Annotated in this window: 54 protein-coding genes (1 of these 54 running past the window's edge); 32 read left to right on the forward strand and 22 right to left on the reverse strand. The window is 66.9% G+C overall.

Annotated elements, in window-relative coordinates:
- The first annotated feature begins 171 nt into the window (after positions 1-171).
- On the forward strand, positions 172-783 hold the full coding sequence (locus IP91_RS14765) for a glutathione S-transferase family protein (protein ID WP_145649859.1): 612 nt from the start codon (positions 172-174) through the stop codon (positions 781-783).
- A gap of 131 nt (positions 784-914) precedes the next feature.
- Here the strand turns inward: IP91_RS14765 and IP91_RS14770 are convergent, their stop codons facing one another.
- Positions 915-1469, reverse strand: coding sequence for a hypothetical protein (locus tag IP91_RS14770; RefSeq protein WP_145649860.1), 555 nt, complete (start codon positions 1467-1469; stop codon positions 915-917).
- A gap of 78 nt (positions 1470-1547) precedes the next feature.
- The gene (locus IP91_RS26070) at positions 1548-1709 is read right to left on the reverse strand and encodes a nucleotidyltransferase family protein (RefSeq protein WP_158643152.1); all 162 of its coding nucleotides are present in this window, start codon (positions 1707-1709) and stop codon (positions 1548-1550) included.
- Positions 1710-2835: 1126 nt separating this feature from the next.
- On the opposite strand from IP91_RS26070, the gene IP91_RS14775 reads away from it, so the two are divergent.
- Both IP91_RS14775 and IP91_RS14780 read left to right on the forward strand, forming a co-directional pair.
- Positions 2836-4011, forward strand: coding sequence for a transcriptional regulator (locus IP91_RS14775; RefSeq protein ID WP_145649861.1), 1176 nt, complete (start codon positions 2836-2838; stop codon positions 4009-4011).
- A gap of 107 nt (positions 4012-4118) precedes the next feature.
- Positions 4119-4649 carry a YggT family protein gene (locus tag IP91_RS14780; protein WP_145649862.1) on the forward strand — a complete coding sequence of 177 codons (531 nt, stop codon included), beginning with the start codon at positions 4119-4121 and terminating at the stop codon, positions 4647-4649.
- A gap of 79 nt (positions 4650-4728) precedes the next feature.
- Here the strand turns inward: IP91_RS14780 and IP91_RS14785 are convergent, their stop codons facing one another.
- The 8 genes from IP91_RS14785 to IP91_RS14820 all read right to left on the reverse strand — a co-directional run bounded on the left by IP91_RS14785 (position 4729) and on the right by IP91_RS14820 (position 11843).
- Positions 4729-5664, reverse strand: coding sequence for a carbohydrate kinase family protein (locus IP91_RS14785; protein ID WP_145649863.1), 936 nt, complete (start codon positions 5662-5664; stop codon positions 4729-4731).
- 10 nt (positions 5665-5674) lie between these two features.
- Positions 5675-7042: a DUF3426 domain-containing protein gene (locus IP91_RS14790; RefSeq protein ID WP_145649864.1), complete on the reverse strand. Its 1368-nt coding sequence runs from the start codon at positions 7040-7042 to the stop codon at positions 5675-5677.
- An 11-nt stretch (positions 7043-7053) separates the two neighbouring features.
- Positions 7054-7995 (reverse strand): 50S ribosomal protein L11 methyltransferase, encoded by a 942-nt coding sequence (gene prmA, locus IP91_RS14795; protein WP_145649865.1) that lies wholly within the window; start codon positions 7993-7995, stop codon positions 7054-7056.
- On the reverse strand, positions 7992-9350 hold the full coding sequence (gene accC, locus IP91_RS14800; protein WP_145649866.1) for an acetyl-CoA carboxylase biotin carboxylase subunit: 1359 nt from the start codon (positions 9348-9350) through the stop codon (positions 7992-7994). The genes prmA and accC overlap by 4 nt, the downstream gene beginning before the upstream one ends.
- Before the next feature lie 93 nt (positions 9351-9443).
- Positions 9444-9911 carry an acetyl-CoA carboxylase biotin carboxyl carrier protein gene (accB, locus tag IP91_RS14805; protein ID WP_145649867.1) on the reverse strand — a complete coding sequence of 156 codons (468 nt, stop codon included), beginning with the start codon at positions 9909-9911 and terminating at the stop codon, positions 9444-9446.
- Positions 9912-10011: 100 nt separating this feature from the next.
- Positions 10012-10449 carry a type II 3-dehydroquinate dehydratase gene (gene aroQ / locus IP91_RS14810; RefSeq protein WP_145649868.1) on the reverse strand — a complete coding sequence of 146 codons (438 nt, stop codon included), beginning with the start codon at positions 10447-10449 and terminating at the stop codon, positions 10012-10014.
- Positions 10450-10609: 160 nt separating this feature from the next.
- Positions 10610-11158: a TlpA family protein disulfide reductase gene (locus IP91_RS14815; protein WP_145649869.1), complete on the reverse strand. Its 549-nt coding sequence runs from the start codon at positions 11156-11158 to the stop codon at positions 10610-10612.
- Between the two features lie 49 nt (positions 11159-11207).
- Entirely contained in the window at positions 11208-11843 is a 636-nt protein-coding gene (locus IP91_RS14820) for a hypothetical protein (protein WP_229474468.1), read from the reverse strand.
- Between the two features lie 96 nt (positions 11844-11939).
- Between IP91_RS14820 and mpl the strand changes: the two genes are divergently transcribed.
- The 8 genes from mpl to corA all read left to right on the forward strand — a co-directional run bounded on the left by mpl (position 11940) and on the right by corA (position 20386).
- Positions 11940-13316 (forward strand): UDP-N-acetylmuramate:L-alanyl-gamma-D-glutamyl-meso-diaminopimelate ligase, encoded by a 1377-nt coding sequence (gene mpl / locus IP91_RS14825; protein ID WP_145649870.1) that lies wholly within the window; start codon positions 11940-11942, stop codon positions 13314-13316.
- A gap of 53 nt (positions 13317-13369) precedes the next feature.
- The gene (locus IP91_RS14830; RefSeq protein WP_145650239.1) at positions 13370-13957 is read left to right on the forward strand and encodes a YqiA/YcfP family alpha/beta fold hydrolase; all 588 of its coding nucleotides are present in this window, start codon (positions 13370-13372) and stop codon (positions 13955-13957) included.
- Positions 13954-14553 (forward strand): chorismate--pyruvate lyase family protein, encoded by a 600-nt coding sequence (locus tag IP91_RS14835; protein ID WP_145649871.1) that lies wholly within the window; start codon positions 13954-13956, stop codon positions 14551-14553. The genes IP91_RS14830 and IP91_RS14835 overlap by 4 nt, the downstream gene beginning before the upstream one ends.
- Positions 14554-14555: 2 nt before the next feature.
- A complete protein-coding gene (locus tag IP91_RS14840; protein WP_145649872.1) occupies positions 14556-16595 on the forward strand; it encodes an RNB domain-containing ribonuclease in 2040 nt (679 codons plus the stop codon).
- A 120-nt stretch (positions 16596-16715) separates the two neighbouring features.
- On the forward strand, positions 16716-17567 hold the full coding sequence (locus IP91_RS14845) for a TonB family protein (protein WP_145650240.1): 852 nt from the start codon (positions 16716-16718) through the stop codon (positions 17565-17567).
- A gap of 25 nt (positions 17568-17592) precedes the next feature.
- Positions 17593-18420 carry a shikimate dehydrogenase gene (gene aroE, locus IP91_RS14850; RefSeq protein WP_145649873.1) on the forward strand — a complete coding sequence of 276 codons (828 nt, stop codon included), beginning with the start codon at positions 17593-17595 and terminating at the stop codon, positions 18418-18420.
- A gap of 21 nt (positions 18421-18441) precedes the next feature.
- Entirely contained in the window at positions 18442-19149 is a 708-nt protein-coding gene (gene mtgA, locus IP91_RS14855) for a monofunctional biosynthetic peptidoglycan transglycosylase (protein WP_145649874.1), read from the forward strand.
- Positions 19150-19420: 271 nt separating this feature from the next.
- On the forward strand, positions 19421-20386 hold the full coding sequence (corA, locus tag IP91_RS14860; protein ID WP_145649875.1) for a magnesium/cobalt transporter CorA: 966 nt from the start codon (positions 19421-19423) through the stop codon (positions 20384-20386).
- A 13-nt stretch (positions 20387-20399) separates the two neighbouring features.
- Here corA and IP91_RS14865 read toward each other — a convergent pair whose 3' ends face one another.
- The 4 genes from IP91_RS14865 to thiD all read right to left on the reverse strand — a co-directional run bounded on the left by IP91_RS14865 (position 20400) and on the right by thiD (position 24661).
- Positions 20400-20864: a heme-copper oxidase family protein gene (locus IP91_RS14865; protein ID WP_145649876.1), complete on the reverse strand. Its 465-nt coding sequence runs from the start codon at positions 20862-20864 to the stop codon at positions 20400-20402.
- Positions 20865-21026: 162 nt separating this feature from the next.
- Positions 21027-22307 carry an Nramp family divalent metal transporter gene (locus IP91_RS14870; protein ID WP_145649877.1) on the reverse strand — a complete coding sequence of 427 codons (1281 nt, stop codon included), beginning with the start codon at positions 22305-22307 and terminating at the stop codon, positions 21027-21029.
- Between the two features lie 228 nt (positions 22308-22535).
- Positions 22536-23822 carry a glutamate-1-semialdehyde 2,1-aminomutase gene (gene hemL / locus IP91_RS14875; RefSeq protein WP_145649878.1) on the reverse strand — a complete coding sequence of 429 codons (1287 nt, stop codon included), beginning with the start codon at positions 23820-23822 and terminating at the stop codon, positions 22536-22538.
- On the reverse strand, positions 23822-24661 hold the full coding sequence (gene thiD / locus IP91_RS14880; RefSeq protein WP_145649879.1) for a bifunctional hydroxymethylpyrimidine kinase/phosphomethylpyrimidine kinase: 840 nt from the start codon (positions 24659-24661) through the stop codon (positions 23822-23824). The genes hemL and thiD overlap by 1 nt, the downstream gene beginning before the upstream one ends.
- A gap of 104 nt (positions 24662-24765) precedes the next feature.
- Here thiD and IP91_RS14885 point away from each other — a divergent pair, with 104 nt between their 5' ends.
- The 6 genes from IP91_RS14885 (at position 24766) to IP91_RS14910 (ending at position 34419) form a co-directional block, all read left to right on the forward strand.
- A complete protein-coding gene (locus tag IP91_RS14885) occupies positions 24766-24918 on the forward strand; it encodes a rubredoxin (protein ID WP_199754621.1) in 153 nt (50 codons plus the stop codon).
- Between the two features lie 91 nt (positions 24919-25009).
- Positions 25010-25429 (forward strand): response regulator, encoded by a 420-nt coding sequence (locus IP91_RS14890; protein WP_145649880.1) that lies wholly within the window; start codon positions 25010-25012, stop codon positions 25427-25429.
- Positions 25430-25448: 19 nt separating this feature from the next.
- A complete protein-coding gene (locus tag IP91_RS14895; RefSeq protein ID WP_145649881.1) occupies positions 25449-25814 on the forward strand; it encodes a response regulator transcription factor in 366 nt (121 codons plus the stop codon).
- Positions 25814-26365, forward strand: a complete 552-nt coding sequence (locus IP91_RS14900) for a chemotaxis protein CheW (protein ID WP_145649882.1) — start codon at positions 25814-25816, stop codon at positions 26363-26365. Before IP91_RS14895 ends, IP91_RS14900 begins: the two co-directional genes overlap by 1 nt.
- A gap of 31 nt (positions 26366-26396) precedes the next feature.
- A complete protein-coding gene (locus IP91_RS14905) occupies positions 26397-28748 on the forward strand; it encodes a methyl-accepting chemotaxis protein (protein ID WP_145649883.1) in 2352 nt (783 codons plus the stop codon).
- A 7-nt stretch (positions 28749-28755) separates the two neighbouring features.
- Positions 28756-34419, forward strand: coding sequence for a hybrid sensor histidine kinase/response regulator (locus IP91_RS14910; protein WP_229474470.1), 5664 nt, complete (start codon positions 28756-28758; stop codon positions 34417-34419).
- Positions 34420-34608: 189 nt separating this feature from the next.
- Here the strand turns inward: IP91_RS14910 and IP91_RS14915 are convergent, their stop codons facing one another.
- Positions 34609-36105, reverse strand: a complete 1497-nt coding sequence (locus IP91_RS14915) for a cryptochrome/photolyase family protein (protein ID WP_145649884.1) — start codon at positions 36103-36105, stop codon at positions 34609-34611.
- A 184-nt stretch (positions 36106-36289) separates the two neighbouring features.
- Here IP91_RS14915 and IP91_RS14920 point away from each other — a divergent pair, with 184 nt between their 5' ends.
- From IP91_RS14920 to IP91_RS14945, 6 genes are all read left to right on the forward strand, one after another.
- Positions 36290-36949: a YqgE/AlgH family protein gene (locus tag IP91_RS14920; protein ID WP_145649885.1), complete on the forward strand. Its 660-nt coding sequence runs from the start codon at positions 36290-36292 to the stop codon at positions 36947-36949.
- The gene (ruvX, locus tag IP91_RS14925) at positions 36942-37343 is read left to right on the forward strand and encodes a Holliday junction resolvase RuvX (protein WP_145649886.1); all 402 of its coding nucleotides are present in this window, start codon (positions 36942-36944) and stop codon (positions 37341-37343) included. The genes IP91_RS14920 and ruvX overlap by 8 nt, the downstream gene beginning before the upstream one ends.
- Positions 37344-37357: 14 nt before the next feature.
- Positions 37358-37888: a bifunctional pyr operon transcriptional regulator/uracil phosphoribosyltransferase PyrR gene (gene pyrR / locus IP91_RS14930; RefSeq protein ID WP_145649887.1), complete on the forward strand. Its 531-nt coding sequence runs from the start codon at positions 37358-37360 to the stop codon at positions 37886-37888.
- A 4-nt stretch (positions 37889-37892) separates the two neighbouring features.
- On the forward strand, positions 37893-38858 hold the full coding sequence (locus IP91_RS14935) for an aspartate carbamoyltransferase catalytic subunit (protein WP_145649888.1): 966 nt from the start codon (positions 37893-37895) through the stop codon (positions 38856-38858).
- 31 nt (positions 38859-38889) lie between these two features.
- On the forward strand, positions 38890-40185 hold the full coding sequence (locus IP91_RS14940) for a dihydroorotase (protein WP_145649889.1): 1296 nt from the start codon (positions 38890-38892) through the stop codon (positions 40183-40185).
- Between the two features lie 176 nt (positions 40186-40361).
- A complete protein-coding gene (locus IP91_RS14945) occupies positions 40362-41168 on the forward strand; it encodes a lysophospholipid acyltransferase family protein (protein ID WP_145649890.1) in 807 nt (268 codons plus the stop codon).
- 180 nt (positions 41169-41348) lie between these two features.
- On the opposite strand, the gene IP91_RS14950 is transcribed toward IP91_RS14945, so the two are convergent.
- Complete coding sequence (locus IP91_RS14950; protein ID WP_145649891.1) at positions 41349-42194, reverse strand: symmetrical bis(5'-nucleosyl)-tetraphosphatase; 846 nt, start codon at positions 42192-42194, stop codon at positions 41349-41351.
- A gap of 101 nt (positions 42195-42295) precedes the next feature.
- On the opposite strand from IP91_RS14950, the gene rfbB reads away from it, so the two are divergent.
- The 9 genes from rfbB (at position 42296) to waaA (ending at position 51289) form a co-directional block, all read left to right on the forward strand.
- Entirely contained in the window at positions 42296-43378 is a 1083-nt protein-coding gene (gene rfbB / locus IP91_RS14955; RefSeq protein ID WP_145649892.1) for a dTDP-glucose 4,6-dehydratase, read from the forward strand.
- Positions 43375-44292 carry a glucose-1-phosphate thymidylyltransferase RfbA gene (rfbA, locus tag IP91_RS14960; protein ID WP_145649893.1) on the forward strand — a complete coding sequence of 306 codons (918 nt, stop codon included), beginning with the start codon at positions 43375-43377 and terminating at the stop codon, positions 44290-44292. The genes rfbB and rfbA overlap by 4 nt, the downstream gene beginning before the upstream one ends.
- Entirely contained in the window at positions 44289-44834 is a 546-nt protein-coding gene (gene rfbC / locus IP91_RS14965) for a dTDP-4-dehydrorhamnose 3,5-epimerase (RefSeq protein ID WP_145649894.1), read from the forward strand. Before rfbA ends, rfbC begins: the two co-directional genes overlap by 4 nt.
- Positions 44831-45709: a dTDP-4-dehydrorhamnose reductase gene (gene rfbD, locus IP91_RS14970; protein ID WP_145649895.1), complete on the forward strand. Its 879-nt coding sequence runs from the start codon at positions 44831-44833 to the stop codon at positions 45707-45709. The genes rfbC and rfbD overlap by 4 nt, the downstream gene beginning before the upstream one ends.
- 219 nt (positions 45710-45928) lie before the next feature.
- A complete protein-coding gene (locus IP91_RS14975) occupies positions 45929-47026 on the forward strand; it encodes an MraY family glycosyltransferase (protein WP_145649896.1) in 1098 nt (365 codons plus the stop codon).
- A 66-nt stretch (positions 47027-47092) separates the two neighbouring features.
- Positions 47093-47401 (forward strand): H-NS histone family protein, encoded by a 309-nt coding sequence (locus tag IP91_RS14980; protein ID WP_145650243.1) that lies wholly within the window; start codon positions 47093-47095, stop codon positions 47399-47401.
- A gap of 151 nt (positions 47402-47552) precedes the next feature.
- Positions 47553-48935: a phosphomannomutase/phosphoglucomutase gene (locus IP91_RS14985; RefSeq protein ID WP_145649897.1), complete on the forward strand. Its 1383-nt coding sequence runs from the start codon at positions 47553-47555 to the stop codon at positions 48933-48935.
- 12 nt (positions 48936-48947) lie between these two features.
- The gene (waaC, locus tag IP91_RS14990) at positions 48948-49934 is read left to right on the forward strand and encodes a lipopolysaccharide heptosyltransferase I (RefSeq protein WP_145649898.1); all 987 of its coding nucleotides are present in this window, start codon (positions 48948-48950) and stop codon (positions 49932-49934) included.
- A complete protein-coding gene (gene waaA, locus IP91_RS14995) occupies positions 49934-51289 on the forward strand; it encodes a lipid IV(A) 3-deoxy-D-manno-octulosonic acid transferase (protein ID WP_145649899.1) in 1356 nt (451 codons plus the stop codon). Before waaC ends, waaA begins: the two co-directional genes overlap by 1 nt.
- 128 nt (positions 51290-51417) lie before the next feature.
- On the opposite strand, the gene IP91_RS15000 is transcribed toward waaA, so the two are convergent.
- From IP91_RS15000 to glyQ, 6 genes are all read right to left on the reverse strand, one after another.
- Positions 51418-51849 (reverse strand): RcnB family protein, encoded by a 432-nt coding sequence (locus tag IP91_RS15000; RefSeq protein ID WP_145649900.1) that lies wholly within the window; start codon positions 51847-51849, stop codon positions 51418-51420.
- 97 nt (positions 51850-51946) lie between these two features.
- Positions 51947-52999, reverse strand: a complete 1053-nt coding sequence (locus IP91_RS15005) for a M48 family metallopeptidase (RefSeq protein WP_307724423.1) — start codon at positions 52997-52999, stop codon at positions 51947-51949.
- The gene (locus tag IP91_RS15010; protein WP_145650245.1) at positions 52945-53637 is read right to left on the reverse strand and encodes a lysophospholipid acyltransferase family protein; all 693 of its coding nucleotides are present in this window, start codon (positions 53635-53637) and stop codon (positions 52945-52947) included. Before IP91_RS15010 ends, IP91_RS15005 begins: the two co-directional genes overlap by 55 nt.
- Before the next feature lie 64 nt (positions 53638-53701).
- Positions 53702-54262 (reverse strand): D-glycero-beta-D-manno-heptose 1,7-bisphosphate 7-phosphatase, encoded by a 561-nt coding sequence (gene gmhB, locus IP91_RS15015; protein WP_145649901.1) that lies wholly within the window; start codon positions 54260-54262, stop codon positions 53702-53704.
- Between the two features lie 9 nt (positions 54263-54271).
- The gene (glyS, locus tag IP91_RS15020; RefSeq protein ID WP_145649902.1) at positions 54272-56374 is read right to left on the reverse strand and encodes a glycine--tRNA ligase subunit beta; all 2103 of its coding nucleotides are present in this window, start codon (positions 56372-56374) and stop codon (positions 54272-54274) included.
- A gap of 1 nt (position 56375) precedes the next feature.
- Positions 56376-56483, reverse strand: the 3' end of a protein-coding gene (glyQ, locus tag IP91_RS15025) for a glycine--tRNA ligase subunit alpha (protein ID WP_145649903.1). 828 nt of this gene lie beyond the right edge of the window; only the last 108 of its 936 coding nucleotides appear in the window; the start codon falls outside the window, past its right edge — the gene reads right to left on this strand; it ends in the stop codon at positions 56376-56378.

Raw genomic sequence — 56483 nt, forward strand, 5'->3', positions numbered from 1 at the left:
CCGCCACCGCCACCGCCACCGCCACCGCCACCGCCACCGCCACCGCTACCGCCACCACCGCTGCCATCACCGCTGCCACCGTCACGGTCACACCGTCACACCGTCACCACCGTCACCGCATCGTCGCCAGCAGCGCTACACTGCAAGCTCCACTCACACGACAGGACGATCATGGAACTGATTGGATTACTCGACTCGCCGTACGTGCGCCGCACCGCCATCTGCCTCGACCTGCTCGGCGTCGCCTACGAGCACGTGCCGCTGTCCGTCTTCCGCAACTACGCCGACTTCGCGCAGTACAACCCGGTCGTGAAGGCGCCGACGCTCGTGCTGGAGGACGGCACGGCGCTGATGGATTCGAACCTGATCCTCGACTTCGTGCAGGGCCTGCCGGCGGCAACGCGTCGCCTGTGGCCGGACGATCCGGCTGCGCGCGCCCGCGCCTTCGCTCTCACCGGCATCGCGCTGGCCGCCTGCGAGAAGGCCGTGCAGATCATCTACGAACACGCGCTGCGGCCGGAAGAGAAATGGCATGCGCCCTGGCTCGAACGGGTGACGGGGCAGCTGGACGAAGCCTGCGTCCGGCTCGAGGACGAGGTGGCGAAGAGAGCGCTGCCGACCGCGGTCGAGAGCTGGGGCGTGGCGGAGGTGACGGTGGCCGTCGCGTGGCAGTTCATCGTGGCGATGGTCAAGCATATCGACGCCAAGCGCTATCCGGTGCTGACCGCGTTCTCGGCAGAGGCGGAACGCCACCCGCTATTCGTCGCACGGCCCGGCGCATAGAACCTCCGGCGGCTCGCGCCCGATCCCATCTCCAGGCTGCATCTCCGCATCGTCATGCCTGCGGGTCATCCTGCCGCCCGCATCGACATGCCTGGGGGGCATCCTGAGGGCCGCATCGACATGCCTGCCGGTCATTCCGCCGTCCGCCTTGTCCTGCCTGCCGCCTCGTCCTCGGCAAACGCCACCCCGGCGCTGCGCCATTCGGCCGGCGCCGCCAGCCGGTATCCTTCCAGCAGCGGTCCGCCATGCGGCGCCAGCATCCGGTCGACGGCAGTGGTGAAGCGCCGCTTGCCGTCTTCGGGCTGCGGGATGATTGCTGCCATCGCTGCCACCAGATCGTCCGCCAGCACGGGGGCGACGGCGCGCAGGCGGCGGGCCAGGTGCTTGCCGGTACCGGTCCAGGCGCTGGCCGCGCGCAATGCCAGGTGCGCCAGCGCGTCGTACAGCTTCATGGCCGTGGCCAGCAATTCATCCGGCGCCCGGCCATCCACCAGGTCCTCGAGCAGCGTGGTGATCTCGTAGCGGCGCGCCGCCAACATGGCAGGCGTCGGAGGCTCCGGGCCGAGCTCGAGCAGCTTGCCGGCATGGCGGCGCAGCCAGGCTTCGGCGGCGCCGGCCGGCAGCACGTTCACGCCGTCGGCCACCATGTTCGCCAATGGCAGCCGGCCGGTGGGGCGGTCGATCACGCGGCAGAAGCGATCGAACGTGGCGGGGTCGTGGACGAACAGCTCGACGGTCCTTGTGCCGACCTTCAGCGTCTCGCGTCACGCACGGTCGACGTGGCCGAACACGAGCAGCAGGTCGATGCCGGAACTCGGCGTTGCCTCGCCGCGGGCGATCAAGCCGCCGATGATGGCGACCCTGGCATCCGGCCAGCGGGGCAGCAGTTCACGCTGGACCAGGGACGTCGCGGCGTCGATGTGCATGGCGGCCTCGGTAAGGATGAGCATGCAGTGTAATGGCATTGCGGGCCATGAGCATCGCGCTCGGTGCATCCTGCCTGCCTTGTCACGCTCGCGCAGTCATCCTGGCAGACCACGCACCGCCGGCATCACGGCAGCGCATGCATCGACCGCGCCACGTGCGTTCGTCTTCTCGCAGCGACCTGCATCGCCGGCGCACCGATCACCACGAGTCCGGTTTTCCATGCCGCGCGCTGCCGGTGCCGAGCACGTTCGGTACGCGCCGAACGCCATCGCCGTTCGCAACGCGGCCCGGTGCAAAGGGCTCGCCGCGCATCGCACGCACGCGGGAACGTGCCGTTTACATCGCTGGCGCGCGAATTATTTTATGTGCGGTGTCAGCCGTGTCGCGTAATGACGACGACGCGTAGCAGCCTTGTGTCGATGCCGCCTCATGCGCGCAGCCGCGTTGCGTCGCTTCGCATACGGCCTTTACCTAAAGGCGCTATGCGATGCGTGGCCGATGCATGCGGATGCGATCGCGACAGCAGAAGGCACCACGCGCAGCGCGCGACGGCACGGCCAATGTGCGCTACCTCGCTGATCGCGTCAAAAAAACAGCGCGAAATGCATGCGTGCCGGTTGCGCATCAACAAGGTTTTCGTGTACTTTACGAACTTGAAAATGCGAGGACTTGCAAGCACTCTTTGAACGATGCGCAGTCACCGCAAAAACCGAACAACAACAGGACATCAAGTTCGCACAATATGCATAACCATCGCACGGTTAACGGATAAGCCGCCTCGCCTGAAAGACTCGGGCCGGGCGGTTTTTTCTTTGCCATCCGTGAGGTGCGATGGGCAGAACGGATGTCGATGATGGTGCTAGACGTTGGTGCTGAGCGAGCGCCCAACGCGGGAGATGTAGAACAAGAATGAGTATCCGCCGCCGCGGCCACGGCCGGGCGACGGATCGAATGGCTGAAGTGCTGCAGTCGTGAGGAGCTGCAGCAGTTCAGCCGGGTGCCGAATTCATTAGCGCAAACACCAAGCTGCTTGTGCCGATGAATAATTCGCCCGGCCTGTCGACGGGCAGGCCGGACGGGTTTCAACCATGTGTGTATTTTCATCCCGGATGAAGGAGAATTTAAATGGCTACCGCCGCAAAGAAAACCGAAGTGAAGAAGCCAGCCGCCACCAAGGCCGCTGCCCCAGCAAAGAAAGCTGCAACCAAGTCCGCGACCGCTGCCAAGTCCACCGCTGCCAAGTCGACCGCTACCAAGTCGACCGCTACCAAGTCGACCGCTAAGCCGGCAGCGAAGAAAGCCACCACGGCCGCCAAGCCTGCTGCGAAGAAGACGACTGCAGCCAAGCCGGCAGCCGCCAAGAAGACCACGGCCGCCAAGCCGGCAGCCAAGAAAACCACTGCAACGAAGTCCGCAGTGACGGCGAAGAAGTCGACGACGGCCGCGAAGAAAACCACCGCGACCAAGTCCACCGCCAAGCCGGCAGCGAAGAAGACCGCCGCCAAGTCGGCCACGAAGTCGACGGCATCGAAGTCGACCGCATCGAAGTCCACCGCTTCGAAGTCCACGGCGTCGAAGTCCACTGCGTCCAAGTCGACGGCATCGAAGTCCACCGCGCGCTCGGCCGCCAAGCCGGCAGCGAAGAAGACTGCAGCCAAGACCGCCACCAAGTCGACCGCGAAGTCGGCCGCCAAGCCGGTAGCGAAGAAGGCCGCGACGAAGACCGCCACCAAGTCGGCAGCCAAGTCCACCGCCAAGCTGGCCGCCAAGAAAACCGCGACCAAGGCCGCTGCCAAGCCAGCAGCCAAGAAGGTAGCCACCAAGGCCGCCGCCAAGCCGGCAGCAAAGAAAGCCGCCGCCAAGCCAGCCGCCAAGAAGGCCGCCGCGAAGCCAGCTGCGAAGCCGGCCGCCAAGAAAGCCGCTGCCAAGCCAGCTGCCAAACCAGCTGCCAAACCAGCTGCAAAACCAGCCGCCAAGCCAGTCGCCAAGAAAGCTGCCGCCAAGCCGGCAGCCCAGCAGGCGCCTGTCAAAAGCACCGCTGCCAAGCCGGCAGCGAAAAAAGTAGCCGTCAAGTCGACCGACAAGGCCGATACGACCGCTGCTGCTGCACCAGCAACCGCCGCCGCCGCGCCAGCCGAGAAGAAGGCTGCCGCGCCGAAGAAGGCTGCTACCGCGAAGAAGGATTCCGCTCCGGCCACGTCGGCACCTGCGGCACCTGCCGCCGCTGCAACACCGGCAGCGAAGACCACGCTGGCACCGGCCGCCGCATGGCCGTTCCCGACCAGCACCCGTCCTTCCTGATCCGAAGACGATGCGCGGACCGGTACCGTGCCGGACCGCGCATCGTTGTCGGGCTGATGGGCAATACCGCTGTGTGAGACAATCGCACAGCGGTTTTTTTATGGAGAATGCCCGTGCTTAGTATTGTGATGCTGATCGTCGATACCGTTGCCGTCCTGCTGGGCGGCGTGCTGCTGCTGCGGTTCTGGATGCAGGCGATACGGGTGCGCCCGCCCTCGTCGGTGGCGCAGTTTACGTTTCAGCTGTCGGACTGGCTGGTGCGCCCGATGCGCCGCCTCGTGCCGGGCGTGGGCGGCTACGACTGGGCCAGCCTGCTGGGCGCCTTCCTGATCGTGCTGCTGGCTACCTCGGTGCGCTGGTTTGCCGGCTATCCGTTCGAGGCGATCCTGCTGGTGGCGCTGCACCGCTTCCTGTCCTGGATCCTGTACGGCTTCATGGCGCTGCTGGTGGTCGAGGCGGTGTTCAGCTGGGTCAATCCGAATGCGCCGCTGGCGCCGTTCGTGCGGGCCATGAACGAGCCGCTGCTGCGTCCCGTGCGCCGCGTGGTGCCGCTGGTGGGCAATCTCGACCTGTCGCTGCTGGTGGCCCTGGTGCTGCTGCAGATCGCCCAGATCCTGCTGGACATGTTGTTCCGCTGAAGCTCGCCATCTCTGCCATGCAAAAAGGCGCCATCGGCGCCTTTGTTTTTTGAATAGGTGCCTGTCCCCGATGCGGGTATCAGTAGCGGTAGCCGAACGCCTGCTCGAAGCGGTCGGCGATCTGTTCCTTCGTGTAGACATGGTTCTGGGCACCCTTGTGGGCGATCTTCAGCGCGCCCAGCAGGCTGGCCAGGCGGCCCGTCGTTTCCCAGCCCAGGTCGTGCGTCAGGCCGTACAACAGGCCGGCGCGGTAGGCATCGCCGCAGCCGGTCGGGTCCAGCACGGCCGCTTCCACGGCCGGGATGTCGATGCGCTGGCCTTCCGTGTAGATCTCGGAACCCTTCTCGCCGCGCGTGATGATCAGCGCTTCCACGCGCGCTGCGATCTCGTCCAGCGACAGGCCGGTGCGCGCCGTCAGCAGCTCGATCTCGTAGTCGTTGGTGGTTACATAGGTTGCCAGCTCGATGAAGCGCACCAGCTGTTCCGGCGTGAACATGGGCAGCTGCTGGCCCGGGTCGAACACGAACGGGATGCCCAGGCGGGCCAGGTCCTCGGCGTGCTTCAGCATCCCCAGGTGGCCGTCCGGCGAGATGATCGCCAGCCGCGCCGGACCGGCCGCCTCGACCTCGTTCTCGTGCGCGAACGACATGGCGCCCGGGTGGAAGGCGTTGATCTGGTTGTTGTCCGAATCGGCCGTGACGAAGCACTGCGCGTTGTAGGCATCCTTCTTGATCAGGATGTTCTGCGTGGCGATGCCCAGGTGCTGCAGGCGCTCCAGGTACGGTGCGCAGTCCTGGCCCATCACGCCGACGATGCGCGGGTCGCCGCCCAGCATCTTGAGGTTGTAGGCGATATTGCCGGAGCAGCCGCCGAACTCGGTGCGCATGGTCGGCACCAGGAAGGACACGTTGACCTTGTGCAGCTGGTCGGCCAGCAGCGTGTCGCCGAAGCGGCCTTCGTACTGCATGATGATGTCGATGGCGAGCGAGCCACAGATCAGGGAAGTCTGGTTCATTGGGATGTCTTTAAGGGTAGAAGATGGCGATGCGGTAGCCGGATGCTTTCACTCGATCCAGCACGAAATACAGTTTGACGGGCTGCTCGCTGCGCGGGCCGAAGCCACGCGCCAGCGTTGCCGCCGCGGCAGAAGTGGTGGTCGCCGCAGTGGCCCGGGCGGTGGCCGATGCAGGGGCTGCGGCCGAACCTGCCGGCCGCGCCGGGTCGGCCAGGTAGTCGCGTGGCGCGAACACGCGGCGCAGCACGGGCTTCTCGGCCGCGTCCTTCAGCACCAGTTCGATGTGCGGCCAGGCCTGCACGGAGCGGGACTGGTTGCGCAGCACCGTCACATAGCTGAACGTGGCCGGGCCCAGCGTCTGCAGCTCGCCTTGTTCGACGGCCAGCGCATCGATCTGGCGCGGCAGGCCGATGGTGCAGCCGAGCGTGCCGCACAGCGCCTGCAGTGCCGGTTTCAGGTCGGGATGGTCGGCGGCCAGGCGGCTGCCCAGCGAAAAGACGCCCTGGACCAGCAGCGCCAGCACCAGCAGCGGCACGCCGGCCAGCATGGCGATGCGCGCGATCCGGGCGCCACGCTGGCGGCGGTTGGCGCGGCGCACGAAGTCGGGTTCGTCATCGTCACTGCCGTTGTCGTTGTTGCTGCCGCTGTCGTTGTTGCTGTCGTTGTCATTGTCGTTGTTGCTGCCGCTGACGTTGTAGTTGTTGCCGCCGCTGCCGCCGTTTTCGGTTTCGCTGGCATTGCCGGTAACGTCCGCCCCCGCAGTGTCGGCAGCACGCTGCGCCGCGGTGTCGGCCTCGGCGCGGTCGGCGATGCGGGCGGCTTCCCGGTCCAGCGTGCCGGCACCGGCGGCCAGCAGCGCGCTTTCCGGTGCGGCCGCCAGCAGGTCGGCCGCGGCGGCGTCGTCGGCGGCGCGGTCGGTGCTGTCGTGGGATTCGGGTTCGGTTGCCGCGGTGTCCAGGATCCCGACGTACGGCTCGGCACGGTCACGCGCTGCGTCGCGCGGCGTCTCGCCATGCGGTGCTTCATCATGCGGCGCTGCGTCGAGCGGTGTTTCGCCGGACGCTATGTCGTCGGGCGGTATTTCGTCGAAATGATGCAGGTCGTCGAGCGCCACCGCCACGATGTGCTCGGAGGGCATGTCGAAGCCGGGTTCGGCGCTGTCGGTCCGGATGGCAGCAGGGGCAGGATCAGGAGCAGAGGCAGGGGCAGGGATGGGAGCCGGGATGGCAGGTGCGGGCGGCGCCTCCACGAGCGCAGCATTGCCGTCAAAGACTTCGCTGCAGGCCCCGCAACGGACAATGCCCCCACGCAGCTTCAACTGGTCCAGGGCGACCCGGAACACGGTATGGCAGTGGGGGCATTTGGTGGCGAGCGCCATGCGTCCGGGGTTCAGCCTTGGCGCGGGGCGGGTGAGTCTGCGCTGCCGGCGCGGCCATACAGCGCCACCCAGCCTTCGTGCTCGGCCCAGACGGACATCTGGATGAACGGCGCATAGGCGGCCGCCACTTCCTCGGCCTGGCGGGCCAGCACGCCGGACAGCACCAGAGCGCCGCCCTCGGCCACGCGGCCGGACAGCATCGGCGCCATCAGCTTCAGCGGCGACGACAGGATATTGGCCACGACGATATCGAACTTCGCATTGGCATGCTTCGACTGCGCGAAGTCGTCCGGCACGAAGTAGTCGATGTCGGCTACCTGGTTGCGCTCGGCATTGGCGCGCGCCGATTCGATCGCCTGCGGATCGATGTCGACACCCGTCACCGGCGTGGCGCCCAGCTTGCGGGCCACCATCGCCAGGATGCCGGAACCGCAGCCGTAGTCCAGCACCGTCTTGCCGGGTGCCGGATGGGCTTCCAGCCATTCCATGCACAGGCGGGTCGTCGGGTGGCTGCCGGTGCCGAAGGCCAGGCCCGGGTCCAGCTCCAGGATCAGCGCGGATGGATCGGGCGCCTCGTGCCAGCTCGGCACGACCCAGATGTTCCTGCCGATGTGGATCGGCTCGAACTGGGATTGCGTCAGGCGCACCCAGTCTTCGTCCTCGACCTTGCGTTCCGTGTAGGCGGGCAGCGTCTTCAGGCCGATGGCCTGCGCGGCGGCAGCCACGATGAACGACTGGTCGGCATCGACGTCGGTCAGGGCCACCACGCGGCTGTGTTCCCACGCCGCCTGCTTCGGCTCCATGCCCGGCTCGCCGAACAGCGGTTGCTCGGCGTCGGTGCCTTCGTCCGCATCCTCGACGGAGACGGACAGGGCGCCGTGCTCGATCAGCGCGTCCGACAGGGCTTCGGCGTGGTCGCGGGCGACTTCGATGACGATTTCAGTCCAGCTCATGAACCTGCCTTCGGCATTTCGGCCAGTCGTTGTTCCAGGTAGTGGATGTTGGTGCCGCCTTCGATGAAGCGGGCATCGACCATCAGCTCGCGGTGCAGCGGGATGTTGGTGGAGATGCCTTCGACGACCATTTCGGACAGCGCGATCTGCATGCGGCGGATGGCCTGCTCGCGGGTCGCGCCGTAGGTGATCAGCTTGCCGATCATCGAATCGTAGTGCGGTGGCACATAGTATCCCGCATAGGAGTGCGAGTCCACGCGCACGCCAGGGCCGCCCGGCGTGTGCCACGACGTGATGCGGCCGGGGGACGGCGTGAACTTGAACGGATCCTCGGCATTGATGCGGCACTCGATGGCGTGACCGGACAGCATCACGTCGCGCTGGCGGAAGCGCAGCTTCTCGCCGCAGGCGATGCGGATCTGTTCCTGGACGATGTCGATCCCCGTGATCATCTCGGTGACCGGGTGCTCGACCTGCACGCGGGTGTTCATCTCGATGAAGTAGAATTCGCCGTTCTCGTACAGGAACTCGAACGTGCCGGCGCCGCGGTAGCCGATCTTGCGGCAGGCTTCCGCGCAGCGGTCGCCGATCTTCTCGATCAGCTTGCGGGCGATGCCCGGTGCCGGCGCTTCCTCGATCACCTTCTGGTGGCGGCGCTGCATCGAGCAGTCGCGCTCGCCCAGCCAGACGGCGTTGCGGTGCTCGTCGGCCAGGATCTGGATCTCCACGTGGCGGGGATTCTCCAGGAACTTCTCCATATAGACTTCCGGATTGCCGAACGCGGCGCCGGCTTCCGTCTTGGTCATCGTCACGGCATTGAGCAGCGCCGCTTCGGTGTGCACCACGCGCATGCCACGGCCACCACCGCCACCGGCCGCCTTGATGATCACCGGGTAGCCGATCTTGCGGGCGATCTGCACGATGGCCTTCGGATCGTCCGGCAGGGCGCCGTCGGAGCCCGGCACGCACGGCACGCCGGCCTTGATCATGGCCTGCTTGGCGGAGACCTTGTCGCCCATCAGGCGGATCGAGTCGGAACGGGGGCCGATGAACACGAAGCCGGATTTCTCCACGCGTTCGGCGAAATCGGCGTTCTCGGACAGGAAACCATAGCCGGGGTGGATCGCCTCGGCATCGGTCACTTCGGCCGCGCTGATAATGGCGGGCATGTTCAGGTACGACAGGGCCGACTGCGCCGGGCCGATGCAGACGGATTCGTCGGCCAGCTTCACGTACTTCGCGTCCTTGTCGGCCTCGGAGTGCACGACGACCGTCTTGATGCCCATCTCGCGGCAGGCGCGCTGGATACGCAGCGCGATTTCACCACGGTTGGCAATGAGGATTTTTTCAAACATGGCTAGTTCTATCTTTGCGAACACCCGGGCATGCCGGGTGTTCTTTGTAGAAGAGGGGTACTGCGCGCGGCCGGCAGCGGCCGCGCAACGGCTTTAGCCGATGACGAACAGCGGCTGGCCGAATTCGACCGGCTGGCCGTTCTCGACGAGAACCTGGGTCACGACGCCGGACTTGTCGGCATCGATTTCGTTCAGCAGCTTCATCGCTTCGATGATGCACAGCGTGTCGCCTTCCTTCACGGACTGGCCGACTTCGATGAACGGCGCGCTGCCTGGCGACGAGGAACGGTAGAACGTGCCGACCATCGGCGACTTGACGATATGGCCGGTCGGCTCCGGCGCGGGTGCGGCAACGGCCGGCGCCGCGGCAGGCGCGGGGGCCGGTGCGCTTGGTGCGAACTGGCCCTGGGCGCCGTGCGACGGCATCATCACGACCTGGTTCTGCGGCATGGCGGAGGATTTGACGATGCGTACCTTGCTCTCGCCCTCGGTGACTTCGAGTTCTGCAATATCCGATTCGGCAACCAAGTCAATCAACGTCTTGAGCTTGCGTAGATCCATCTGAAACTCCGTTTTATCTTGTTTTCTGAAATTGTTTTAGTGCTGCCCGGCGCTGACGCCAAAGCGGGTAACTATGTAAATTGGGCGCAGATCGCGTAGATTAACTGCTTTTTAGCGCAAAGTCGATGGCAAAGCGGTATCCCTCGACCCCCAGGCCGCAAATCGTGCCCTTCGCGATCGCGCTCAGATAAGAGTGATGACGGAAAACTTCTCGCTGGTAAATATTCGAGATGTGGACTTCCACGAACGGGATCGCCACGCCGGCCAGCGCATCGCGCAGCGCCACGCTGGTATGGGTCAGGCCGCCCGGATTGATGACGATGAAGTCCACTTCTTCGTCGCGGGCAGCGTGGATGCGGTCGATCAGCGCACCCTCGTGGTTGCTCTGGAATGCAGCGAACCGCGCACCGGCTGCTTCCACCTGCTCCCGGGCCGCCTGTTCCACCTGCGGCAATGTCGTGGCCCCGTAGATGCCGGGCTCGCGCGTGCCCAGCAGGTTCAGATTGGGGCCGTTCAACAGCAGCAGGTGTTTTGCCATGTTCTGGTTTCAGTGCGCGAAAGTTCCGCATTTTGCCGCCTGACGCGACTATTTGGCAAGAGAAAAGAACTTGCGAAAATGACTACGAAAAGCCTTGTCGAGCCCGTGTCCTGGTGCCTGGCACCAGGACAAGGGCTCGGCAGTTAAAGCGGGGCGAGCGTCACAGCCCGGCGAGGTCCTGGCGCAGCTGGTCGAACTTCAGCCGCCCCAGGTAGGTCTTCTTTACCTGGCCATCGGCGCCGATCAATACGGTAAACGGCAGACCGCCCTGGGCGTTGCCGAACTGGCGCGACAGGTCGGTGCCGGCCACGCCATCCACATACAGCGGATAGGCGATCTTGAACTTCTGGGCGAAGGTGGCGACATTCGATGGCGTATCGATGGCGATGCCGATCACCTGCAGGTTCCTGTACGCGCCGCCGGTCTGCAGCGCGGAGAGTTCCGGCATCTCCTGCACGCAGGGCGCGCACCAGGTGGCCCAGAAGTTCACCAGCAGTGGCTTGCCCTTGTGCTGCGACAGCGACTGGAGCGTGCCCTTGTCGTCGGCCATCGATTTCGACAGCAGGCCGTCGACCAGCGCATTCGTGCCCGGCGCCACGGTGGACGTGATCGGCGGCGCAGGCGCCTTCTTGTTCAGGCCCACCCAGGCGCCCACGGCGCCAAACAGCACGGCGATCGCGCCGCAGGCCAGCAGATGTGATGTCTTCATTGGATCCCGTGTGGGTTGAGTGTTTTACCAGCCGCGCTGCCGTGCAAGCTCATTCGTCCAGCAGGGCGCGCAGTTCGCCGATGTCGATGCGCGCCGGCCGGTCGCCGGACTTCTGCTTGCGGGCGCCGCGCAGGTCGTTCAGTTCATACAGTTCCACGTGCACGCCTTCGCCATGCCACAGGAAGCTCACCGTCTCCACCGGATCGAAACGGGGTCCGCGGTAATGGTCGCTTTCGGAGATGTCGATGTCCACGTTGTGGTTCAGCAGGTAGATCTGCACTTCCTTGGCGCTGTCGGCAAACACCTGCAGGCGGATGTCGTCATGCGCGCCGGCCGAGCCGTTCAGCACGGCGCCGGTCAGGTAGGGCGAATACTCCGCCAGCTTTTCCATCACGTCCAGTGCCGTGGCCCGCAGGTGCCGCAGGCGGGCCGGCTGGGTATCGGCATTGAACAGCGCGTGGTACTGGCGCACCGCTTCCTCGACCTGCAGGTCGTCCGGCAGCGCATCGCGCTGGCCGTTGGCGCGCGCCTCGCCGAGCACCTGCCGCGCGGCCTTGCGCTTGGCGCCGGCATAGTCCGCGCCATCCTGGGCAATCATGCGTGCGGCCAGCGCCGCGATCTCGGCGCGCAGGGGCGCCAGGTCGCCGCCTTCGTCGTGTGGGTTCAGCAGTGGGTTCGCCATCATGGGCGTGATGATACCCTGAACGGCGCGCACGGTTGGCCGCGCGCGCGTCGGGTAAAATCGCGTCCTCGACCATCAGGATCACCAGGACTGTTTACCATGCACATCCACATTCTCGGCATCTGCGGCACCTTCATGGGCGGCCTCGCGGTGCTGGCCAAGGAGGCCGGCCACAAGGTGACGGGCTGCGACGCCAACGTCTACCCGCCGATGAGCACCCAGCTGGAAGCGCAGGGCATCGAGTTGATCCAGGGCTTCGACGCGGGGCAGGTGAGCCTGGCACCGGACCTGTACGTGATCGGCAACGTGGTCTCGCGCGGCAACCCGCTGGTGGAAGAGATCCTGAACCGCAGCCTGCCGTATGTCTCCGGCCCGCAGTGGATCGGCGAGCATATCCTGCGCAACAAGTGGGTGCTGGCAGTGGCCGGCACGCACGGCAAGACGACGACCTCGTCGATGCTGGCCTGGATCCTGGAAGACGCGGGCTACGCACCGGGCTTCCTGATCGGCGGCGTGCCGCTCAACTTCGGCATCTCGGCGCGCCTGACCGGAAAAGGAACCGACTCCGAATTCTTCGTCATCGAAGCCGATGAATACGACACGGCGTTCTTCGACAAGCGCAGCAAGTTCGTGCACTACCACGCCAAGACGGCCATCCTGAACAACCTGGAATACGACCACGCCGACATCTTCCCGGACATCGGCGCGATCGAAACCCAGTTCCACCACCTGGTGCGCACCGTGCCCGGCATCGGCCGCGTGATCGTCAATGGCGACGAGGAGTCGCTGCAGCGCGTGATCCGCCGCGGCTGCTGGTCCGAAAAGGAAAGCTTCGGCGCCGGCGACACGGCCAACTGGACGATGAAGGAACACCCGGACGGCAGCTTCGACGTGCTCTTCAACGGCAAGTTCGAGGCGCTGATCAACTGGAAGCTGACGGGCCGCCACAACCGCTACAACGCGCTGGCCGCCATCGCCGCCGCGCGCAATGTGGGCGTGCCGATCGCCCAGGCCGCCAAGGCGCTGGAGTCGTTCGAGAACGTCAAGCGCCGCATGGAAGTGCGCGGCGTGGTCAATGGCGTGACCGTGTACGACGATTTCGCCCACCACCCGACGGCGATCGCCACCACGGTGGGCGGCCTGCGCCAGAAGCTGGGCGACGGCACGCGCATCCTGGCCGTGCTGGAGCCCCGCTCGAACACGATGAAGCTGGGCGCCATGAAGGATGCGCTGCCCGCCAGTCTGCAGGATGCGGACCTGGTGTTCGGCTTCGGCAGCGAGAAGTCGCTGGGCTGGAGCCTGGCCGGCACGCTGGCGCCGATGGGCGCCGTCGCCTCGGCGTACGAGGACCTGGACCTGATGGTCAAGGCCATCATCGGCGCGGCGCGCCCCGGCGACCATGTCGTTGTCATGAGCAACGGCGGCTTCGGCGGCGTGCATGCGAAGCTGCTCGAGGCGCTGAAGGGCACTGCGTGACCTCTGCCGCAACGATCCTTTACCTGCACGGCTTCCGCTCGTCGCCGCTGTCGATGAAGGGGCGCCTGCTGTCGCAACGGATGACGGCACTGGGCCGTGCCCAGGATTTCATTGCACCGCAGCTGCCGGCATCGCCGCGCCAGGCGATGGCTGAAGTGCTGGCACTTCTCGAACGGCCGAGTTCGTGTCACGGTGCCTGGCACCATGTGACACGGGCTCAGCCGGATGCCGTGCTGGCGTCGGAACTGACCATCATCGGCTCCTCGCTGGGCGGCTACTACGCCACCTGGCTGGCCGAGAAGCTGGGCTGCCGCGCCGTGCTGCTCAATCCCGCCGTCACGCCGCTCGTCGACCTGGAAAAGTACGTGGGCGTGACCACGATGTTCCACTCCGACGAACCGTTCGACTTCCGGCGCGAATACATCGGCGAGCTGCGGGACCTGGCGGTACCGGCCATCACGCGCCCGGACCGCTACTTCCTGGTGGCCGCCACCGGTGACGAAGTACTGGACTGGCGCGCCATGGTGGCCCACTATCCGGGCGCGCGTCAGCACGTGATCGACGGCTCGGATCACGGCATCAGCGAGTTCGCGCAGTATGTCGACGATGTGCTTGATTTTGCCGGAGTGCGCGCCGGATGAGGGAACGCTCGCTGCGCCGGGCCAACTGGTACCGCCACGTGCTGGCCGTGAATGCGCCGCCCGCGCTGGCCGCCTGGCTGGTCTCGCCCGGCTCGCTGACGGCGAAACTGAAGGGGCACTCGCAGGCCTTCCGCGTGCAGGTGCTGCACCAGCATCCGGCCATCTGCCTGGCGGACGAAGCGGCGGCGCTGGGCCTGCACCGCCCCGGCCGCGCGCTGGAACGGGAGGTGCTGCTGCGGTGTGATAATACGCCCGTGGTGTTTGCCCACACGGTGGTGCCGATGAGCGCCGACGCTTCCGACTGGCCGCTGTTTTCCGCGCTCGGCGAGCGCTCGCTGGGCACCACGCTGTTCGGTGACCCGCTGGTGGCGCGCGGCCCGCTGGAATATGCGCGGCTGGGCGCGAGCCATCCGCTGGCCCGCCGCGCCCGTGCCGCCATGCTGGCGCAGGGACTGCGCGTGCCGGAAGAACGATTACTGTATGCACGGCGCTGCCTGTACCGGCGGCGCCAGGGCACATTGCTGGTGACCGAGGTGTTCCTGCCCCAGGTGCAGGCCCTGGTCCCCGCGGCTGCCACAACCCCCAACACGAGATGAACATGAATGTCTTTTTTGAAGAATCCGGCGATTTCAAGGTGGGCACCGTGCTGTCCACCGCCGGCGAGGCCTACCAGGTGGAACTGGCCAGCGGCAAGCGCAGCAAGGTAAAGATCAAGGACGTGCTGCTGCAGTACGAGAAGCCCGCGCCGGAAGAATTGCTGGCGCAGGCGAAGGCCGTGGTGGCCGACGTGGACCTGGACTTCCTGTGGGAAGTGGCGGGCGGGGAGGAGTTCGGCTTCGCGGAACTGGGCGCCGAGTACTTCGGCCATGCGCCGCTGCCGCACGAGGCGGCCGGCCTGATCCTGGCGCTGCATTCGGCGCCCGTGTACTTCTACAAGAAGGGCCGCGGGCGCTACAAGGCCGCGCCGGAGCAGTCGCTCAAGGCCGCGCTGGCCGGCATCGAAAAGAAGAAGCAGCAGGCGATCGTGCAGCAGGGCTACGTGGAAGAGCTCAAGGCCAACCGGCTGCCCGAGTCCATGGCGGGCATCGTCCAGCAGCTGCTGTTCAAGCCGGACAAGAACACCATCGAATACAAGGCGCTGGAAACGGCCTGCAACGAACTGCACACGACCGCGCCGCGCCTGATGCTGGCCGTCGGCGGCATCGGTTCGGCGAAGGACCTGCACATGGCGAAGTTCCTGTTCGAGTCGTTCCCCCGTGGCGCCGGCTTCCCCGACGTGGCCGTACCGGCCGCGCCGGCCGGCCTGCCGGTGGCCGACGTGGCAGCCTTCTCGATCGACGACGTGACGACGACCGAGATCGACGACGCGTTCTCCATCACGCACCTGGACGACGGCACGGTGCGCGTGGGCATCCACATCGCCGCGCCGGGCCTGGGCATCCGGCCGGACGACGCCGTCGACAAGATCGCGCGGGGCCGCCTGTCCACCGTCTACATGCCGGGCGACAAGATCACCATGCTGCCGGACGAGATCGTGAATGCGTTCACGCTGGCCGAGGGTAAAACCTGCCCGGCGCTGTCGCTGTATGCCACGTTGAACCCGTCCGACTGGACCGTGCTGTCCACCGAGACGCGCGCCGAGCTGGTGCCGATCGCGAACAACCTGCGCCACAACGACCTCGATGACGTCGTCAACGAGGCCACGCTGGCCAGCGGCGAGGGCGACTACCCCCGCAAGGCCGAACTGACCCTGCTGTGGGGCTGGGCCCAGCACCTGGAAGCGGGCCGCATGGTCAAGCGCGAGGCGTTCGGCCTGAAGCCGGAACAGAACAACCGCGTGGACTTCAACTTCTATGTCGAAGACGACGTGGTCACCATCAGCCGCCGCAAGCGCGGCGCGCCGCTGGACAAGATCGTGGCCGAGCTGATGATCTTCGCGAACAGCACCTGGGGCAAGCTGATGCACGACCATGGCGTGCCAGGCATCTACCGCAGCCAGGGCCGCGGCGTGGGCGGCTGGAACGCGAAAATGCAGGTGCGCATGCTGACGCACGCGGCGCCGCACGAAGGCCTGGGCGTCGACCAGTATGCGTGGAGCACCTCGCCGCTGCGCCGCTACACGGACCTCGTCAACCAGTGGCAGATCCTGGCCGTGGCCGAGAAGGGCGTGATGGCGCCGCTCGTCGCCCCGTTCAAGCACAAGGACGCCAACCTGTTCGCGATCGTTTCCGCCTTCGACGCGGCCTACGCGGCCTATGCCGACTTCCAGTCGAACATGGAGCGCTACTGGTGCCTGCGCTGGCTGGGCCAGGAAGACAAGAAACAGGTGGAAGCCGTGGTGCTGAAGGACGAAGTGCTGCGCCTGACGGACATCCCGCTGGTGATCCGCCTGCCCGGCATGCCGTCCGCCCCGCGCGGTGCCGCCGTCAAGCTGGACGTGCTGCGCTGGGACGAAGTGGACCTCTCCATCGAAACGCGCCTGCTGGAAATCGAAGCGCCGGCCGGCGAAGTGGAGATCGAGGAGGAAGAGGAAGTGGTGGCCGAGACCGTGCCTGCGCTCGATCCCGCGGTGATCCCCGACGCCGACCAGCCGGCCGACGAGAAGGCCGAAGTCGCAGCGCAGCCCGATGCGAGCTGACTTCTAGGGCACATCCCCGAATTGAAGTGCCTGTCCCCGATTTTCTGCAGGTAGAATGATGCATTCTGCCCGGCACCATCGACCACCCGCGTGACGTATTTTAAAGACAACCGCTTCCTGATGATCGCCGTCGCCGCGTCGGTGGTCGTCCACGCGGCGCTGCTGGCGGTGCGGTTCGTGGCGCCGGCCGAAGTGAAGCTGCAGCCCACCGACCCCACGCTGGAAGTCATCCTCGTCAACGCCAAGCACGCGAACCGGCCGCTGAAGGCCGATGCGCTGGCGCAGGCCAACCTGGAAGGTGGCGGCAGCGCCGACAAGGGCCGCTCGAAGTCCCCCCTGCCCGACATGCGCAAGATGCAGTCCGGCGACAGCATCGAGGCCGCCAAGCGCCGCATCGCCGAACTGGAACAGGTGCAGAAAAACCTGCTGACGCAGGTGAAGACGACGCCTTACCGCGCCGCGCCCGTCACGGAGCGCAACACGCCCGATCCGCTGCCGACCGGCGCCGACCTGAACGACAGCACGCGCGCCATCGCCCGCATGGCCGCCGAGATCGCGCAGACGATCGAGGACCAGAACAAGCGCCCGCGCCGCACCTACATCACGCCCAGCACGCAGCAGGTGGGCTACGCGCTGTACTACAAGACCTTCCAGCGCAAGGTGGAGGAGGTGGGCACGCTGAACTTCCCGCAGCAGAACGGCCGCAAGCTGTATGGCGAGCTGGTGCTCTCGATCCCGATCTTCCAGGACGGCACGGTGTACGGCAAGGAAGGCGGCATCAAGGTGCAGCGCAGCTCCGGCAACCGCGCGCTGGACGAGGCGGCGATCGCGATCGTGCGCCGCGCCGCGCCGTTCGGCAAGTTCCCGCCGAACATGCTGTCGAACGACCGCGACGACCTGTGGGTCATCATCACGCGCTTCAAGTTCACGCGCGAACAGAAACTCGAAACGAAACTGGACCGCCTCAACTAGCATGAGCCTTATCGACCAAGATGGCATGACCGACCGATACTGCGTGTTCGGCAACCCGATCGCCCACAGCAAGTCCCCCGACATCCACGCCGCCTTTGCCGCCCAGACGGGCCAGGCGCTGACCTATGAAAGACGCCTGGCGCCGATCGACGGCTTTGCCGCGGCGGTGCATGCCTTCATCGCCGAAGGCGGCAAGGGCGCCAACGTGACGGTGCCGTTCAAGCTGGAAGCCTTCCGCCTGGCGAATGCGCTGACGGTGCGTGCGCAGGCCGCCGGCGCCGTCAACACGCTGCTGTTCGACGGGCACGGCATCACGGGCGACAACACGGATGGCGCGGGCCTCGTCAACGACATCACCGTGAACGCCGGCGTGCCGATCGCCGGCCGCCGGGTGCTGCTGCTCGGTGCGGGCGGTGCGGCGCGTGGCGCGGTACTGCCGATCCTGGAACACCGTCCGGCCACGCTGGTGATCGCCAACCGCACGTTGGCCACGGCCGAAGCGCTGGCGCAGCAGTTCGCGCAGCTGGGTGGCGCGGGCGCAGGCAGTTGCCGCATCGCGGCGTGCGGTTTCGCGGCCATCGAGGGCGAGTTCGACATCGTCATCAACGCCACGTCGGCCAGCTTGCAGGCGGAACTGCCGCCCATTCCGACCTCGGTATTTCACCCAGGCACGCTGGCATTGGATATGATGTACGGCAAGGAGCCGACCGTCTTCCTGCAGTTCGCCGCCAGCCATGGGGCGGCCACGCGCGATGGCCTGGGCATGCTCGTCGAACAGGCCGCGGAGGCGTTCCACGGCTGGCGCGGTGTGCGGCCCGAGACGGCGGCGGTGCTGCAGCAGTTCCGAACCTGATACCAATACAACAATCGAGCTATGGCAAACAAGGCGCCGGGCCGCTGGGCCTGGGTGAAGTGGGTCTTCATCGTCCCGATCGTGCTGTTCCTGCTGGTGCAGGCGTATTTCTTCGCGCAGATCTGGTGGTGGCGCGACCATGAACCGGGCATGACGGCCTTCATGCGCCAGCAGCTGTCCGTCCTGCAGGAAAAGAATCCGGACGCGAAGATCGTCCAGCAATGGGTGCCGTACAGCCGCATCTCGCCGAACCTGAAGCGCGCCATCATTGCCTCGGAAGACGCGAATTTCTCCGAACACGACGGCGTCGACTGGGACGCGCTGGAAAAAGCCTACGACCGCAACGAGAAGCGCAGGAAGGTCACGCACGGCGGTTCCACCATCACGCAGCAGCTGGCGAAGAACCTGTTCCTGTCCGGCTCGCGCAGCTACCTGCGCAAGGGCCAGGAGCTGATCATCGCCTACATGCTGGAAACGCTGATGGACAAGCAGCGCATCTTCGAGATCTACCTGAACGTGGTGGAATTCGGCCGCGGCATTTATGGCGCCGAAGCGGCCGCGCGCCACTATTACCGCATCCCGGCGGCGAAACTCGGTGCGGCGCAGGCGGCCCGCCTGGCCGTGATGCTGCCGAACCCGCGCTACTACGATGCGCACCGCGATACCGGCTACCTGAACCGCCGCACCGCCACCATCCTGCGCCGCATGGGTTCCGCCGACCTGCCGTGAACCGATGAGGCCGTGTCCTGGTGCCAGGCACCGGGACATTGATGACTTCGTGTCCCGGTGCCAGGCACCAGGACCTGGGCTGAATCCGGCACGCGACAGTTGCGCCACAAAAAGCTTCCTTATCTGAAGAGGGGATTAAAAAGGGCCGGCCCGGGCTGGCCGGGGCGCGGAGTTTGCCTGTACACTTGCGCTGGTTTATTTTTGCCCTCCGATTTGCAACCCCTGCAATTGTTCTGATAACTGTCCCGTCTCCAGCCGGCTGAGAGTGCCCATGATTAATGTCTTCGTCTTACAAAATGGCCGGCTGAACCAGGTTCCCATCGATTCGCGGGAGGACCTGGAACAGGTCGCGCCCGTCTGGGTCGACCTGACGGACCCCACGGACGACGAACGCGCCTGGGTGAAGACGATCTACGGCGTGATCCTGCCGGGCGAAGACGAAGTCAAGGATATCGAAGCATCGGCCCGTTACTACGAGGCGGAAAACGGCGACCTGCACCTGCGCACCGACTTCCTGCTGGAAGAAGACGATGGCCCGTCGCGCGTCGTCACCGTCGCCTTCATCCTGGCCCGCAAGATGCTGTTCTCCGTCCACACGGACGACCTGCCGGTGTTCCGCCTGGTGCGCATGCGCGCCCGCTCGCGGCCCGGCTCGATCGCCGACTACATGGACGTGCTGCTGGACCTGTACGCCACCGATGCCGAATACTCGGCCGATGCGCTCGAGGGCATCTACCAGAAGCTGGAAGAAGTGTCGGGCCGCGTGCTGCAGGAAGAGTTCACCGACAAGGACGCGGCCGATGCGCTGTCGGCCATCGCCCACGAGGAGGATCTGAACGGCCGCATCCGCCGCAACATGATGGACACGCGACGCGCCGTCAGCTTCCTGATGCGGGGCCGGCTGCTCAATTCCGAGCAGTTCGAGGAGGCCCGCCAGATCCTGCGCGACATCGAATCGCTGGACGGCCACACCTCGTTCCTGTTCGACAAGATCAACTTCCTGATGGATGCCACGGTCGGCTTCATCAACATCAACCAGAACAAGATCATCAAGATTTTCTCGGTCGCCAGCGTGGCCTTCCTGCCGCCAACGCTGATCGCCAGCGTGTACGGCATGAATTTCGACTTCATGCCGGAACTGAAATGGACGCTCGGTTATCCCTGGGCCTGGGGCCTGATGATTACCAGCGCCATTGCACCGTTCCTGTATTTCCGGCACCGGGGCTGGCTGAAATAACCGCGCTTCATCACTAAACCATGCGCGCTGCCGCCGCCAGATCATACTGGCGCGGATATTGCCGCCCCTCCCCGTGCAGATTAAGGAAGATATTGGCGGCAAAAGCCAATATAGATGCCGCTGCCACGATTTCGGAGGCAACCAAGGCGGGCAAGACCCTTGTATCGCCCTTCAGCAATAAGCACGCGAGCGATCCCATCATCACGGGAATCGCCAGGTTCAGCAGCCAGAAGTGGATGCGCGCCAGCCGCGTTGTCCCGGCGGCGGGAAATACCGTGTAGATCAGGCCGGACAGGGCCAGCGTCGTCCACCCCAGCAGATTGACGTGGGCATGCACTGGCCGCAGCGTGAAATTTTCGGTGGCCCCCATCGCGATCCCCATGCCGACGCCGATGATCAGATACAGCACGGCCAGCTTGATCCACAGGATGCCGGCGCTGCGGGCCTTGTCCCGCGCGCCAGGGTAGAGCGTTCGCATGATGCACTCCGTTGACGGTTCGATGGAGCAGCGGATTCTAAAGATCGGACATCATCGGATTGTCGGAACATTGTCCTGAAAGCCTCGTCCGGGGCTGACGAATGTCACAACGCGCCAATTGGCAGCGCTTTCATGCCAGCAACTGGCTCGAAATGGTATCGATCAAGCGCTGGCGAACATCGCCACGACGGCCACGGCCATCACCGTGGTGCCGAGCCAGCCGAAGAAGGTATGCCGGCGGCTCAGCGTGAAGTCGCCCATCACCTTGCGGTCGTGCGCCAGCAGCATCATCACGACCATGATGGGCACGGCGATCACGCCATTGATCTGGGCCGACCAGATCAGTGCCTGCACCGGATCGATGGGCGTGAAATTGAGCGCCATGCCGCCCACGGTGGCCAGCGAAATGATGGCGTAGAATTCGCGCGCCTCCAGCACCTTCATGTCCATGCCATTGGGCCATTTGAAGCTTTCCGTGACCGCATAGGCGGCCGAGCCGGCCAGTACGGGAATGGCCAGCATGCCGGTACCGATAATCCCCAGCGCAAAAATAAAGAAGGCGAATTCGCCGGCAATCGGCCGCAGGGCATTCGCGGCCTGGGCCGAACTTTGAATATCGGTGATGCCGTGCGCACCTAAAGTCGCCGCCGCCGTCAGCATGATGAAGACGGCGACGATATTCGAAAACGCCATGCCGATGAAGGTATCGAGTTTAATGCGGCGTAAATGCTTGCCCGCATATTCCGGCGCACGGCGCAGCGACTGGTTTTCGCCATCGCGTAATTCTTCCACTTCCTGCGAGGCCTGCCAGAAAAACAGGTAAGGGGAAATGGTGGTGCCGAAAATCGCCACGATCAGCGCTACGGAACTGCGGTTCCATTCGAACCGGGGCATGACCATGGCCTTGAATACTGCCAGCCAGTCCAGGTGAATGGCAAACACGGTGGCCACATAGGCCAGCAGGCCCAGGGTCAGCCATTTCAGGAAGCGCACATAGGTGCGGTAGGGCAGGAAGATCTGCAAGGTCAGGCACAGGAAGGCGCAGGCCAGCGAGTACAGGTGGGCGGAACCGGCGCCGGTCACCAGCCGCACGGCCTCGCCCATCGCGGCGATATCGGCCGCGATGTTGATCACGTTCGCCACCAGCAGCAGCGCCACGATGGCGTACAGCAGTGCCGGCGGATACGAGCGGCGGATATTGGCCGCCAGGCCGCGGCCCGTGACCAGGCCGATGCGGGCCGACACGAGCTGGATGCCCACCATCAGCGGGTAGGTCAGCACCATCGTCCACAGCATGTTGAAGCCGAACTGGGCGCCTGCCTGGGAATAGGTGGCGATGCCGGAGGGATCGTCGTCCGCCGCGCCCGTGATGAGGCCGGGGCCCAGCGCCTTCACGGCATCGTTCTTGGCATAGCGGTGAAACAGGCGCTGCAGGAAAGTCATGGTCGGCTCGTACGTCAACGCACGCTGCCGGCATGAGGGCGGCAGCGTTACGGCAGGGTTATCGGACTGGGGGAAGGCATGGGGATGGCAGTGTCGCCGGCTTGCTGTTAAGAAAAAGTTTAATTGCAGGGCCGTTAAGCCCATCCTAAGCCGATCCCAAGCCGATAGCGGGGCCGGGCGTAAAAAAAGGACGGTCACCCGTCCTTTTTGCACGTTCCGCAGAAACCGTTACTTCAGCCGCGCAAACACCCGCCGCGCCGCTTCGATCGTTTCATCGATCACGGCATCGTCATGCGCGGCCGAGACGAAGCCCGCCTCGAACGCGGCCGGCGCGAAGTACACGCCTTCGTCCAGCATCGCGTGGAAGAACTCGTTGAACTTGGCGCGGTCGCCGGCCATCATCTCCGCGTAGTTGCGCGGCGGCTCGGCGGAGAAATACAGGCCGAACATGCCGCCCTCGTAGTCGGCGCAGAAGGTCACGCCTTCCTGGAATGCCGCATCGGTGAGGCCTTCGGCCAGGCGCTTGGCGGTGGCCGTCAGGCGGTCGTAGAAGCCGGGCTGCTGGATCAGTTTCAAGGTCGTCATGCCGGCCGCCACCGCGATCGGGTTGCCGGACAGCGTGCCGGCCTGGTACACGGCACCCAGCGGCGCCATGTGGCCCATCAGCTCCGCGCTGCCGCCGAAAGCCGCCACCGGCAGGCCGCCGCCGATCACCTTGCCCAGCGCCGTCAGGTCCGGCGTGATGCCGTACAGCGCCTGCGCGCCGCCCAGGCCCACGCGGAAGCCGCACATCACTTCGTCGAAGATCAGCAGCGCGCCGTGCTGCGTGCACAGCTTGCGCAGCGCCTGCAGGAACTCGGGCGTGGCCTTGATCAGGTTCATGTTGCCGGCCACCGGTTCGACGATCACGCAGGCGATCTCGTCGCCGAATTCGGCAAACGCCTCCTCGATCATCGGCACGTCGTTATAGTCCAGCACCAGCGTGTGCTTGACGAAGTCTTCCGGCACCCCGGCGGAGGTGGGATTGCCGAACGTGAGCAGGCCGCTGCCCGCCTTGACCAGCAGCGAATCGGCGTGGCCGTGGTAGCAGCCTTCGAACTTGACGATCTTGTCGCGCCCCGTGGCGCCGCGTGCCAGCCGCAGGGCGCTCATGGTCGCTTCCGTGCCGGAGGAGACCAGGCGCACCTGGTCGATCGACGGCACCAGCTTGCGGATTTCCTCGGCCATCTCGACTTCGCCCCGGGTGGGCGCGCCGAACGACAGGCCGCGCGTGGCGGCATCCTGCACGGCCTTCACGACTTCCGGGTGGGCGTGGCCGACGATGGCCGGGCCCCACGAACCGATGTAGTCGATGTAGCGCTTGCCGTCCGCGTCCCAGAAGTACGGGCCTTCGGCGCGGCTGATGAAGCGGGGCGTGCCGCCGACCGAGCGGAACGCGCGCACCGGCGAATTGACACCGCCGGGCGTGGTCTTCTGCGCGCGTTCGAACAGCACATCGTTTTGCGAAATCGTCATTACGTATCCTTGTTCTGCATCTGATGAAAACGGTTCGGCACCAGCCGGCCCATGCCATAGCGCTGCGCATGCTTCAGCGCGCCGAACGTGTATTGCTGGGCCAGGTCGACGGCCTGCGGCAGCGCCACGCCCTGCGCCATGTAGGCGGCGATCGCGGCCGACAGCACGCCGCCGGCGCCCACGAACGGGCCCACCAGGTGCTGCCAGCGGTCGTGCCGCACCACGCCTCCGTCACCATACAGCGTATTGGCGCGCAGGCCCGATTCGGCACGCGAGGTGCCGGCCGGCGTGCCCGTCACCAGCACGTATTCGCAACCCAGGTCGATCAGGTGCTGGGCATCGTCGCCGATCGTTTCGCCGTTCGACAGGTCGCGCCAGGTTTCCGCCATGCGGCCCAGCTCCACCTGCGACAGCACCAGCAGCGTGGCCTGCGGCACCAGCAGCTGGCGCAGCACCGTGAGGAGTTCTTCCGGGTCGGTCTGTTCCGACAGGGCCGGCAGCTGCGAGCCGAAGGGATCGAGGATCAGGGGCGCATCGGGATAATCGGAGACCACTTCGGCGATCGAGGACACGTGTTCCATGTCGTCGATGGCGCCGATCTTGAAGGCCGCCACCGCCGCATCTTCCAGTACCACGCGGGCCTGGTCGGAGACCCAGTCCGGCTCCACGTGCTGCTGTTCCTCGACGCGGGCGCTGTCGCCGATGAGCAGCGCCGTGGTCACTGCCAGGCCGTGGCAACCGAGCGCCGCGAAGACGCCAAGGTCGGCATGCACGCCCACCGCGCCGATCGGATCGGCCACGCCGAATGTCAGAATGAGGGGAGATGTTTGGTTTTGCACGGCCAGTAGATTAAGATACCCGATCCGGCATTTTACTAGATAGAGGGTGGCAAAACGTGAGCAGCAATGTTGAGAGCAATACGGGCGTGGAATTCAAAAGCTGGATGTGCCTGATCTGCGGCTGGATCTACGACGAAGCGGCCGGCCTGCCGGACGAAGGCATCGCGCCGGGCACCCGCTGGGAAGACGTGCCGATGAACTGGACCTGCCCGGAATGCGGCGCGCGCAAGGACGATTTCGAGATGGTGGCCTTCTAAGGAAGCGGGGCGCCGGCTGGCATTCCGACCTGGGCGCCGTCATTTTCCCCCTGTGCTATCGTAGCGGGAACGGTGGGTAACCAGACAGGATATGACGACAGCCGATATCACGACAGCGCCAGCGGAAGGCTCGAGGAGCGATGGGCTGAAGATCATGGTGATCGACGACAGCAGCACGATCCGCCGCTCCGCCGAGATCTTCCTCAGCCAGGCCGGCTACCGGGTGGTGCTGGCCGAAGACGGTTTCGATGCGCTGGCCAAGATCGTCGAACATGCGCCGGCGCTGGTGTTCTGCGACATCCTGATGCCCCGCCTGGACGGCTACCAGACCTGCGCGCTGATCAAGCAGAGCGCGAAATTCCACGCCACGCCCGTGCTGATGCTGTCCTCGAAGGACGGCCTGTTCGACCGGGCGCGCGGCGCGATGGTCGGCTCCTCGGCCTATCTCACCAAACCCTTCAGCAAAGACAGCCTGCTGGCCGCGGTGCGCGAGCACACAACGCAAGCATAAGCGACCACAGGAACCCAGCATGGCCATCCACAGAATTCTGATCGTCGACGATTCGCCCACCGAGCGCTACTACCTGACGGACATCCTGTCCCGCAACGGCTATGCCGTGTCCACCGCCGAAAACGGCGAGCAGGCGATGGCCAGCATCCGCGCCGACAAGCCGGAACTGATCCTGATGGACGTGGTGATGCCCGGCGCGAACGGCTTCCAGGTCACCCGCTCGATCGCCCGCGATCCCGAGCTGCAGGATGTGCCGGTGTTCATCTGCTCGTCGAAGAACCAGGAGACGGACCGTATCTGGGGGCTGCGCCAGGGTGCCAAGGAATACCTGGTGAAGCCGGTCGACGCGGCCGAGCTGCTGTCCAAGATCGAAGCGCTCGGCTGATGGTGCGCACGGACGACGACACCCAGTCCCACGACGGCGAACGCCGCAGCCGGCTGCGCCAGTACCAGGTGCAGCTGCTGGAACGCATGCAGGCCGCGCAGGGCGCCGCGCCGGCCGCGGGCCGCGAATTGGGCGTACTCGTCGGCGCCCGCCACTGCCTGCTGGACCTGACGCAGATCGGCGAGATCGTGCCGCAGCAGGCCATCGCGCCGGTGCCGCTCACCCAGCCCTGGTACCTGGGCCTGGCCAACCTGCGCGGCAGCCTGACCGGCGTCGTCGACCTGGCCCGCTACCTGGGCGATGCACCGGCGCTGCCCGGCCCGGAAACGCGCCTGCTGACCTTCTCGGCCACGCTCGGCCTGCCGTGCGCGCTGCAGGCCACGCGCGTGCTGGGCCTGCGCCGGCTGGACGACATGCAGCCGGCTGCCGCCACGGCGGACGATCCCGCCTGGTGCGCCGGACGGCACGCCGATGCCGATGGCCAGGCCTGGCTGCGGCTCGACCTGGCGCTGCTGGTACGGGAAGCGCGCTTCCTGCAGATCGGCGTCTAGCGCCCGCCACCACGCACCGCGAAAGGGAACGATGGGCCTCTTTTCACGCAATCCGTCACGCAACCTGGCACGCAGACGGGAGCACCGGCGCGACGAACGCGGTCCGGACTCCGAATTTGCCTATGGCGCCGCCGCCGCCGACTCCCGTTTCGCCTATCAGGCCGGCGCCGTTGCGGGCACGGTCCCCGCACCCGATCCCTCCCGTGTCGCCGATGTCGACGATTCCCCGCTGCGCCTGCGCGATGCGCTGCGCCGCCGCGGCAGGGCCGGCGCGGTGCCGGACAGCCCGTCGCTGCGGTTGCCGCTGATCGGCCACCTGCCGCCGCAGCGCCAGCTGAGCTATCTCGTCACCGCGCTGGCAGTCAGCGTGGCCCTGTCGGCCGGCTTCGTGGCGCTGAACGTGGAACACAATGCGCAAAGCGCCGCCAGCACGCAGGTGGCCGGCGACGCGCTGATGCACTCGCAGCGCATCGGCAAGGCGGCGCCCAATGCGGTGCAGGGCAATGCGGAAGGCTTCCGCCAGCTGGCCGAAAGCCGCCGCGAACTGGAGAACGACCTGGCGCTCCTCGCCAATGGCGGCAGCTTCCGCAACCGCGATGTACCGGCGGCCGGCACGGCGCAGCAGGCCGCGGTGACGGCGGCACGCGCCAAATGGGCCGCCACCGCGAAGGCGGCCGACACCATCCTGGCGCTGCGCGGCGACCTGGCCGGCATGGACCAGGCGCTGCGCACGCTCGACCGGGGCGCGCCGCAACTGCTGGCGCAGGTCGAAGAGATCGCGGCACTGCGGCTGCAGCGCGGTGCCGGCGCGCGCGAAGTCGCCGCGCTGGGCCGGCTGGCGATGCTGACGCAGCGGCTGAGCCGGGGCGCCGCCGATTTCCTCAGTGCGGACGGCATCGGTTCCGAAACGGCCTTCCGGATGGGCCGCGACATCGCCACCTTCCGCCTCACCGTCGATGGGCTGCTGAACGGCAGCACTGCGCTGGGCCTGGCCGCCGTGGGCGACGCCGACGTGCGCGAACGCCTGGCCGCGCTGCGCACCAGCTTCGAACCGTACCAGGCGCAGGCCGGCACGATCCTGGCCCGCGCCGACCGCTTCGTGGCCGCCAAGGATGCCGAACGCCTCGTCTTCGGCCGCAACGAGGAACTGCGCCAGGCCCTCGCCGAACTGCAGGACAGCTACCGCGGCACGCTGGGGGAACTGAACTGGACGTTCTGGCTGATGGTGGCCGGCGGCATGCTGACCCTGCTGACGGGCGCCGCGATCGGCCGCGTGCTGCTGCAGGACTCGTACAACCGCACCCGCGCCGCCGAGCACCGACGCCAGCAGGCCGAGACGCTGCGGCTGCAGGCGCAGAAGAAGGAGGAGGAAGCCAAGGCCACCAATGCGCAGAACCAGGCGGCCATCCTGCGCCTGATGAACGAGCTGCAGGAAGTGGCCGATGGCGACCTGACGGTGCAGGCCACCGTCTCGGAAGACATCACGGGCGCGATCGCCGACTCCGTCAACTACACGGTCGAGGAACTGCGCGGGCTGGTGGGCCGCGTAACGGCGACGGCCGAGCAGGTGAATCTCGCGTCCACGCACGCGCAGGGCATCTCGACGGAACTGCTGGGCGCCTCGCAGCAGCAGGCCAGCGAGATCCGCGCCGCCAGCGCCACCGTGCTGCGCATGGCCAAGGAAATCACCGAGGTGTCGCGCTCCGCCGCCGAATCGGCCGACGTGGCACGCCAGTCGGTCGATGCGGCGCGCCAGGGCGCCACCGCCGTGCAGAACGCCATCACCGGCATGCACGGCATCCGCGAACAGATCCAGGAAACCTCCAAGCGCATCAAGCGGCTGGGCGAATCGTCGCAGGAGATCGGCGAAATCACCGAGCTGATCTCGGACATCACCGAGCAGACCAACGTGCTGGCGCTGAACGCGGCGATCCAGGCCGCATCGGCCGGCGAGGCGGGGCGCGGCTTCTCGGTGGTGGCGGAGGAGGTGCAGCGGCTGGCCGAGCGTTCCGCGTCGGCCGCCAAGCAGATCGGCGCGCTGGTGCGCACCATCCAGGCCGACACGCACGACACGGTGGCGGCGATGGAAAAGGCCACCAGTGGCGTGGTGGAAGGCGCGCAGCTGTCCGATGCGGCCGGCGCCGCGCTGGAAGACATCCAGCGCGTGTCGCAGCAGCTCGCCGAACTGATCGAAGGCATGTCGCGGGCCACCGGTGCTCAGGCCACGTCGGCCAGCGGCGTGGCGCGCAATATCGGCCATATCCTGCAAGTGACGGAACAGACCAAGGACGGCACGCAGCAGACGGCGCAATCGGTGCGCCAGCTGTCCGACCTGGCCCAGCAGCTGAAGGATTCCGTCTCGCGTTTCCGCATTACCTCATGAGGCAAGCATGATCGAAAGCCGTACGTCCCATCCCGTGTCCAGCCACTCCTTCGACCCCGGTCCGCTGTCCTGGGTGATGGGCGAGATCCGCGAGGCGCTGGGGCGGTCGCGCACGGCGCTGTTCGAGGCCGGCGGGCTCGATCCGGAAGACCAGGCCACCGCGCTGCGGCTGGCCAAGTCGCACCTGCACCAGGCGCATGGCGCCCTGCAGATGGTGGATGTGGAAGGCGTGGCGGCGGTCACGCAGCTGGCCGAGGAAGCGCTGGACCGCTTCAAGGATGGCAGCGTGAAATGCAGCGCCGACCATGTGCAGGCCATCGCCGAGCTGTACCAGGCGCTGGTGGAGTTCCTGGAAGAGCTGCTGGACGGCGCGCCGTTCCAGCCGGTGCGGCTGTTCCCGTATTACGAGGCGGTGCAGCGCCTGCTGGGCGCCGCGCGCATCCATCCGGCCGACCTGTTCTTCCCGGACCTGGCGCGCACGCCCGAGCTGCCCGCCGCCGAAGGCGACACGGCGGATTTCGGCGCGCTGCGCAGCCGTTTCGAACGGGCGCTGCTGCCTTACCTGAAGTCGGGCGACCCGGCCCAGGCGCAGCCGCTGGCCGAGGTGATCGCCGAAGTGGCGGCCGCGCAGGCCGCGCCGCGCAGCCGCGTGTTCTGGCTGGCGCTGCAGGCCGGCGCGGAGCTGGTGGCGGCCGGCCATCTGGCGGGCGGCGTGTACGTGAAGCAGCTGTTCGGCGCGGCCAACCTGCAGATGCGCCGGCTGGCCCAGGGCGCACCCGAAACGCCCGATGCGGTGCTGCGCGATGCGCTGTTCTTCATCGCCGCGGCCGACCCGGACCAGCTGACACCGCTGGCCCAGGCATTGCGCAGCGGCTTCGCGCTGGACGGCACGGTGCCGGCCGACTACACCGCAAAGCGCTACGGCCAGATCGATCCGGAGGCGCTGGCACGTGCGCATGACGGCCTGGCGCAGTCGCGCGCCGCCTGGCAGCGCACCGAGGAAGGCGACGACGGCGCGCCGGCCGATCTTTCCCGGGCGCTGGCGCTGGTGGCTGCGGCGGCGGACAAACTGAACGTCACGCCGCTGGCCGCGCTGATGCGGCAGGTCGCCAGCGTGGCCGGCACGGCGGCCGGCAGCGGACGCAGCGAGGCGCTCGGCCTGGAGGTGGCGACGGCGCTGCTGTTTGCCGGGCACGGCCTGGACCAGATCCGCCACCTGCCGGACGATTTCGCCGCCAGCGCGGACACCATCGGCGCGCGCCTGCAGGCCCTGGTGGCGGGCGAACAGCCGCCCGCGCCGGCCCAGTGGCAGCACGGCCTGGCCCAGCAGCTGCGGCAGGACGATACCGTGGCCGCGCTGGCGCAGCAGATGAAGGCCACGCTGCGCGACGTGGAGCGGGCGCTGGACGAGTTCCATGCCGACGCCGGCCAGCGCCCGCAGCTGGCGGCGCTCGATGGCATGCTGCACCAGCTGGAAGGCGCGCTGGCCATCACGGACCAGCCGGAGGGACAGGCGGCGGTGCGCCACGTGCGCGGCGCCGTTGCCGGCCTGGCGCAGGGGGCGGCGCCGGAGGAGGGCCGCCAGCTCGATGCCATCGCGCAGAACGTCGGCGCGCTGGGCTTCTTTGTCGACATGCTGGCCCAGAACGGTGCCGGCGCGCGGGAAAGGTTTGCCTTCGATGCCGCGCAGGGGACGTTCCGCGCCGTCCCGTTCCGCAAGATCGCCGGCGCCGAATCGATTCCCGTGCTGGAGGAAGAAGTGCCGCCGCCCGCCGTGCCGGTACTGGAGGAAAGCTATCCGGCCTCGGGCACCGGCGACGCGGCGATCGAGGCCGAGCTGCTGGAGATCTTCATCGGCGAAGCGCAGGAGGTGCTGGCCTTCGTCGACAGCACGCTGGCGCAGCCCCGCGCCGAGGCGGGAGCGCCGGCCAGCCTGGCGCAGCTGCGCCGCTCGTTCCACACGCTCAAGGGCAGCGGCCGCATGGTGGGATTGAACCAGTTCGCCGACGCGGCATCGGCGATCGAAAAGGTCATGAACACGTGGATCGGCGAGGAGCGGGCGGCCAGCGATGCGCTGTTCGGCCTTCTCGAATGGAGCGCGGCCGAGCTGGACGCCTGGGTCGCCGAGCTGGTCGCGCAAGGGATCTCGCCGCGCAGTGCCGCACCGCTGGCGGCCGCCGCGGCACGGGTGCAGCAGGGCGGGGCGTTTGCCGCGCCGGCTGCGGCGCCCCCCGCGCCGGCGAGCGGATCCGCGGCAGAGGAGTCTGCAGCCGACGAATCCGCAACCGACGAATCCCCCACCGACGAATTAGCAACCGCAGCACGCACCGGAGCCGGATCGGCGGCGGCCGAGGCCTATGTCACGGACGAAAACGCGACCGAGGAAAGCGCCGCCGCCGCGCCGGAGATGGGGCACGCTTCGACCGCGCCGTATGCACTGCAGCAGCCCGCGGCGGACGAGCAGCAGCCGCCAGCGGAGGACGAGCAACTGCCGCAGGCAGCGGAGGCACCGGCAACGGAACCGGCCAGCGCCATGACCTTCATCGGCCGCCTCGCCGTGCCCGCGCCGCTGTATGACATCTACGTGGTGGAAGCGGCCGGGCTGGTGCGCACGCTGGCCGAGGCCGGCGCTGCCTGGCGTACCGAGGGCCGTCCCCCCGACACGATGCTGCCGGCCGCGCACACGCTGGCAGGCGTCTCGGCCACCGTCGGCTTCAAGGCGCTGCGCGATCTGGCGCACGCGCTGGAGGCAACGCTGGAAGCGGCCCCGCCGATGCTGCACGATCCCGCCCACCACGACGCGGTCGACGTGGCCGTCGCGCGTATCGGCCAGATGCTCGACGGCTTCACGGCCGGCGAGCTGCCCGACGAGCAGCCGGAACTGGTGGCCGCGCTGGAACAGCTGCGCGCCGAATGGGCCCGCGCGCACGGCTTCGGCCCGGAACTGGAAGCGCGCCTGGACAGCATGCTGGGCGGGATGCACGCCGAAGCGCAGGCAGAAGCGCAGCCCGATGCCGCCGCCCCCCAGGACGACTTGACGGCGCGCTTGGAGACGCTGTTTGCCGATACCTACCAGGCGCTGCTGGCCGATCCGCCGGCGGCACCGGAGCGCGGCACGGCGGCGCCTGCCCGTCCGCCCGCCGCCACGCAGGACGAATCGATCGACGACCTGTTCGACTCCGCGTTCGACGATGCCTTTGCCGCGCCGCCGCTGACGCAGGCCGCGCCGGAGGCGTTGGCGGAACCTGATACGGGCCTGCAGGACGCACCGCAGGCGGAGTCGCTGCCGGAAGCCGCTGAAGCAGCGCCGGAAGCCGAAGCCGAAACCGAAACCGAAACCGAAGCCGAAACCGAAACCGAAGCCGAAACCGAAGCCGAAACCGAAACCGAAGCAGCAGCGGAAGAACCGGCCGTCCAGGTGCTGGCCCTGCCCGAACCCGAATCGAACCTGCCGCCGGTGGCCGATGAACTCGACCCCGACCTGCTGCCCGTGTTCCTGGAAGAGGGGGCGGACCTGCTACCGCAGGTGGGCGCCGCGCTGCGCGCCTGGCAGCATGCGCCGGACCATGGCGAACATCCGGCCACGCTGCAGCGCGTGCTGCATACTCTCAAGGGCAGCGCGCGCATGGCCGGCGCCATGCGCCTGGGCCAGCACGCCCACGAGATGGAAACCCATATCGAGGGCATGGGGCAGCCCGCGCCGCAGGCGTTCGAGGAATTGCTGGCCCATTACGACCATGCGCTGCTGCTGTTCGAACAGCTGCAGCATCCCGCCAGCGCGGAACCGGCGGCCCCAGCCTCCGCCCCGGCCGAACCGGAAGGCGCCGCCGCCCAGGTGCCGCTGGTGCGGGTGCGTGCGGACATCCTCGACCGCCTCGTCAACCAGGCCGGCGAGGTGTCGATCAGCCGCTCGCGCCTGGAAAACGAGGTGGGGGCACTGCGCACGGCGCTGGCCGACTTCCAGGACAATCTGGACCGCCTGCGGGGCCACCTGCGCGAGGTGGAGATGCAGGCCGAGACGCAGATCGCGTCGCGCCTGTCCATCGCCGGCGAGCGCGAATTCGATCCGCTCGAATTCGACCGCTTCACGCGCCTGCAGGAGCTCACGCGCATGATGGCCGAAAGCGTGGGCGACGTGGCTTCGTTCCACGCCAGCCTGGTGCGTTCGGTGGACAGCGCCAGCGACGACCTGGTGCAGCAGGCGCGCATGACCCGCGACCTGCAGCGCGACCTGATGCGGGTGCGGATGGTGCCGTTCGCGAGCATCGCCGAACGCCTGTTCCGCGTGGCGCGCCAGAGTGCCAAGGAACTCGACAAGCGCGTCAACCTGGATATCCGCGGCGGTTCCGTGGAGATGGACCGGGGCGTGCTGGAGCGGATGGCGGCGCCGTTCGAACACCTGCTGCGCAACGCGATCGTGCACGGCATCGAACCGCGCGTGGTGCGCGCCGAAGCGGGCAAGGAAGAAACCGGCGAGATCCTGGTGCAGGCCACCCAGCAGGGCAACGAAGTGGTGCTGGAGTTCTCGGACGATGGCGCCGGGCTGGACCTGGACCGCATCCGCGCCAAGGCGCGCGAGCTGGGCCTGCTGACGGCCGACACTGCGGACGATGCCGATCCGGCGCAGGTCGCCAACCTGATCTTCGAGCCGGGCTTCTCCACGGCGGACACGCTGACGGAGCTGGCCGGCCGCGGCGTGGGCATGGACGTGGTGCGCTCGGAAGCGCAGACGCTGGGCGGCCGTATCGACACGCACACGGTACCGGGGCAGGGCACCCGCTTCATCATCCACCTGCCGTTGACATTGGCCGTCACGCAGGTGGTGCTGCTGGCCGCCGGCGGCAAGACGCATGCGGTGCCGGCGGCGCTGGTGGAGCAGGTGCTGCAGGTGAAGGCGGGCGCGCTGGACGAAGCGTCCGGCACGGTGGACGTGGGCGGCCAGCCGCTGGCGCTGCACTACCTGCCGGCGCTGCTGGGCGAGACGGGCGCGCGGCCGCTGGCGCAGCGTTCGGTGGCCGTGCTGGTGCTGCGGGCCGGCACCGACCGGCTGGCGATCCGCGCCGACGAGGTGCTGGGCAACCGCGAAGTGGTCGTCAAGAACACGGGCCCGCAGCTGGCGCGCGTGCCCGGCATCGCGGGAGCCACCGTGCTGGGGTCGGGCGAGATCGTGTTGATCCTCAATCCCGTGATCCTGTTCCAGCAGCGTGCCCAGCACCTGGCCGAGTCCGGGACCGGCGTGCCGGCCGCCGCACTGGCGCCGGTGCTGCCGCAGGCGGCCAGCGGCACGATCCTGGTCGTCGACGATTCGCTCACGGTGCGCAAGGTCACGCAGCGGCTGCTCGAACGCGAGGGCTACACGGTGCTGCTGGCGAAGGATGGCGTGGAGGCGCTCGAGCAGGTCGCCGTGCGCAAGCCGGACCTGATGCTGGTCGATATCGAGATGCCGCGCATGGACGGCTTCGACCTGACCCGCAACATCCGCGCCGATGCCGCCACGCGCGACATCCCGATCATCATGATCACCTCGCGCAGCGCGGACAAGCACCGCAACGCCGCGCTGCAGCTGGGCGTGAATGCCTACTTCGGCAAGCCGTTCCAGGAGACCATCCTGCTGGGGGCGATTGCGGGGTTGCTGCCGGGTGTGGAGGAGGCTGGTGCCCGGGACCGCTGAGCCGCCGGGGTCTGACCCACAGCGCCCGGGCCTTCCCGGGAATCCGCGGCTGCATCGCGGGTCTGACCCCAGCAGTTGGCATGCGAGCCGACTGCGCATCCGAACGGCCGGGGTCAGACCCGCGGTCTAGCTGACAGCCGACGAAACAGCCGAGGTAACAGCCCAGGTAACAGCCGCCGGCGCCGCGGGTCACACCCCGGCGTCTTCACCGCTCGCCGTGACATCCTCCGCCGCCTTCCCCTTCACCACCTCGAACCGCTCCAGCGTGCGCTGGCGCGCCTCGGCATGGTCGACCAGCGGTGCCGGATAGCCGGGAACGCCGCCATGCAGCCACGGCGCATGGATCTGTTTCGACGGCAGGGCGGCCAGCACGGGCAGGTAGCGGCGAATGAACGCGCCATCCTTGTCGAAGCGTTCCGACTGGGTGACGGGATTGAAGATGCGGAAGAACGGCTGCGCATCGCAGCCGCTGGAGGCGGCCCACTGCCAGCCGCCGTTGTTCGATGCCAGTTCGTAGTCGTTCAGCCGCAGCGCAAAGTAGCGCTCGCCGCGGCGCCAGTCGATGCCGAAGTCCTTGCACAGGAAGCTGGCCGTGACCATGCGCAGGCGGTTGTGCATGAAGCCCGTGGTGTTCAGCTGCACCATCGCCGCGTCGACCAGCGGGAAGCCGGTGCGGCCCTCGCACCAGGCGGCGAACAGCTCATCCGCCGCGGCGCCCGTCTCCCATGCGACCCGGTCGTAGGCGGGCTTGAACGACGCTTCCACCACCTGCGGGTTGAAGTACAGGATCTGCTGGTAGAACTCGCGCCAGATGAGCTCCGACAGCCAGGTGGCACCGCCTTCGCCGGCCTGGCCCCGCGCGGACAGCTGCATCACCGTGCGCACCAGGTGGCGGATCGACACGGTGCCGAAGCGCAGGTGCAGCGACAGGCGCGAGGTGGCGTCCAGCTCCGGGTAGTCGCGCGCGGTGCCGTAGTCGGCCAGGTGCGGCTGGAAGGCCTCGAACAGCGCCGCGCCGCCCTCCATGCCGGGAACGATGCCGACGGCGGCCAGGTCGGCGCCAGCGAAGCCGATGTCCTGCAATGACGGCAGCGGGCTGGCACCCGGCGCAAAGGCGGCAGCATGCGGTTCGACATGCCACGGCGCCAGCGCTTCCGGTTCCGCCTCCAGCCGGCGCAGCCATGATTTTTTATAGGGCGTGAACACCGACAGCGGCTTGCCCACGCGGGACAGCACCTCCTCTTTGGCGAAGATCACCTGGTCCTTGTGCAGGTGCAGCGTGCGGCCATCGGCCTGCAATGCGGCGGCGACGGCGCTGTCGCGGGCAATGGCGGCCGGGTCGTAGTCCTCGGCGGCATGGACGGCAGCGACGTTCAACTGCCGCGCCAGGGCCGGGATCGCGTCACGCGCATCGTCGTGCAGCACCACCAGATGGCCGCCGAGCGTTTCCAGCTCCTGCGCCAGTTCGGCCAGCGAGGCGTGGAGGAAGGCCACGCGGCGGTCGTCGCGCGGCAGGCCGGCCAGGATCGGCTTGTCGAACACGAACACGCAGTGGACCGGGCCGCCGGCGCGCAGCGCGTGATGCAGGGCGGCGTGGTCGAATGCGCGCAGGTCGCGCCGGAACCAGACGAGGGCGCCCCGGGCGGCATCCGGCGGGCCGGCGGGATTGTTATTGCTGATGGGCATTGGGTGTGCGGGACGTCAATTCGTGGAGGGAAATTATTGCCTACGATCAGTATACAGGGCGCCACCCAGGCCGTACCGGGCGCCCATCCCGATTCGGTGGCCGTTCCGGCAATTCATAGTAAACTGTCGATGTACGCGTGAAGTTTCCACCGTGCAAACAGAAAGTCCAGCAAAGAGAGTAGCCATGAAGAAGAGCAGAGCGAGCAAACCGCTACCCGTGCCTGGCTTGTTACAGGAGTCCCCCTTGCACAAACTGGAACCGGAGGACGCCTCCACGACGCCGGCGCTGAACCTGGCGAATCACTTCCTGATCGCAATGCCGTCCATGCAGGATCCCGTCTTCGGCGGCACCGTCGTCTACGTCTGCGAGCACAATGAAAACGGCGTGCTCGGCGTGGTGATCAACAAGCCCACGGACATGACGATGGACACGCTGTTCGAGCGCATCGACATCGAAGTGACGGCCGGCCGCGAGGGGATGACGGACAAGGCCATCATGTTCGGCGGCCCCGTGCAGGACGACCGCGGCTTCGTGCTGCACACGCCCGGCGCGCGCTATTCGTCGTCGCTGACGGTGACGGACGACGTGGCCTTCACCACCTCGATCGACGTGCTGGAAGCCGTCGCGCGCGGTGCCGGCCCGCAGCGCATGCTGGTCTCGATCGGCTATTCGGGCTGGAGCCCGGGCCAGATCGAGGACGAGATCAGCCGCAACGGCTGGCTGACCGTGCATGCCGATCCGGACGTGCTGTTCGACCTGCCGGTCGAGGAGCGCTACCTGGCGGCCATGAAACTGCTGGGCATCGACCCGCTGATGCTCACGTCCGAAGCGGGGCATGCCTAGCTTGCAGACCGCACCCCGGACAGTATTCGGCTTCGACTTCGGCATCAAACGCATCGGTGTAGCGATGGGCAACACGCTGATCGGCCAGGCCAGTCCGCTGGCCGTCGTGGAAGCGATCGACAATGCCACCCGCTTCGCGCGGATCCGCGCACTGATCGACCAGTGGCATCCCGCGCTGCTGATCGTGGGCCTGCCGCTGCATCCCGATGGCGCCGAACACGAGATGACGGCGCGCTGCCGCCGCTTCGCCAACCAGCTGCACGGCCGCTTCGGCATTCCCGTCGAACTGGTCGACGAGCGCTATTCGTCCGCCGTGCTGTCGGCGAAGCGGGGCGAGGTCATCGACGACCGCGCCGCCGCCATCATCCTGCAACAATATTTTGATTCGAACTGATTTCTTTGACTCCCATGCCCAATCTGACTGACCCCGCCAGCCTGGACGCCGAGGCGCTGTATGCCGCGCTGCTCGAGCAGGTAAAGACCGGCCTGGCCGGCGCGCACGATCCCGCCATCGTCGGCATCCACTCCGGCGGTGCCTGGATCGCCGAGCGCCTGGCGCAGGACCTGGGCCTGACCGAACGCTGCGGCGTACTCGATGTGTCCTTCTACCGCGACGACTACGCAAAGAAGGGCCTGCCCGCCGAAGTGAAACCCACCCATATCGGCTTCGACGTGGCCGGCGCCACCATCCTGCTGGTGGACGACGTGCTGTACACGGGCCGCACCACGCGCGCCGCGATCAACGAGCTGTTCGACTATGGCCGCCCGGCGCGCATCCTGCTCGCGGCGCTGGTGGACCGCGGCGAGCGCCAGTTGCCGGTGGCGGCGGACTTCGTGGCGGCCCATACTCGCGTTGCCGCCGGCCAGGCGCTGCGCCTGACGCAGGACGAGGCGCGCCGCTTCACCCTGACCATCGAACACGACCATCCAGTGACCTGATCCCATGCTCAATCCGCAACTGAACAAACACGGCGAGCTGCAGCACCTGCTGACGACCGAAGGCCTGCCGAAGGCCATCATCAACCAGATCCTCGACACGGCGTCCTCGTTCGTCAGCGTGTCGGACCGCGAGGTCAAGAAGGTGCCGCTGCTGCGCGGGAAAAGCGTGTTCAACCTGTTCTTCGAGAACTCCACGCGCACCCGGACCACGTTCGAGATCGCGTCGAAGCGCCTGTCGGCGGACGTGATCAACCTGAACATCTCGGCCTCCTCGGCCAGCAAGGGCGAATCGCTGCTGGACACGATCGACAACCTGGCCGCCATGCATGCGGACATGTTCGTGGTACGCCACGCCTCGTCCGGCGCGCCCTACCTGATCGCCAAGCACCTGCACGACACGAAGCAGAACCACGTGCACGTGGTGAACGCGGGCGACGGCCGCCACGCGCACCCGACCCAGGGCCTGCTGGACATGTACACGATCCGGCACTACAAGAAGGACTTCACGAACCTGCGCGTGGCCATTGTTGGCGACATCCTGCACAGCCGCGTGGCCCGGTCCGACATCCACGCGCTGTCCACGCTGGGCGTACCGGAGATCCGCGCGATCGGCCCGCACACGCTGCTGCCGGGCGGCCTGGACCAGCTGGGCGTGCGCACCTTCACCAACATGGACGAAGGGCTGAAGGACGTCGACGTGATCATCATGCTGCGGCTGCAGAACGAGCGCATGAGCGGCGCGCTGCTGCCGTCCGCCCAGGAATACTTCAAGAGCTACGGCCTCACGCCCGAGCGCCTGGCGCTGGCCAGGCCGGATGCGATCGTGATGCACCCGGGGCCGATGAACCGGGGCGTGGAGATCGATTCGGCCGTGGCGGACGGGCCGCAGGCCGTGATCCTGCCGCAGGTCACGTTCGGCATCGCGGTGCGGATGGCGGTGATGAGCATCGTGGCAGGCAATCAAGGGTAAATACAGGATGAAGCGCAGGAATAACGATCTGATGAGTAATCTTCTCATTCAAAACGGCCGCGTGATCGACCCGGCCAACGGTGTCGACACCGTGCAGGACGTGTACATCGTCGACGGCAAGGTGGCCGCATTCGGTACGGCGCCGGAGGGCTTCACGGCCGAGCGCACGCTCGATGCCACCGGCCTCGTCGTCGCACCGGGCCTGGTGGACCTGTCGGCGCGGCTGCGCGAGCCGGGCTACGAATACAAGGCCACGCTGGAATCGGAACTGCAGGCGGCCATGCAGGGCGGCGTGACGAGCCTCGTCTGCCCGCCGGACACGGATCCCGTGCTGGACGAGCCGGGCCTGGTCGAGATGCTGAAGCACCGCGCACGGGGCCGCAACCAGGCCAATGTGCATCCGCTGGGCGCGCTGACGATGGGCCTGAAGGGCGCCGCGCTGACGGAGATGGCGGAACTGACGGAAGCGGGCTGCATCGGCTTCGCGCAGGCCGAAGTACCGGTCGAGGACACCAATGTGCTGCTGCGCGCGCTGCAGTACGCGAAGACGTTCGGCTACACCGTGTGGCTGCGGCCGCAGGATGCGCACATCGGCAAGGGCGGCGTGGCGCACAGCGGCCCGCTGGCCTCGCGCCTGGGCCTGTCCGGCGTGCCGGTGATGGCCGAGACCATCGCGCTGCACACCATCTTCGAGCTGGTACGGTCGACTGGCGCGCGGGTGCACCTGTGCCGCCTGTCGTCCGCGGCCGGGCTGGAACTGGTGCGCGCGGCGAAGGCGGAAGGGCTGCCCGTCACCTGCGACGTGGGCGCCCATCACGTGCACCTGACCGATGCCGACATCAATTTCTTCGACCCGAACGCGCGCGTGACGCCGCCGTTCCGCAGCCAGCGCGACCGCGAGGCGATCCGCAATGCGGTGGCCGATGGCACGGTCGACGCCATCTGCTCGGACCACACGCCGGTCGACGACGACGAGAAGCTGCTGCCGTTCGGCGAAGCCTCGCCGGGCGCGACGGGCCTGGAGCTGCTGCTGTCGCTGGCACTGAAATGGGCCGAGGAACAGAACCATGGTGCCGCCAACCTGTTCAAGGCGCTGCAGCGGGTGACGGCCGATCCGGCCCGCGTGGCAGGGCTCGATGCCGGCCACCTGGCGGTGGGCGCGGTGGCGGACGTGGTGGTGTTCGATCCGCAGGCGCGCTGGCTGGTCGAGCCGGCCGCGCTGGCCAGCCAGGGCAAGCACACGCCGTTCATCGGCTACGAGATGCCGGGCCAGGTGCGCGCCACCATCGTGGCCGGCCACGTGGCGTTCGAGCGCGCGGCACGCTGACGACTGCGGTGCCGGCGGTTTCGCCATGAACCGCTGCCATGATCCCCGCCATGACCCCCGCGGTCATGGCGGGCTGGCCGTGACTCCGACCCCGCCGGCCCGGCCCGATGTCATCACCGGTACACGGATGACTGGTATCGTGCAATGATGGTGACTCTGTCCTCTTCCTTATTTCCATGATCGTTTTCCTGCGTATCGTGCGGCTCGTCATCCACCTGCTGGTGGGCATGGCGATCTGCGCGCTGGTATTTCCCTGGGTCGACCGGCAGGCGCGCGAAGTGCACGTGCGGCGCTGGTCGCGCTACCTGCTGGCCATCTGCAATGTGCAGGTGCAGATCACCGGTGGCAGCGCGGTGCCGCGCGCCCAGGCGCTGGTGGTGTCGAACCATGTGTCCTGGCTCGACATCTTCGTGCTGAACGCGCTGTATCCATGCCGCTTCGTGGCGAAGGCCGAGATCCGCTCGTGGCCGCTGGCCGGCTGGCTGGTGGAGCAGGCCGGCACCGTGTTCATCGCCCGCGGCAGCCGGCGCGACCTGCGGCGTGCGTTCGAGGGGCTCGTGACGGCACTGAAAGGGGGCGAGCGGGTGGCCTTCTTCCCGGAAGGAACCACGGCGCCGCAGGGCACGCTGCTGCCGTTCCACGCCAACCTGTTCCAGGCCGCGGTGGACGCAAAAGCGCGCGTGCAGCCCTACGCGATCCGCTACATCGACAGCCGCCGCAACCTCCATCCGGCGGTCGAGTTCATCGGTGAGATGACGTTCGCGCAGAGCGTGATGGCCATCATGTCCGGCAAGCCGATCCATGCGCGGGTGACCATCCTGCGCTCGATGAAGGCGGAGAACCTGAACCGCCGCGAAATGGCCGAACGTTCCTACCAGGCCATCCGCCAGGCGCTGGGCATTCCCGCGCCCGCCGAGGCGGAGGAGGCCGGGCTGGATGACGCAGTGGAAGAGGATGGCGATCCGGACGCGGCCGCGGCGTAGGGCGCAAGCCGCAGAGAACCGCGACGTACCTGGGCTCCCGGCACCGGGCAGCCGCCGGTAGTGGTGGCCACGAACCGCGGCGTACCGGGGCTTGGCACCGCTGCTCCGGGACTTCGGCAGAACCGTCTGCGCATGTCGCGGTGCCTGACTCCAGCCTTCAGGCAGCATCACCATGCAGCGTCAGCCCTTGCCCTTCGCCCTTCGGAACTCCGGGCACTCCACCTGCAGCAGCGACCGGTCGTCCAGGCAGACGGCCGACAGCTGGCCGCCCCACACGCAGCCGCTGTCCAGCGCCACCAGCTTCGGTTCGATGCGCAGGCCGAGCGCCGACCAGTGCCCGAACACCACGGTCACGTCCGCCGTGGCGCGGCCCGGCACCTCGAACCACGGCAGCAGGCCGGTGGCCGGGTCGATCGTGGCGCTTTCCTTCTGCTTGAAGTCCATCGTGCCGTCCGCCGTGCAGAAGCGCATCCGGGTCAGGGCATTGACGATGCAGCGCAGCCGCGCCGTGCCGCGCAGGTCGTCGTCCCAGCGGTCCGGCTGGTTGCCGTACATCTCGGCCAGGAACGTCACCCATTCGTCGCTGCGCAGCGCCGCTTCCACTTCGCCTGCCAGCGCCATCGTCCGCTCTGCCGTCCACTGGGGCAGCACGCCGCCGTGCACCAGCAGATGCCCCTTCGTATACAGGGCCATCGGGCGGCTGCGCAGCCAGTGCAGCAGCGCCTCGCGGTCCGGCGCGGCCAGGATGGTGTCCAGCGTATCGGAGCCCGATTCCGGGCGGATGCCGTTCGCCACCGCCAGCAGGTGCAGGTCGTGATTGCCCAGCACGGCATCGATGCGGCCGCCGCTGCCCTGGGCCAGCGCCTGCACATAGCGCAGGGTGGCCAGCGAGTCCGGTCCTCGGTTGATCAGGTCGCCGCAAAAGAGGATGGAGGGCGGTTCGTTCTCCCTTGCCAGAATCGCTTCGACGAGTGAAACTGTTTCCGCATGACAACCTTGCAGGTCGCCGATGGCATAGGTCCGCATATGTTTCCTAGATACACGATTGCAATTATCTGGAGGCCGGCGGGCGCTTTCCATTACAATCGAGGTTATTACTTAATCAACTTGCAGGACAGGGATACTAAATGATTTTCGTGACAGGCGGGGCCGGTTTCATCGGCTCGAACTTCGTGCTGGACTGGCTGGCCGGGTCGGATGAGCCGGTGCTCAACTTCGACAAGCTCACCTATGCCGGCAACCTGAACAACCTGGCGTCCCTGAAGGACGATGCCCGCCACGTCTTCGTGCGCGGCGATATCTGCGACGGCGAACAGGTGCTGGCCCTGCTGCGCGAACACCGTCCGCGCGCCATCGTGCACTTCGCCGCCGAGAGCCATGTGGACCGGTCGATCCACGGTCCGGCCGAGTTCATCAACACGAATATCAACGGCACGTTCGCCCTGCTGGAAGCGGCCCGGGCCTACTGGACCGCCCTGCCGGACGCCGAGAAGGAGGCGTTCCGCTTCCTGCACGTGTCCACCGACGAAGTGTACGGCACGCTGGGCGCCACCGATCCCGCGTTCACCGAAACGACGGCATTCGCGCCCAACAGCCCCTATTCGGCGTCGAAAGCAGCCTCCGACCACCTGGTGCGTTCCTACCACCATACCTACGGCTTCCCGACGCTCACCACGAACTGCTCGAACAACTACGGCCCTTACCACTTCCCGGAAAAACTGATCCCGCTGATCATCGCCAACGCGCAGGCCGGCAAGCCGCTGCCGATCTACGGCGACGGCCAGCAGATCCGCGACTGGCTGTACGTGTCCGACCACTGCGCGGCGATCCGCCGCGTGCTGGCCGATGGCCGCCTGGGCGAAACCTACAACGTGGGCGGCTGGAACGAGATGGCCAACCTCGACGTGGTGCACACGCTGTGCGACATCCTCGACAGCCTGAAGCCGAAGGCCACGGGCAGCTACCGCGACCAGATCACCTACGTGAAGGACCGCCCGGGCCACGACCGCCGCTACGCGATCGATGCGCGCAAGCTGGAGCGCGAGCTGGGCTGGAAGCCGGCCGAGACGTTCGAGACGGGCATCCGCAAGACGGTGCAGTGGTACCTCGATAACGCCGCCTGGGTGGCGGACGTGCAGTCGGGCGCCTATGCGAAATGGGTCGAGACCAATTACTTCAACCGCGACAGCAGCCAGGCGGAGGCATCATGAACGACCAGGCATCGAACCCCGCGATCACGGGCCGCAAGGGCATCATCCTGGCCGGCGGCTCCGGCACGCGGCTGTACCCGGTCACCACCAGCGTCTCGAAGCAGCTGCTGCCGATCTACGACAAGCCGATGATCTACCATCCCCTCACCACGCTGATGCTGGCGGGGATGCGCGAGATCCTCATCATCTCCACGCCGCAGGACACGCCGCGCTTCCGCGACCTGCTGGGCGACGGCAGCCAGTGGGGCCTGCAGCTGTCCTACGCGGTGCAGCCTTCGCCGGACGGCCTGGCGCAGGCCTTCATCATCGGCCGCGACTTCGTGGGCGATGCACCGTCCGCGCTGATCCTGGGCGATAACATCTACTACGGCAACGACCTGGACGGCCTGCTGCGCAACGCCGCCAGCCAGCCGGACGGCGCCACCGTGTTCGCCTACCACGTGCAGGATCCGGAGCGCTACGGCGTGGTCGATTTCGACAGCGAGCGGCGCGCCATCAGCATCGAGGAAAAGCCGGCCGTGCCGAAGTCGAACTACGCCGTCACCGGCCTGTACTTCTACGACAGCCAGGTGTGCGACATCGCCGCGTCGATCCAGCCTTCCGCCCGCGGCGAGCTGGAGATCACGGACGTCAACCGCGCCTACCTCGAACGGGGCGACCTGCGCGTGGAGCTGATGGGCCGCGGCATGGCCTGGCTCGACACCGGCACCCACGATTCGCTGCTCGACGCATCGCAGTTCATCGCCACCATCGAGAAGCGCCAGGGCCTGAAGGTGGCCTGTCCGGAGGAGATCGCGTACCGGAAGGGCTACATCGACGCCGCCCAGCTGGCGCGCCTGGCCGAACCGCTGAAGAAGAACGGCTACGGCCAGTATCTGCTGCAGATCCTGCAGGACAAGGTGATTCCGCGATGAAGGTCATTCCCACCCCGATCGAGGGCTTGCTGGTCATCGAGCCGACCGTGTTCGGCGACGACCGCGGCTTTTTCTACGAGAGCTTCAACGCGCAGAAGTTCGCCGACCTGACGGGCGTCACGCTGCCGTTCGTGCAGGACAACCACTCCCGCTCGGCGCGCGGTGTGCTGCGCGGCCTGCACTACCAGATCCGCCAGGCGCAGGGCAAGCTGGTGCGCGTGACGGCCGGCAGCGTGTTCGACGTGGCCGTCGACCTGCGCCGTGCCTCGCCCACGTTCGGCAAATGGTTCGGTGTCGAGCTGTCGGCCGAGAACAAGCGCCAGTTCTGGATCCCGCCCGGCTTCGCGCATGGCTTTGCCGTGACGAGCGAGTTCGCCGAGTTCCTGTACAAGACCACCGACTACTACGCGCCGGAACACGAGCGCGCGCTGCTGTGGAACGACCCGGCCGTGGGCATCGACTGGCCCATCGACGGCGTGCCGCTGCTGTCGGCCAAGGACCAGAAGGCGCTGGCGCTGGCGGATGCGGAAGTGTTCGAATGACGCGCAGGAACCGGCAACCGAAGATCCTGCTGACCGGCTGCAGCGGCCAGGTGGGCCACGAGCTGCGCCGCAGCCTGCAGGGCATCGGCGAAGTCATTGCCGTGGACCGCAGCAGCATGGACCTGGCCAACCTGGACCAGGTGCGGGACGTGATCCGCGCCGAGCGCCCGCAGCTGATCGTCAACCCGGCCGCCTACACGGCCGTCGACAAGGCCGAAACCGAGCCGGCACTGGCGCACCGCATCAATGCCGAAGCGCCGGCCGTGATGGCCGAGGAAGCAAAGGTGCTGGGCGCCGCGCTGGTGCATTATTCGACCGACTACGTGTTCTCCGGCCAGGATGGCGGCGCGCGCGTGGAGACCGATCCCGTCGGGCCGCTGAACGTGTATGGCGCCAGCAAGCTGGCCGGCGAGCAGGCCATCGCGGCTTCCGGCGTGCCGCACCTGATCTTCCGCACCAGCTGGGTGTACGGCATGCGCGGCAAGAACTTCCTGCTGACGATGCTGCGCCTGGCCAAGGAGCGCGACGAGCTGCGCATCGTGAGCGACCAGCACGGCGCGCCTACCTGGAGCCGCACGATCGCCGACAGCACCGCTCTGGTACTGGCCCAAGCGGGGCAGGGCGGTGCCGGCTGGTGGGAGGCCAATAGCGGTATCTACCACCTGTCCAGCCAGGGTGAAACGACCTGGTTTGGCTTTACCCAGGCGATCCTGGAAGAGGCGGGCATCGCCTGCAAGCTGGTGCCGATCACGACGGAAGAATATCCGGTGCCGGCAAAGCGGCCGCAGTTCTCCGTGCTGTCGTCCGAGCGGCTGCAGGAGCGTTTCGTGCGGCTGCCGCACTGGCGCGAAGCCCTGCGGCTGTGCCTGGAATAAGGGCACACTGCGCACTGCATCACGGTCCGCTGTCTCCATTGGCAAGCGGATCCCGGGCAATCCAGCCGGGCCATTGGAATGCGCCACCCCGCGGGGTGGCGTTTTTTTCTTCCACCCTCATTACTCCGGTACAATCGCTGGTTGGCAAGCAGGCAATGCCCTTGCTGCGCCGCCGCATCGGCGGGCGATACGCGCGGCCATTCACCGATTTACGAATTCATGTTTTCATTCCTGGTAAGTTTTGTCGCCTCCGCCCTGCTGACCCTGCTGGTCATCAAGGAGTCGCGCCTGCATGGCCCGGCGCTCGATGCCGATTTCAACGGTGTCCAGAAGGTGCACGCGCATTCCGTGGCGCGGATCGGCGGGCTGTCGATCTTCCTGGCGGTCGCGCTGTCCGCTTGCATATCGATCTGGCGGGTGCCCGCATTGACCACCTGGATGCTGTCGCTGATGGCCTGCAGTTCCTGCGCTTTCGTCGGCGGCATCGTCGAGGATTACACGGGCCGCGTGTCGGCCGCGCGGCGCCTGTTCCTGACAATGGTGGCCGCATTGCTCGGCTATTACCTGCTCGATGCGCGAATCGACCGGATCGACTGGATCGATGCGGTCTGGCCATTACCCTGGATCTGGCTGACGCTGCCATTGACGATATTATCGGTGGCGGGTATTGCCAATGCCGTCAATATCATCGACGGCTTTAATGGACTGGCCAGTGTTGTCACAATCTGCATGCTGCTTTCCCTGGGTTATGTGGCATTGCAGGTGAACGACATGTTCGTGCTGGTGGCGGCGCTGATGGTGGCCGGTGCCACGGCCGGATTCCTGATCTGGAATTATCCGGTGGGGCTGATTTTCCTTGGCGACGGTGGCGCCTACTTTATCGGTTTCATGCTGGGCGAGCTGGCGCTGCTGCTGGTAATGCGCAATCCCCAGGTATCGACCTGGTATGCCGCGCTGCTGCTGATCTATCCGGCATTCGAAACCCTGTTTTCCGTCTATCGCCGCATGTTCATTCGCGGCAAATCGCCCGCCATGCCGGACGGTATTCACCTGCACAGCCTGATCTTCCGCCGCGTGGTGCAATGGGCCGTGGGCCGCAAGGATGCACGCGCGCTGATGCGCCGCAATTCGCTGACATCGCCTTATCTGTGGATGTTCTCGCTGATGGCGGTTATTCCGGCCACCGTGTTCTGGCGCCATACCGGCGTGCTGATGCTTTTCTGCGCGCTGTTCATCATCAGTTATGTCTGGCTTTATGTCCGCATCGTCCGATTTAAAGCGCCGCGCTGGATGATCCGGCACAAGAGAAACCAGTAGATATTGAATCTGGTGTATATTTCGCAGAGAATCACGTTTCCGAACAATTTTACAAAGGAATGGACGATGGATCTGTCGAATTTATCGGCGTCGGACTTGCGCAATCTGCAGGAACAAATCAAGCGCGAACTGAAGAAGCGCGAATCGCAGGATCTGCAAAAGGCCAAGGAAGAGATTTTCGCCATTGCCCAGCGCGTTGGCCTGCCGCTGAAAGAACTGATCAATACGAATCCACGCGGCAAAGGCAGCACGGTGGCCGCCCGTTACCGCAATCCCGGCGACGACACCCAGCAATGGACCGGCCGCGGCCGCCAGCCGAAATGGGTCAAGGAATGGCTCGATTCCGGCAAGGCCATCGACGACCTGCGCATCTGATTCCGCTGTCCTGAAGCCGGCGCCCGCGCGCGGCTCTCCCATCGTGCATGGCAGCAGGGCGGACTTGCCTGCTGCTGTCATCGCACTTACTATACCGTCTGTTTCCATTTCATAAAGCCGGCTGCGCTCAGCCCGGGCTCATCCGACACCCATGGTCTCCCTCTCGAAATCCATCTTCAAAGCCTACGATATCCGCGGCATCATCGATAACACCCTGGACGCCGGCGTTGCACGCCAGATCGGCCATGCATTCGGCCTGGCCGCCGCTGCCAAGGGCGAACAGAGCGTCGTGATCGGCCGCGACGGCCGCCTGTCCGGCCCGGCACTGGCGAAGGCGCTGGCCGAAGGCCTGCAGGCTGCCGGGGTCGGCGTCATCGACCTGGGCGTGGTCGCCACGCCGATGGTCTATTTCGGCACCAATGTGCTCGAGACGAAGTCCGGCATCATGGTCACGGGCAGCCACAACCCGCCCGACTACAACGGCTTCAAGATGGTGCTGGCTGGCGAGGCGATCTACGGTGACGCGATCACCGGCCTGTACGACCGCATCGCCGCCGGCGACCTGCCAGCAGCCGCGCAGCCGGGCAGTTACCGTACCCACGACATCCGCGCCGCCTACCTGGAGCGCATCATCGGCGACGTGAAGATCTCCCGTCCCATCAAGATCGCCGTCGACTGCGGCAACGGCGTGGCCGGCGCGTTTGCCGGTGACCTGTACCGCGGCATGGGCTGCGAAGTGATCGAGCTGTTCTGCGAAGTGGACGGCAATTTCCCGAACCACCACCCGGACCCGGCGCACCCGGAAAACCTGCAGGACCTGATCCGCTGCCTGCAGGAGACCGATGCCGAGATCGGCCTGGCCTTCGACGGCGACGGCGACCGCCTGGGCCTCGTCACGAAGGATGGCCAGATCATCTTCCCGGACCGCCAGATGATGCTGTTCGCGGCCGACGTGCTGTCGCGCGTGCCGGGCGGGCAGATCCTGTACGACGTGAAGTGCACGCGCCACCTGGCGCCGTACATCGAGAAGGCCGGCGGCCAGCCGCTGATGTACAAGACCGGCCATTCGCTGGTGAAGGCCAAGCTGAAGGAAACCGGCGCGCCGCTGGGCGGCGAGATGAGCGGCCACATCTTCTTCAAGGAACGCTGGTACGGCTTCGATGACGGCCTGTACGCCGGCGCGCGCATGCTGGAGATCCTGACCAAGGAGCAGGACCCGTCGGCGCTGCTGAACGCGCTGCCGCAATCGGACAGCACGCCGGAACTGCACCTGCACCTGGCCGAAGGCGAGAACTTCATCGTGATGGACAAGCTGCGCGCCGATGCCAAGTTCCCCGGCAACGAGCGCATCATCACGATCGACGGCCTGCGCGTGGAATACGCGGACGGCTTCGGCCTGGCGCGCTCCTCGAACACCACGCCGGTGATCGTGATGCGCTTCGAGGCCGAATCGCCGGCAGCGCTGGCACGCATCCAGGGCCAGTTCCGCGACGTGATCCTGGCGGCGAAACCGGATGCGCAGCTGCCGTTCTAAGCCTAAAGCTTGATGAACATCCTGCTGGTGCGTGTCTCCTCGCTGGGGGACGTGCTGCACAATCTGCCCATGGTGGCGGACATCCGCCGCCACTTCCCCGACGCGAACATCGACTGGGTGGTGGAGGAGGGCTATGTCAGCCTGGTGCGGCTGAATCCCGGCGTGCGCCACATCATTCCGTTCGCGCTGCGGCGCTGGCGCAAGCGGCTCGGCGACAAGGCCGTGCGTGCCGAGATCCGCGCCTTCTTCCGCCAGCTGCGCGAGGTCGAGTACGACTACGTGTTCGACACGCAGGGCCTGCTCAAGACCGGCATCATCATGGGCGCAGCCCGTGTCAGGAAGGGCGGGAAGAAGGTCGGCCTGGCCAACGGCAGCGAAGGCTCCGGCTACGAAGGCATCTCCCGCATCTTCCATACGCAAAGCATTCCGCTCGATCCGCGCACGCATGCTGTGGCGCGCGGCCGCCTGGTGGCCGGTGCGGCGCTGGGCTATGCGGTCGACACGCCGGCCGATTTCGGCCTGCCGCAGATTCCCGAAGACGCAGCGCGTCCCGACTGGATGCCGGCCGGCCCGTATGCCGTGTACTTCCACGGTACGGCGCGCGATGCGAAGAAATGGGCGCCCGAGCACTGGATCGCGCTGGGCCGTGAACTGGCGCCGATGACCATCCTGCTGCCGTGGGGCTCGCCGAAGGAACTGGCGGAAGCCGAAGCGCTGGCAGCCGCCATTCCGAATGCGCGCGTGCTGCCGAAGCTGTCGATGGCCGATGCCGTGCTGCTGGCGCGGCGTGCGGCGCTGGCGGTGGGCGTCGACACGGGCCTGACGCATATCGCCGCCGCGTTCAGCCGGCCCGTCGTGGAGATCTACTGCGATTCGCCGCGCTGGAAAACGGAAGGCAACTGGTCGCCGCGGATCGTCAACCTGGGCGACCGGGGCAGCCCGCCTTCGGTGGACGAAGTGGCGGCCGCCGCACTGGGCCTGCTGAAGGCCGAGCACTGATGCGGCTCCTGTACACCCTGCTGTGGCGGCTGGCCCTGCCCCTGGTGCTGGCGCGCCTGTGGTGGCGCGGCCGCCAGGAGCCGGGCTACCGCCAGCACTGGAACGAGCGTCTCGCCGTGTATCGCCGGCGCGCCGCCAACGACGAGCCGCTGACGATCTGGGTGCATGCCGTCTCCGTGGGCGAAACGCGCGCCGCCGAACCGCTGGTGGACGCGCTGCTGAAACAGTATCCGCGCGGCCGCATCCTCCTCACCCACATGACGCCGACGGGCCGCGCCACGGGCCGCAGCCTGTTCGGCAAGCATGGCGCGCGCGTCGTGCAGTCCTACCTGCCGTACGACCTGCCGGGCCTGGTCGACCGCTTCATCACGCATTTCGAGCCGCGCATCTGCCTTCTGATGGAGACGGAGGTGTGGCCGAACCTGATCGCCCGCTGCAACCGGCGCAGCGTGCCGGTCGTGCTGGCCAACGCGCGGCTGTCGGAACGCTCGCTGCGCAAGGCGCGCAAGCTGGGCCGGCTGATGACGGAGGCGGCGCGCGGCATCTCGCTCGTCGCGGCGCAGACGGAAGACGATGCGGCGCGCGTGCGGGCGCTGGGCGTGGCCAATGTCGCCGTCACGGGCAGCATCAAGTTCGACGTGGTGGTGCCGCCGGCCGCCGTGGCCACTGGCATGCTGTTGAAGAACCAATGGGGAACGGGACGTCCGGTGCTGCTGTGTGCCAGCACGCGCGAAGGGGAAGAAGAGCCGATCCTGGATGCGTTCCAGGATGCGCTTGCAAGCGCCGCTCCGGTGCCTGCGGCGGCGGGCGTTGCTCCGGCTGCTGTGTCTCATGACCTGCCTGCCGCGCTGCCTGCCGATACCCTGCTGCTGCTGGTGCCCCGTCACCCGCAACGCTTCGATGCCGTGGAGGCGATGGCACGCGAGCGCTCGCTTGCCGTACAGCGCCGCTCCTCGCTCACGCAACCGGGCGCCCGTGTCGATGCCGGCACCGGTGTGGTGCTGGGCGATTCGATGGGGGAGATGTTTGCCTACATCGCCGCCTGCGACGTCGCCTTCATCGGTGGCAGCCTGCAGCCGCTGGGCGGCCAGAACCCGATCGAGGCGGCGGCCCTCGCCAAGCCGATCCTGATCGGCCAGCACACCTTCAATTTCGCGCAGGTCACCGACGATGCCGTTGCGGCCGGCGGCGCGCTGCGTATTGCCGATGCCGCAGAACTGATGTCGCAAGCAGCGCGCCTGCTCACGGACGACAGCGCCCGCGCCACGATGGGCGCCAGCGCGCTTGCCTTCGCCAGCCAGCACCGCGGCGCCACCGCCCGCACGCTCGCGCTGCTGCCGCCGCTCACCGACTAGCTACAGCCCAGCTTGTGTCCACCAGGGGTCTGCCCCCGACATGCACACAGCCTCGGCAGTATCGCTGCTCGGTTCGTGTCCATGTCGGGGTCTGACCCCAAGGTGGACACGGGCTCGACACTAAGAGATCACTGCCCCAGGATGATGGAAGCGATCACGCCCGTGGCGACGGCGGCGAGGACGTAGTCGTTGCCCGTCTGGACCCAATGGTAGCCGCGTGGCGGGGCCGAGAGGCGGTGGCCGCGCCAGTCGTCGACGACGTACTGGCGGTTGCGGTAGTCGCTCGGCAGGCGGCCGCCCTTGCGCAGGTCGTGGCGGGGACCCGCGCCGCGGTTGCGGTCGTCGCGGCCGTCGTGGTGATAGTCGACGCGGTCGTTGCGGCGGCCGTCGGAATAGCGGCGGTCGTCGCGGTTGTCGTGACGGTCACCGCGGCGGTCGTCGTCGCGTTGTTCATAGCGCTCGTTGCGCTCGTTGCGGTCGTGCCGGTCCTGGGCGTGAACCGCCGCGCCGCCGGCCAGCGTGGCCGCCAGCAGGGCGGCCTGGATGAGTCGATGGTTCATGGTGTGCTCCTGTCATTGAAACGTGACTTCAGTATCCAATGACGAGCCATGCCGCTCTGTGCGCGGACGAACTATCCACGCAGATACGGATCCTGTATCAGGGAAACAGCACGGGCATCTCCTGCGAGCGGCGCCGCAGCAGCTGCTTGGCTTCCTCGTACTGCGGATAGACGCGGCCCACGTGGGCCCAGAAGCGCGCGCTGTGGTTCATCTCGTGGATGTGCGCCAGCTCGTGCGCCACCACGTAGTCGATCAGCGGCAGCGAGAAGAACATCAGCTTCCAGTTCAGCCGGATCGCCCGGTCGACCGTGCAGGAGCCCCAGCGCGAATCGGCCGAGGAGATCGACAGCGACGCATACTGCACGCCCACGCGCGGCGCGTACAGGTCGAGCCTCTGCGCGAACAGGCCCTCGGCCTGCCCCTTGTACCAGTTCTTCACGCGCTCCTTCACCAGCAGCTCGGTGGCGCCCGGCACGAGGCCCAGCGCCAGTTCGTTCGTGTGCGGATTGAATTCGGTGCGGTTGCGCGGCGCCTGGTACATGCGCAGCGTGATGTCGCCGCCCAGGTAGGGCAGCCTGGCGCCATCGTCCCAGCGCATCGGCGGCTTTTCCAGGCGCGCGGCGCGGCGCTGGCGGCGGTCGTCCAGCTTCGTCAGGATCCAGTTCTGCTTGGCGCGGATGGCGTTCTCGATATCGCCCAGCGTGCAGCGCTTCGGCGCCGTGACGCGCAGGCCTTCGTCGTCGACCATGAAGCCGATCGACGTGCGCGTGGAGCGGCGCAGCACGTATTCGAGGATGAAGCTGCCCACCAGCACCTGGCGGCGGTCCTCGCCATCGTTGCGGGGCATGACGGGGGAGGGATCGGGACGGCGCAGCTGCACCGGTGGGCGCAGCAGGTTGACGGTGGCGGGGGCGGGAACGGGGAAGTGGGAAGGGATAGAGGGCAAAGCAGCGGAGGGCGCAGCAGTGGAGGGCGAAGCGGCGGACGATGCGGCAGCCGTCTGGCTCACGCCAAACAGATCGAGCTGCAGGTCCGCATCGAGGTTGGCCTCGGCGGGCACCGCCGCCAGCTGTTCGCTGGCCTGCGTACGCCCGTCTAGCCAGCGCTGTAGGCGTGGGGCGAAATGACGCGCATTTCTGATTCGATCCACTGTTCCACCTGTTCCATCATGCTGTCGGGGGTGTGCCCTTCGGGCGATATCGGCTTGCCCACGGAGACTGTGATCTTGCCCGGATACTTGATAAACGAATTCTTCGGCCAGCACTCGCCGGAGTTCACGGCGATCGGCACCACCGGGGCGTTCGTCTCGATCGCCAGGCGCGTGCCGCCGCTCTTGTACTTGCCCGCCTGGCCCACCGGGATGCGCGTGCCTTCCGGGAACATGATAATCCATTGGCCGTCCTTCAGGCGGCGTTTGCCGTGGGCGACGACCATGCGGAACGCATTCTTGCCCTGCTTGCGGTCGATCGGGATCATGCGCAGCAGCGCGATGCCCCAGCCGAAGAACGGGATGTACAGGATCTCCTTCTTGAACACGAAGACCAGGGGCCGCGGCAGGTTCGGCAGCAGGAAGATCGTCTCCCATGCCGACTGGTGCTTCGACAGCACGATCGCCGGGCTGTCCGGGAAGTTCTCGTAGCCCTTGAACTCGTAGCGGATCCCGCAGATCACCTTGGCCGCCCAGATCACGAACACGTTCCACCGCGAGGTGACGTAATAGCGCTTGTTGTACGGCAGCGGCGCCACCAGCAGGCAGACGAAGCACCACACCACGGTGGCAACCAGCATCGCCAGCGCGAACACGAGGGAGCGGATGAAAGGCACGACTTTGGACAACGCGGTTCTCCGGTGATTACGGCAAAGGGGAAGGGTGCTTCAGGATGTGCTGCACGGTGGTGGCCAGGTCGGCGAACACCTGCGTGCCGGGCGGCAGCCCGCCTTTTTCATGCGTGCCCGCACCCTTGCCGGTCAGGACCAGGTAGGGCACGCAGCCGCCGATGAAGCCGGCCTGCAGGTCGCGCAGCGAATCGCCCACCGTGGGCACGCCTTTCAGCGACACGCCGTAGCGCTTCGAGATTTCGGCGAACATGCCCGGCTTGGGCTTGCGGCAGTCGCAGTTGTCGGCCGCCGCATGCGGGCAGAAGAACACCGCGTCGATGTCCGCGCCCACCTGCTGCGCCATCCGGTGCATCTTCGAATGGATGGCGTTGAGGGTGGTGATGTCGAAGAACTGCCGCGCGATGCCGGACTGGTTCGACGCGATCACCACCCGGTAGCCGGACTGGTTCAGCCGCGCGATCGCCTCCAGCGAGCCGGGAATGGGAATCCATTCTTCCGGCGACTTGATGAAGTCGGGCGAATCGTGGTTGATCACGCCATCGCGGTCCAGGATGATCAGTTTCGGCTGCGGCATCGGGCGTCCTTACGCGGCCAGCTTGGAGATGTCCGCCACGCGGTTCATCATGCCGTGCAGCGAAGACAGCAGCGCCAGGCGGTTGTTGCGCAGCGCGATGTCCTCGGCCATCACCATCACGTCGTTGAAGAACGCATCGACCGCATCGCGCAGCTGCGCCAGCGTCTTCAGGGTGCCGGTGAAGTCGCCGGCGGCAAAGGCCGCATCCACTTCGGGCTGCACGCGCGTGACGGCGGCGGCCAGGTGCTTCTCCGCTTCGTCCTGCAGCAGGGCAGGGTTGACGGTGCCGGCCTGCGCCAGTGCTTCCTCGTTCTTCTTGAGGATGTTGGTGATGCGCTTGTTGGCAGCGGCCAGCGACGTGGCTTCCGGCAGCGCGGCAAACGCCTGCACGGCTTCCAGGCGCTGCACGATGTCGTCCAGGCGGTCCGGATGCTGCGCCACCACGGCTTCGATCTCGTTCGGCGTGAAGCCCCGCTCGCGCAGGATGCCGCGCAGGCGGTCCAGCATGAAGGCGGTGACTTCGGCACTCGGGTCCTTGAAGTTCGCCACGTCCTTGAACTGTGCGACCGCATCGGCCAGCAGTTCCGAGATCGCCAGCGGCAGGCGCTTCTCGATCAGCATGCGCAGCACGCCCAGCGCATGGCGGCGCAGCGCGAACGGATCCTTGTCGCCGGTCGGCTGCAGGCCGATGGCCCAGATGCCCACCAGCGTTTCCAGCTTGTCGGCCAGCGCGACGGCGGTGCCGGTCTGCGTCGATGGCAGTGTGTCACCTGCGAAGCGCGGCTGGTAGTGCTCGGAGGCGGCCAGCGCCACTTCCTCGTTCTCGCCATCGTGGCGCGCGTAGTACGTGCCCATGATGCCCTGCAGCTCGGGGAACTCGCCCACCATGTCCGTCAGCAGGTCGGCCTTCGACAGGCGCGCGCCGCGTTCGGCCAGCGCCGGATCGGCACCAATACGCCGCGCAATGGCGGTGGCCAGTCCCGTGACGCGGTCGCTGCGCTCGGCCTGCGTGCCCAGCTTGTTGTGGTAGACCACGTTCTTCAGGGCCGGCAGGCGCGATTCCAGCGTCTTCTTCTTGTCCTGCTCGAAGAAGAACTTGGCGTCCGACAGGCGCGGACGCACCACGCGCTCGTTGCCGCCGATGATGGCCTGCGGCGTGTCGGTGGCGATGTTGGAGACGATCAGGAAGCGCGAGCGCAGCTTGCCATTGGTGTCCGTCAGCGCGAAGTATTTCTGGTTCGTCTGCATCGTCAGGATCAGGCATTCCTGCGGCACGGCCAGGAATTCGTCCTCGAAGCGGCACTCGTACACCACCGGCCATTCGACCAGCGAGGCCACCTCGTCCAGCAGCGCTTCCGGCATCAGGACCTGGTCGGCGCCGGCCTTGTCCAGCAGCGCGGTGCGGATCTGTTCCTTACGCGCTTCGAACGACGGGATGACCTTCGCCTTGTCGACCAGCGTGTCGGCGTAGGCATCGGCATGCGCCACGGTGACGGCGCGCTGGCCCGGCGGCGTGAGGAAGCGGTGGCCCTGCGTGACGTTCGAGGCGGTCAGGCCGAGCAGCGTCAGTGGCAGCACCTGGTCGCCGAACAGCGCGATCACGCTGTGCGCGGGACGCACGAACTGCACGGTGGCGCCGTCCGGACGCTGGTAGCTCATCACCTTCGGGATCGGCAGCTTGGCGACGCTCTCTTCCAGCGCGGCCTGCAGGCCGGCTTCCAGCTGCGAGCCCGGTGCCGTGTACGTGTAGAAGAACGATTCGGCCTTGCCGTCCTGCGCGCGTTCCAGGTCGGCGATCTGCAGGTCGGGGAAGCCCAGCGCGGCCAGCTTCTTGGCCAGCGGGGCTGTTGCTTGTCCCTCTTTATCGAGGGCCACCGTCACGGGCAGTACTTTTTCGCGGATCGATTTGTCCGGCGACACCTCGCGCACCTTCGTGATGGACACGGCCAGGCGGCGCGGCGTGGCGTACGACGTGGCAACGCTGTCGTCTTCCAGGAAGTCGCGCGCCTTCAGGCCGTTCACGATGCCGGCGGCAAAGGCCGCGCCCAGCTTCGACAGGGCCTTCGGCGGCAGTTCTTCGGTCAGCAGTTCAATCAGGAGAGTCTGGGTCATATCAGTTGCTTTGTACGTGATCGGCTTGCGCGGCTTGGGCGGCTTGGGCAGCCATGGGGAAGCCGAGGCGTTCGCGGGAATCGTAGTAGGCCTGCGCGACGAGGCGCGA

The sequence above is a fragment of the Pseudoduganella lurida genome (assembly GCF_007830455.1).
Classification (GTDB): domain Bacteria; phylum Pseudomonadota; class Gammaproteobacteria; order Burkholderiales; family Burkholderiaceae_D; genus Rugamonas; species Rugamonas lurida.

Coding starts and splice junctions, on each gene's coding strand:
- IP91_RS14765 (WP_145649859.1), top strand. CDS start 172: ATGGAACTGATTGGATTACTCGACTCGCCGTACGTGCGCCGCACCGCC.
- IP91_RS26070 (WP_158643152.1), bottom strand. CDS start 1,709: ATGCACATCGACGCCGCGACGTCCCTGGTCCAGCGTGAACTGCTGCCC.
- IP91_RS14775 (WP_145649861.1), top strand. CDS start 2,836: ATGGCTACCGCCGCAAAGAAAACCGAAGTGAAGAAGCCAGCCGCCACC.
- IP91_RS14780 (WP_145649862.1), top strand. CDS start 4,119: ATGCCCGTGCTTAGTATTGTGATGCTGATCGTCGATACCGTTGCCGTC.
- IP91_RS14785 (WP_145649863.1), bottom strand. CDS start 5,664: ATGAACCAGACTTCCCTGATCTGTGGCTCGCTCGCCATCGACATCATC.
- IP91_RS14790 (WP_145649864.1), bottom strand. CDS start 7,042: ATGGCGCTCGCCACCAAATGCCCCCACTGCCATACCGTGTTCCGGGTC.
- prmA (WP_145649865.1), bottom strand. CDS start 7,995: ATGAGCTGGACTGAAATCGTCATCGAAGTCGCCCGCGACCACGCCGAA.
- accC (WP_145649866.1), bottom strand. CDS start 9,350: ATGTTTGAAAAAATCCTCATTGCCAACCGTGGTGAAATCGCGCTGCGT.
- accB (WP_145649867.1), bottom strand. CDS start 9,911: ATGGATCTACGCAAGCTCAAGACGTTGATTGACTTGGTTGCCGAATCG.
- aroQ (WP_145649868.1), bottom strand. CDS start 10,449: ATGGCAAAACACCTGCTGCTGTTGAACGGCCCCAATCTGAACCTGCTG.
- IP91_RS14815 (WP_145649869.1), bottom strand. CDS start 11,158: ATGAAGACATCACATCTGCTGGCCTGCGGCGCGATCGCCGTGCTGTTT.
- IP91_RS14820 (WP_229474468.1), bottom strand. CDS start 11,843: ATGATGGCGAACCCACTGCTGAACCCACACGACGAAGGCGGCGACCTG.
- mpl (WP_145649870.1), top strand. CDS start 11,940: ATGCACATCCACATTCTCGGCATCTGCGGCACCTTCATGGGCGGCCTC.
- IP91_RS14830 (WP_145650239.1), top strand. CDS start 13,370: ATGAAGGGGCGCCTGCTGTCGCAACGGATGACGGCACTGGGCCGTGCC.
- IP91_RS14835 (WP_145649871.1), top strand. CDS start 13,954: ATGAGGGAACGCTCGCTGCGCCGGGCCAACTGGTACCGCCACGTGCTG.
- IP91_RS14840 (WP_145649872.1), top strand. CDS start 14,556: ATGAATGTCTTTTTTGAAGAATCCGGCGATTTCAAGGTGGGCACCGTG.
- IP91_RS14845 (WP_145650240.1), top strand. CDS start 16,716: ATGATCGCCGTCGCCGCGTCGGTGGTCGTCCACGCGGCGCTGCTGGCG.
- aroE (WP_145649873.1), top strand. CDS start 17,593: ATGACCGACCGATACTGCGTGTTCGGCAACCCGATCGCCCACAGCAAG.
- mtgA (WP_145649874.1), top strand. CDS start 18,442: ATGGCAAACAAGGCGCCGGGCCGCTGGGCCTGGGTGAAGTGGGTCTTC.
- corA (WP_145649875.1), top strand. CDS start 19,421: ATGATTAATGTCTTCGTCTTACAAAATGGCCGGCTGAACCAGGTTCCC.
- IP91_RS14865 (WP_145649876.1), bottom strand. CDS start 20,864: ATGCGAACGCTCTACCCTGGCGCGCGGGACAAGGCCCGCAGCGCCGGC.
- IP91_RS14870 (WP_145649877.1), bottom strand. CDS start 22,307: ATGACTTTCCTGCAGCGCCTGTTTCACCGCTATGCCAAGAACGATGCC.
- hemL (WP_145649878.1), bottom strand. CDS start 23,822: ATGACGATTTCGCAAAACGATGTGCTGTTCGAACGCGCGCAGAAGACC.
- IP91_RS14885 (WP_199754621.1), top strand. CDS start 24,766: ATGTGCCTGATCTGCGGCTGGATCTACGACGAAGCGGCCGGCCTGCCG.
- IP91_RS14890 (WP_145649880.1), top strand. CDS start 25,010: ATGACGACAGCCGATATCACGACAGCGCCAGCGGAAGGCTCGAGGAGC.
- IP91_RS14895 (WP_145649881.1), top strand. CDS start 25,449: ATGGCCATCCACAGAATTCTGATCGTCGACGATTCGCCCACCGAGCGC.
- IP91_RS14900 (WP_145649882.1), top strand. CDS start 25,814: ATGGTGCGCACGGACGACGACACCCAGTCCCACGACGGCGAACGCCGC.
- IP91_RS14905 (WP_145649883.1), top strand. CDS start 26,397: ATGGGCCTCTTTTCACGCAATCCGTCACGCAACCTGGCACGCAGACGG.
- IP91_RS14910 (WP_229474470.1), top strand. CDS start 28,756: ATGATCGAAAGCCGTACGTCCCATCCCGTGTCCAGCCACTCCTTCGAC.
- IP91_RS14915 (WP_145649884.1), bottom strand. CDS start 36,105: ATGCCCATCAGCAATAACAATCCCGCCGGCCCGCCGGATGCCGCCCGG.
- IP91_RS14920 (WP_145649885.1), top strand. CDS start 36,290: ATGAAGAAGAGCAGAGCGAGCAAACCGCTACCCGTGCCTGGCTTGTTA.
- ruvX (WP_145649886.1), top strand. CDS start 36,942: ATGCCTAGCTTGCAGACCGCACCCCGGACAGTATTCGGCTTCGACTTC.
- pyrR (WP_145649887.1), top strand. CDS start 37,358: ATGCCCAATCTGACTGACCCCGCCAGCCTGGACGCCGAGGCGCTGTAT.
- IP91_RS14935 (WP_145649888.1), top strand. CDS start 37,893: ATGCTCAATCCGCAACTGAACAAACACGGCGAGCTGCAGCACCTGCTG.
- IP91_RS14940 (WP_145649889.1), top strand. CDS start 38,890: ATGAGTAATCTTCTCATTCAAAACGGCCGCGTGATCGACCCGGCCAAC.
- IP91_RS14945 (WP_145649890.1), top strand. CDS start 40,362: ATGATCGTTTTCCTGCGTATCGTGCGGCTCGTCATCCACCTGCTGGTG.
- IP91_RS14950 (WP_145649891.1), bottom strand. CDS start 42,194: ATGCGGACCTATGCCATCGGCGACCTGCAAGGTTGTCATGCGGAAACA.
- rfbB (WP_145649892.1), top strand. CDS start 42,296: ATGATTTTCGTGACAGGCGGGGCCGGTTTCATCGGCTCGAACTTCGTG.
- rfbA (WP_145649893.1), top strand. CDS start 43,375: ATGAACGACCAGGCATCGAACCCCGCGATCACGGGCCGCAAGGGCATC.
- rfbC (WP_145649894.1), top strand. CDS start 44,289: ATGAAGGTCATTCCCACCCCGATCGAGGGCTTGCTGGTCATCGAGCCG.
- rfbD (WP_145649895.1), top strand. CDS start 44,831: ATGACGCGCAGGAACCGGCAACCGAAGATCCTGCTGACCGGCTGCAGC.
- IP91_RS14975 (WP_145649896.1), top strand. CDS start 45,929: ATGTTTTCATTCCTGGTAAGTTTTGTCGCCTCCGCCCTGCTGACCCTG.
- IP91_RS14980 (WP_145650243.1), top strand. CDS start 47,093: ATGGATCTGTCGAATTTATCGGCGTCGGACTTGCGCAATCTGCAGGAA.
- IP91_RS14985 (WP_145649897.1), top strand. CDS start 47,553: ATGGTCTCCCTCTCGAAATCCATCTTCAAAGCCTACGATATCCGCGGC.
- waaC (WP_145649898.1), top strand. CDS start 48,948: ATGAACATCCTGCTGGTGCGTGTCTCCTCGCTGGGGGACGTGCTGCAC.
- waaA (WP_145649899.1), top strand. CDS start 49,934: ATGCGGCTCCTGTACACCCTGCTGTGGCGGCTGGCCCTGCCCCTGGTG.
- IP91_RS15000 (WP_145649900.1), bottom strand. CDS start 51,849: ATGAACCATCGACTCATCCAGGCCGCCCTGCTGGCGGCCACGCTGGCC.
- IP91_RS15010 (WP_145650245.1), bottom strand. CDS start 53,637: ATGCTGGTTGCCACCGTGGTGTGGTGCTTCGTCTGCCTGCTGGTGGCG.
- gmhB (WP_145649901.1), bottom strand. CDS start 54,262: ATGCCGCAGCCGAAACTGATCATCCTGGACCGCGATGGCGTGATCAAC.
- glyS (WP_145649902.1), bottom strand. CDS start 56,374: ATGACCCAGACTCTCCTGATTGAACTGCTGACCGAAGAACTGCCGCCG.